At 52.3% G+C, this 55,749-nt stretch carries 55 protein-coding genes, 1 pseudogene and 1 riboswitch (1 of these 57 only partly in view); of the genes and pseudogenes, 28 read left to right on the forward strand and 28 right to left on the reverse strand.

All coding sequences use genetic code 11. The annotated features are described in order from the left end of the window. The 3 genes and pseudogenes from OCV81_RS10170 to OCV81_RS10180 all read left to right on the forward strand — a co-directional run. Window positions 1-516: pseudogene (locus OCV81_RS10170) on the forward strand (carboxypeptidase regulatory-like domain-containing protein); the annotation flags it as partial. Window positions 517-530: 14 nt separating this feature from the next. Next, window positions 531-1,229, forward strand: coding sequence for an SIMPL domain-containing protein (locus OCV81_RS10175; RefSeq protein WP_262640319.1), 699 nt, complete (start codon window positions 531-533; stop codon window positions 1,227-1,229). 207 nt (window positions 1,230-1,436) lie between these two features. Continuing rightward, on the forward strand, window positions 1,437-1,607 hold the full coding sequence (locus OCV81_RS10180) for a hypothetical protein (RefSeq protein WP_204434948.1): 171 nt from the start codon (window positions 1,437-1,439) through the stop codon (window positions 1,605-1,607). A gap of 198 nt (window positions 1,608-1,805) precedes the next feature. Here OCV81_RS10180 and OCV81_RS10185 read toward each other — a convergent pair whose 3' ends face one another. From OCV81_RS10185 to OCV81_RS10195, 3 genes are all read right to left on the reverse strand, one after another. Then, a complete protein-coding gene (locus tag OCV81_RS10185; RefSeq protein WP_148329918.1) occupies window positions 1,806-3,908 on the reverse strand; it encodes a TonB-dependent receptor in 2,103 nt (700 codons plus the stop codon). Window positions 3,909-3,999: 91 nt separating this feature from the next. Next, the gene (locus OCV81_RS10190) at window positions 4,000-4,896 is read right to left on the reverse strand and encodes a helix-turn-helix domain-containing protein (RefSeq protein ID WP_148329919.1); all 897 of its coding nucleotides are present in this window, start codon (window positions 4,894-4,896) and stop codon (window positions 4,000-4,002) included. A gap of 73 nt (window positions 4,897-4,969) precedes the next feature. Continuing rightward, window positions 4,970-5,878, reverse strand: a complete 909-nt coding sequence (locus tag OCV81_RS10195) for a helix-turn-helix domain-containing protein (RefSeq protein ID WP_148329920.1) — start codon at window positions 5,876-5,878, stop codon at window positions 4,970-4,972. A gap of 167 nt (window positions 5,879-6,045) precedes the next feature. Here OCV81_RS10195 and OCV81_RS10200 point away from each other — a divergent pair, with 167 nt between their 5' ends. Together OCV81_RS10200 and OCV81_RS10205 are read left to right on the forward strand one after the other, a co-directional pair. Continuing rightward, entirely contained in the window at window positions 6,046-6,207 is a 162-nt protein-coding gene (locus tag OCV81_RS10200) for a nuclear transport factor 2 family protein (protein ID WP_262640320.1), read from the forward strand. A gap of 41 nt (window positions 6,208-6,248) precedes the next feature. Further along, the gene (locus OCV81_RS10205) at window positions 6,249-7,082 is read left to right on the forward strand and encodes an SDR family oxidoreductase (RefSeq protein WP_148329921.1); all 834 of its coding nucleotides are present in this window, start codon (window positions 6,249-6,251) and stop codon (window positions 7,080-7,082) included. Window positions 7,083-7,229: 147 nt separating this feature from the next. Here the strand turns inward: OCV81_RS10205 and OCV81_RS10210 are convergent, their stop codons facing one another. The 10 genes from OCV81_RS10210 to OCV81_RS10255 form a co-directional block, all read right to left on the reverse strand. Continuing rightward, entirely contained in the window at window positions 7,230-8,171 is a 942-nt protein-coding gene (locus tag OCV81_RS10210) for a HipA domain-containing protein (protein ID WP_148329922.1), read from the reverse strand. Between the two features lie 2 nt (window positions 8,172-8,173). Beyond that, the gene (locus OCV81_RS10215; RefSeq protein ID WP_148329923.1) at window positions 8,174-8,503 is read right to left on the reverse strand and encodes a HipA N-terminal domain-containing protein; all 330 of its coding nucleotides are present in this window, start codon (window positions 8,501-8,503) and stop codon (window positions 8,174-8,176) included. Further along, on the reverse strand, window positions 8,500-8,718 hold the full coding sequence (locus tag OCV81_RS10220; RefSeq protein ID WP_148329924.1) for a helix-turn-helix transcriptional regulator: 219 nt from the start codon (window positions 8,716-8,718) through the stop codon (window positions 8,500-8,502). Before OCV81_RS10220 ends, OCV81_RS10215 begins: the two co-directional genes overlap by 4 nt. A gap of 164 nt (window positions 8,719-8,882) precedes the next feature. Then, the gene (locus OCV81_RS10225) at window positions 8,883-10,076 is read right to left on the reverse strand and encodes a hypothetical protein (protein WP_148329925.1); all 1,194 of its coding nucleotides are present in this window, start codon (window positions 10,074-10,076) and stop codon (window positions 8,883-8,885) included. A gap of 13 nt (window positions 10,077-10,089) precedes the next feature. Further along, window positions 10,090-10,260 (reverse strand): hypothetical protein, encoded by a 171-nt coding sequence (locus tag OCV81_RS10230; protein ID WP_262640321.1) that lies wholly within the window; start codon window positions 10,258-10,260, stop codon window positions 10,090-10,092. A 175-nt stretch (window positions 10,261-10,435) separates the two neighbouring features. Beyond that, window positions 10,436-11,152, reverse strand: coding sequence for a HesA/MoeB/ThiF family protein (locus OCV81_RS10235; RefSeq protein WP_148329964.1), 717 nt, complete (start codon window positions 11,150-11,152; stop codon window positions 10,436-10,438). Between the two features lie 254 nt (window positions 11,153-11,406). Next, window positions 11,407-12,558, reverse strand: a complete 1,152-nt coding sequence (gene thiH / locus OCV81_RS10240; RefSeq protein ID WP_148329926.1) for a 2-iminoacetate synthase ThiH — start codon at window positions 12,556-12,558, stop codon at window positions 11,407-11,409. Window positions 12,559-12,610: 52 nt separating this feature from the next. After that, a complete protein-coding gene (locus tag OCV81_RS10245) occupies window positions 12,611-12,967 on the reverse strand; it encodes a four helix bundle protein (RefSeq protein ID WP_148329965.1) in 357 nt (118 codons plus the stop codon). A gap of 66 nt (window positions 12,968-13,033) precedes the next feature. Beyond that, window positions 13,034-14,734, reverse strand: a complete 1,701-nt coding sequence (gene thiC, locus OCV81_RS10250) for a phosphomethylpyrimidine synthase ThiC (protein ID WP_148329927.1) — start codon at window positions 14,732-14,734, stop codon at window positions 13,034-13,036. 13 nt (window positions 14,735-14,747) lie between these two features. Further along, window positions 14,748-15,524 (reverse strand): thiazole synthase, encoded by a 777-nt coding sequence (locus OCV81_RS10255; RefSeq protein WP_148329928.1) that lies wholly within the window; start codon window positions 15,522-15,524, stop codon window positions 14,748-14,750. Between the two features lie 21 nt (window positions 15,525-15,545). Between OCV81_RS10255 and OCV81_RS10260 the strand changes: the two genes are divergently transcribed. Next, window positions 15,546-16,022: a hypothetical protein gene (locus tag OCV81_RS10260; protein ID WP_148329929.1), complete on the forward strand. Its 477-nt coding sequence runs from the start codon at window positions 15,546-15,548 to the stop codon at window positions 16,020-16,022. A 141-nt stretch (window positions 16,023-16,163) separates the two neighbouring features. Here the strand turns inward: OCV81_RS10260 and OCV81_RS10265 are convergent, their stop codons facing one another. From OCV81_RS10265 to OCV81_RS10285, 5 genes are all read right to left on the reverse strand, one after another. Next, window positions 16,164-16,802, reverse strand: coding sequence for a thiamine phosphate synthase (locus OCV81_RS10265; protein WP_394802535.1), 639 nt, complete (start codon window positions 16,800-16,802; stop codon window positions 16,164-16,166). A 10-nt stretch (window positions 16,803-16,812) separates the two neighbouring features. Then, complete coding sequence (gene thiS, locus OCV81_RS10270; protein WP_072542343.1) at window positions 16,813-17,013, reverse strand: sulfur carrier protein ThiS; 201 nt, start codon at window positions 17,011-17,013, stop codon at window positions 16,813-16,815. 58 nt (window positions 17,014-17,071) lie between these two features. Continuing rightward, window positions 17,072-17,172: riboswitch (TPP riboswitch) on the reverse strand. Between the two features lie 72 nt (window positions 17,173-17,244). Next, window positions 17,245-17,916, reverse strand: coding sequence for a hypothetical protein (locus OCV81_RS10275; protein ID WP_148329931.1), 672 nt, complete (start codon window positions 17,914-17,916; stop codon window positions 17,245-17,247). After that, window positions 17,897-18,643 carry a metallophosphoesterase family protein gene (locus tag OCV81_RS10280; protein WP_148329966.1) on the reverse strand — a complete coding sequence of 249 codons (747 nt, stop codon included), beginning with the start codon at window positions 18,641-18,643 and terminating at the stop codon, window positions 17,897-17,899. Before OCV81_RS10280 ends, OCV81_RS10275 begins: the two co-directional genes overlap by 20 nt. Window positions 18,644-18,919: 276 nt before the next feature. Next, window positions 18,920-19,369 (reverse strand): cupin domain-containing protein, encoded by a 450-nt coding sequence (locus tag OCV81_RS10285; protein WP_148329932.1) that lies wholly within the window; start codon window positions 19,367-19,369, stop codon window positions 18,920-18,922. 369 nt (window positions 19,370-19,738) lie between these two features. On the opposite strand from OCV81_RS10285, the gene OCV81_RS10290 reads away from it, so the two are divergent. Further along, a complete protein-coding gene (locus tag OCV81_RS10290; protein WP_204476437.1) occupies window positions 19,739-20,200 on the forward strand; it encodes an ester cyclase in 462 nt (153 codons plus the stop codon). A 23-nt stretch (window positions 20,201-20,223) separates the two neighbouring features. Here the strand turns inward: OCV81_RS10290 and OCV81_RS10295 are convergent, their stop codons facing one another. Continuing rightward, window positions 20,224-20,601 carry a winged helix-turn-helix transcriptional regulator gene (locus OCV81_RS10295; RefSeq protein ID WP_148329933.1) on the reverse strand — a complete coding sequence of 126 codons (378 nt, stop codon included), beginning with the start codon at window positions 20,599-20,601 and terminating at the stop codon, window positions 20,224-20,226. Between the two features lie 160 nt (window positions 20,602-20,761). Here OCV81_RS10295 and fldA point away from each other — a divergent pair, with 160 nt between their 5' ends. Beyond that, complete coding sequence (fldA, locus tag OCV81_RS10300; RefSeq protein WP_148329934.1) at window positions 20,762-21,268, forward strand: flavodoxin FldA; 507 nt, start codon at window positions 20,762-20,764, stop codon at window positions 21,266-21,268. Between the two features lie 38 nt (window positions 21,269-21,306). Then, window positions 21,307-21,666, forward strand: coding sequence for a DUF2023 family protein (locus OCV81_RS10305; protein ID WP_148329935.1), 360 nt, complete (start codon window positions 21,307-21,309; stop codon window positions 21,664-21,666). 18 nt (window positions 21,667-21,684) lie between these two features. Here OCV81_RS10305 and uraH read toward each other — a convergent pair whose 3' ends face one another. Next, window positions 21,685-22,092: a hydroxyisourate hydrolase gene (uraH, locus tag OCV81_RS10310; RefSeq protein ID WP_148329936.1), complete on the reverse strand. Its 408-nt coding sequence runs from the start codon at window positions 22,090-22,092 to the stop codon at window positions 21,685-21,687. Between the two features lie 169 nt (window positions 22,093-22,261). Here uraH and OCV81_RS10315 point away from each other — a divergent pair, with 169 nt between their 5' ends. The 3 genes from OCV81_RS10315 to OCV81_RS10325 are packed head-to-tail and all read left to right on the forward strand — an operon-like array spanning window position 22,262 to window position 24,198. Then, window positions 22,262-22,627, forward strand: coding sequence for a YbaN family protein (locus OCV81_RS10315; RefSeq protein WP_072542350.1), 366 nt, complete (start codon window positions 22,262-22,264; stop codon window positions 22,625-22,627). Next, window positions 22,620-23,624 carry an aminodeoxychorismate synthase component I gene (locus OCV81_RS10320; RefSeq protein WP_148329937.1) on the forward strand — a complete coding sequence of 335 codons (1,005 nt, stop codon included), beginning with the start codon at window positions 22,620-22,622 and terminating at the stop codon, window positions 23,622-23,624. Before OCV81_RS10315 ends, OCV81_RS10320 begins: the two co-directional genes overlap by 8 nt. Then, entirely contained in the window at window positions 23,608-24,198 is a 591-nt protein-coding gene (locus OCV81_RS10325; RefSeq protein WP_148329938.1) for an aminotransferase class IV family protein, read from the forward strand. Before OCV81_RS10320 ends, OCV81_RS10325 begins: the two co-directional genes overlap by 17 nt. Before the next feature lie 11 nt (window positions 24,199-24,209). On the opposite strand, the gene OCV81_RS10330 is transcribed toward OCV81_RS10325, so the two are convergent. From OCV81_RS10330 to OCV81_RS10340, 3 genes are all read right to left on the reverse strand, one after another. After that, the gene (locus OCV81_RS10330; RefSeq protein WP_235816651.1) at window positions 24,210-25,214 is read right to left on the reverse strand and encodes a pyridoxamine kinase; all 1,005 of its coding nucleotides are present in this window, start codon (window positions 25,212-25,214) and stop codon (window positions 24,210-24,212) included. Window positions 25,215-26,179: 965 nt separating this feature from the next. Beyond that, window positions 26,180-27,913, reverse strand: coding sequence for a DNA (cytosine-5-)-methyltransferase (gene dcm / locus OCV81_RS10335; RefSeq protein WP_148329939.1), 1,734 nt, complete (start codon window positions 27,911-27,913; stop codon window positions 26,180-26,182). Continuing rightward, window positions 27,900-29,318, reverse strand: coding sequence for a Sau3AI family type II restriction endonuclease (locus OCV81_RS10340; protein ID WP_148329940.1), 1,419 nt, complete (start codon window positions 29,316-29,318; stop codon window positions 27,900-27,902). Before OCV81_RS10340 ends, dcm begins: the two co-directional genes overlap by 14 nt. 413 nt (window positions 29,319-29,731) lie before the next feature. Between OCV81_RS10340 and OCV81_RS10345 the strand changes: the two genes are divergently transcribed. From OCV81_RS10345 to OCV81_RS10390, 10 genes are all read left to right on the forward strand, one after another. Further along, window positions 29,732-30,241, forward strand: coding sequence for a very short patch repair endonuclease (locus OCV81_RS10345; protein ID WP_148329941.1), 510 nt, complete (start codon window positions 29,732-29,734; stop codon window positions 30,239-30,241). Between the two features lie 579 nt (window positions 30,242-30,820). Further along, on the forward strand, window positions 30,821-31,759 hold the full coding sequence (locus OCV81_RS10350; RefSeq protein ID WP_148329942.1) for a hypothetical protein: 939 nt from the start codon (window positions 30,821-30,823) through the stop codon (window positions 31,757-31,759). Window positions 31,760-32,555: 796 nt separating this feature from the next. Further along, on the forward strand, window positions 32,556-33,098 hold the full coding sequence (locus OCV81_RS10355) for a hypothetical protein (protein WP_148329943.1): 543 nt from the start codon (window positions 32,556-32,558) through the stop codon (window positions 33,096-33,098). Between the two features lie 34 nt (window positions 33,099-33,132). Beyond that, the gene (locus tag OCV81_RS10360) at window positions 33,133-33,669 is read left to right on the forward strand and encodes a hypothetical protein (RefSeq protein ID WP_148329944.1); all 537 of its coding nucleotides are present in this window, start codon (window positions 33,133-33,135) and stop codon (window positions 33,667-33,669) included. A gap of 296 nt (window positions 33,670-33,965) precedes the next feature. Then, window positions 33,966-38,792, forward strand: coding sequence for a RecQ family ATP-dependent DNA helicase (locus OCV81_RS10365; protein WP_148329945.1), 4,827 nt, complete (start codon window positions 33,966-33,968; stop codon window positions 38,790-38,792). 48 nt (window positions 38,793-38,840) lie between these two features. Next, on the forward strand, window positions 38,841-40,157 hold the full coding sequence (locus OCV81_RS10370; protein ID WP_148329946.1) for a DEAD/DEAH box helicase: 1,317 nt from the start codon (window positions 38,841-38,843) through the stop codon (window positions 40,155-40,157). 252 nt (window positions 40,158-40,409) lie between these two features. Beyond that, entirely contained in the window at window positions 40,410-41,480 is a 1,071-nt protein-coding gene (gene serC, locus OCV81_RS10375; protein WP_148329947.1) for a 3-phosphoserine/phosphohydroxythreonine transaminase, read from the forward strand. A 73-nt stretch (window positions 41,481-41,553) separates the two neighbouring features. Next, on the forward strand, window positions 41,554-42,477 hold the full coding sequence (locus OCV81_RS10380) for an NAD(P)-dependent oxidoreductase (RefSeq protein ID WP_148329948.1): 924 nt from the start codon (window positions 41,554-41,556) through the stop codon (window positions 42,475-42,477). An 18-nt stretch (window positions 42,478-42,495) separates the two neighbouring features. Then, the gene (locus OCV81_RS10385; RefSeq protein ID WP_148329949.1) at window positions 42,496-42,702 is read left to right on the forward strand and encodes a hypothetical protein; all 207 of its coding nucleotides are present in this window, start codon (window positions 42,496-42,498) and stop codon (window positions 42,700-42,702) included. Then, window positions 42,689-43,936 carry a DUF1015 domain-containing protein gene (locus OCV81_RS10390; RefSeq protein WP_148329950.1) on the forward strand — a complete coding sequence of 416 codons (1,248 nt, stop codon included), beginning with the start codon at window positions 42,689-42,691 and terminating at the stop codon, window positions 43,934-43,936. The genes OCV81_RS10385 and OCV81_RS10390 overlap by 14 nt, the downstream gene beginning before the upstream one ends. A gap of 164 nt (window positions 43,937-44,100) precedes the next feature. Here the strand turns inward: OCV81_RS10390 and OCV81_RS10395 are convergent, their stop codons facing one another. Further along, complete coding sequence (locus OCV81_RS10395; protein ID WP_262640322.1) at window positions 44,101-45,597, reverse strand: arylsulfatase; 1,497 nt, start codon at window positions 45,595-45,597, stop codon at window positions 44,101-44,103. 136 nt (window positions 45,598-45,733) lie between these two features. On the opposite strand from OCV81_RS10395, the gene OCV81_RS10400 reads away from it, so the two are divergent. The 3 genes from OCV81_RS10400 (at window position 45,734) to OCV81_RS10415 (ending at window position 48,588) form a co-directional block, all read left to right on the forward strand. Then, entirely contained in the window at window positions 45,734-46,336 is a 603-nt protein-coding gene (locus OCV81_RS10400; RefSeq protein ID WP_072542364.1) for an IMPACT family protein, read from the forward strand. 401 nt (window positions 46,337-46,737) lie between these two features. Further along, window positions 46,738-47,769 carry a L,D-transpeptidase gene (locus tag OCV81_RS10410; protein WP_148329952.1) on the forward strand — a complete coding sequence of 344 codons (1,032 nt, stop codon included), beginning with the start codon at window positions 46,738-46,740 and terminating at the stop codon, window positions 47,767-47,769. A gap of 87 nt (window positions 47,770-47,856) precedes the next feature. Continuing rightward, window positions 47,857-48,588 carry a murein L,D-transpeptidase catalytic domain family protein gene (locus OCV81_RS10415; RefSeq protein WP_148329953.1) on the forward strand — a complete coding sequence of 244 codons (732 nt, stop codon included), beginning with the start codon at window positions 47,857-47,859 and terminating at the stop codon, window positions 48,586-48,588. On the opposite strand, the gene OCV81_RS10420 is transcribed toward OCV81_RS10415, so the two are convergent. Further along, the gene (locus tag OCV81_RS10420; RefSeq protein WP_022353200.1) at window positions 48,572-49,180 is read right to left on the reverse strand and encodes a LolA family protein; all 609 of its coding nucleotides are present in this window, start codon (window positions 49,178-49,180) and stop codon (window positions 48,572-48,574) included. The genes OCV81_RS10415 and OCV81_RS10420 overlap by 17 nt on opposite strands. A 41-nt stretch (window positions 49,181-49,221) precedes the next feature. Beyond that, window positions 49,222-51,795, reverse strand: a complete 2,574-nt coding sequence (locus OCV81_RS10425) for an FtsK/SpoIIIE family DNA translocase (protein ID WP_148329954.1) — start codon at window positions 51,793-51,795, stop codon at window positions 49,222-49,224. Window positions 51,796-51,890: 95 nt separating this feature from the next. Here OCV81_RS10425 and OCV81_RS10430 point away from each other — a divergent pair, with 95 nt between their 5' ends. From OCV81_RS10430 to OCV81_RS10440, 3 genes are read left to right on the forward strand one after another with little or no spacing between them, the layout of a single operon-like run. Then, on the forward strand, window positions 51,891-52,514 hold the full coding sequence (locus OCV81_RS10430) for a DUF5063 domain-containing protein (protein WP_148329955.1): 624 nt from the start codon (window positions 51,891-51,893) through the stop codon (window positions 52,512-52,514). A gap of 18 nt (window positions 52,515-52,532) precedes the next feature. Beyond that, window positions 52,533-53,174: a 3'-5' exonuclease gene (locus OCV81_RS10435; protein ID WP_148329956.1), complete on the forward strand. Its 642-nt coding sequence runs from the start codon at window positions 52,533-52,535 to the stop codon at window positions 53,172-53,174. Window positions 53,175-53,191: 17 nt separating this feature from the next. Next, window positions 53,192-54,379, forward strand: a complete 1,188-nt coding sequence (locus OCV81_RS10440) for a class I SAM-dependent rRNA methyltransferase (protein ID WP_148329957.1) — start codon at window positions 53,192-53,194, stop codon at window positions 54,377-54,379. Between the two features lie 86 nt (window positions 54,380-54,465). Here OCV81_RS10440 and OCV81_RS10445 read toward each other — a convergent pair whose 3' ends face one another. Further along, window positions 54,466-54,921, reverse strand: a complete 456-nt coding sequence (locus OCV81_RS10445) for a BT0820 family HAD-type phosphatase (RefSeq protein ID WP_022353195.1) — start codon at window positions 54,919-54,921, stop codon at window positions 54,466-54,468. Between the two features lie 122 nt (window positions 54,922-55,043). Continuing rightward, on the reverse strand, window positions 55,044-55,749 hold the 3' portion of the coding sequence (locus tag OCV81_RS10450; protein WP_148329958.1) for an OmpA family protein. It continues 482 nt past the right edge of the window; only the last 706 of its 1,188 coding nucleotides appear in the window; the start codon falls outside the window, past its right edge — the gene reads right to left on this strand; its stop codon occupies window positions 55,044-55,046.

The raw sequence follows: 55,749 nt of genomic DNA on the forward strand, positions 1-55,749 counted from the left end.
TTCAGTGGGGAACTTCGGGCCGGAAAAGGTGATTTGGTGAGATACGTGCATGACGGTTTCGACCGTAACATGGAAACGGAACAAGTGCTGACCGTCCGGAACGGTAAAGTGATGGAAACGCAGACTTATCATAATTACCGGAGAGACGGACTGAATCTGACAAAGGCATATGGGGAGATTGTGCGTCGGTTTCCTTGGGAGCGGTTTCCTGAATACCGTGGAGAACGGTTCCTTTTTTCGCTAAGTGATTTTCAGACGACGGAGGACGGTCACTTCGTAGACTGTGACGTACGTTTCATTTTTCTGCGTACTTCGCGGAAAATGATAAACGACGGGAATCACCCGCTGGCTCTTGCCCTCAAAGAAACGCTGAAATCCATTTATCCGTGGGAGGTGCTTTTTATCAATGGGAAGTACACGAGTGAATATCGGAATTTTACTATGACTTTGCAGGAGAAGACGAGATCTGATGAAGGTGATTCTGCAAGAGATGTCGGGAAAGAATCGTTGAACTGAAAAATTATCATGTTATGAGAGCAAAATTATGGCTAGGGGTATTGGCTTTGTTTGCAGCGTGTACGTTGCAAGCCCAGAAAGTGAACGACCGTTATATCGAGGTGACGGGTACCTCCGAAATAGAGATTGTGCCGGACAAGATTCATTATCTCATTGAAATCCGGGAGTATTTTGAAGAAGAGTTCGACGGTAAGTCCAAGCCGGAGGAATATCGCACAAAGGTGCCATTGGAACAGATAGAGCGGCAGTTGTGGAAGGTACTGGCCGATGTGGACATTCCGAAAGAAGCGGTCCGCACACAAGAGGTGGGGGACTATTGGCGCAGACAGGGACAGGATTTTTTGGTTTCCAAGAAATACGATATCACACTGACCGATTTCAAACAGATAGATGAAATCGTGAAGCGTATCGATACCAAGGGAGTGAATACCATGCGCATCGGAGAGTTGGAAAACAAGGATATGTTGCTTTATCATCAGAAGGGTAAAATAGAAGCATTGAAAGCCGCACAACGGAAGGCCGCTTATCTGGTGGAGGCGCTGGGAAAGAAACTGGGGGACGTGGTTCGTATTGTAGAGGATGGCAATGCAGGAATGTCCTCGCTTTTCAGTGCGCAGAGTAATGTCCGTGCGTCTGATGCCGCTTCGTTCGATGGCTTCCGCACGATAAAAAAGCATTACTCCATGCAAGTGCGGTTTGAAATCACAGATTGATGGAAACCGGGCAGACAGAGCGGAAAGCCGGAGAAAGTGAGGTATGCCTTCCCGATTACTTTCGAGCGTGCCGCCAAGGTTCCCTGATCCTATCGGAGTGATTCAGGAAAATAAGTTCATCAAAATAATTATTTCCCTTTCACAAAGTTGTTGCTTAAGCGATTTTTTGTATCTTTATGGTTGTAATCAAAATAAATGCCTATGAAAATGAAACCGTTATTGTGGAGTCTGGTGGTCACTGCCGTGGTGTGCAGCCTCAGTCTGTTCGTTACACAATGGATGGGTCTTGCCGATAATTGGCGCATCTTTGTGAGCGTTTTTTTGGGGGTACTGTTGGGAAACGGTTGTAACCGGTGGTTACAGCGTGCAGCTCATTGAAAAATGAGGCTGTCTCAAAATAGAAAATAGAGATAGGGTTACTTACAATCTATAAGCTACAACATAAAAATCTCCTGCTTTTAGTCCTATAATTACAATAAACAAGGGCTAAAGCAGGAGTTTTTTTTACTTCTAGGTTTTAATCTATAAGATTTTTACTTTTGCAATTCTATTTTGAGACAGCCTCATTTTCTTTTTTCATCGGATAATCCCCGTATCCTTGTCTTTGAGCTGGATGGAGCGTTCGACGTCGCGGAACTTGCGTCCTCTGGTCAGGCGCCACGTCACGGTCAGGTTGACGAGGTTGCAGGCATCGCCGCTGTAGAGGGCGGTGCGTTTCTGTAGGTTCCGGTTCAGGATTTCCGATTCAAACAGCTTGTATTTGTGCTGGAAGGGCTGTTGCCAGATCAGGGCGAACTGCCAGTCCTTGTAGCTGTAGGCGGCCTTCAGGGTGATGTCGCCCCCGCTGTATCCCTTGGTTTCCCCTTCCAGGAACCGGGAACCGTTGTCGGCGTAGGCATGGAGGGAGAGGTTGCCCAGGTAGGCGTTGACGGCCCCTGTGAAGAAGTAGGACGTGTAGCAGTGCGTGTAGTCCTGACCGAAGTTGAAGCAGCGGAACAGTCCCCCGTAGGCCGTGACGGAGAGCTTTTCCGGCATCAGCCAGTAGCTTGCGTAGGCCATGGCGTTCAGTGCGTCAATCTCCTTCTGGTTGCGCTGGGTGTAGATGAACTGGTCGTCGGCCGTGCGTTCATACACCGCCATGTTGGGACGAAGACATTGCTTGTAGAAACCTTCCAGACTGGCTTGCAGACGGTTGTTGGTGTACGTCAGCCGCAGGAGGTGATACATCTCCCGGTTGGGCTTGAGGTCGGGACTCCCCACGGTCCACTCCATGCGGTTGTTGCGGATGGAGGCATCGCTGATTATGGCCACTCGTGAGGTGCGTTCGTTCATTTGGAAATTGTAGCTCAGTTGCAGGGCGTGGGTGAAGTTGTAGCTCAGGGCCGCTTTGGGGCAGAAACTCCAGTAGTCGTACGAATGGGCCTGCTGGCGGTAGTGCAGGTAGCTGCCCCCGATGCCTGCCGAATAGCGGAGGTTGCCCCACAGTCCCTTGATTTCGGAGAACAGGTACACGCGGTTGTGGTGGATAGGGGTGGCAGCCGAGACGTCGCCCGTATATTCATTGTTCGTGTATTTCTGGCTGTAGTTGAGGCCGGCAGACAGGGTGAAGGGCTTCAACTGGTTTTCGTAGATGGCTTCGCTCAGGAGAGAGTAGGTGCGTCCGTCCACGTCGTAACTGTAGGGCGAACCCTCGTCGTAGCTGTCTGAGGAACGGGTGCCGATGTATGTACCCACGGCGTTGAGGGTGAGCGACTGCCGGGGCGTGAACTGCTGGAAGTAGTAGAGGTCGAGTACCGGACTCCCGCTCCGGCTTTGCTGCTGTTCGAGGGCCGTGTAGGTCTGTTCTCCGTCCACAATCTGCTTCTGATTGAAATTGTTTGGCACGTGACTGAAGTCGCCGCTCAGCGAAGCCTGGAACACGTAGCGGGTGGAGTCGGCCAGGTTGTAGGTCAGCTTCAGCTGGTTGTTCAGGCTCTGGTTGCGCGAGGCGAGGTCGTTGCGCCGAATGGTATAGACCGACCCGTCGTTCAGGTGGTAGTGGGCCGTTTCCTCCGTCCGTAAGTCTCTGTAGTTCTGGTAACCGATGCTGTAGTTCAATGACAGCTCACTCTTTCCCGTGTTCCATTTGCCATACACCGTATAGTCGCCCTGGCGGGTCGTCAGCGCCTGGGTGAACGAGGTGCCCAGCGTGTATCCGTTGTCCGCCCGTCGGGTAGTGATTTCGATGACGTAGGCAATGCCGTCGCCGTAGCGCACGCCGGGGTTGTCGATGAAATGGACGGTACGGATGCTCTTCGGGTCGAGCGAAAGCATCTCTGCCTTGTCCACGATGATGCCGTTGATGCGGATTTGCACGCTTCCCCGCTGGTCGATGGCCGAGATGGTGTGTCCCACCTCGTCCACACGGATATTCGGGAGGGTGAGTTGCTGGAGCAGGCTGTAGCCCGAGCGGGAAGAAGTCTTCTGCTGTTCGGAGGGATAGAGCAGCATTCCGTCGGTCTTCTTGATAATCCGGTCGGCCTTGACCTCCACCTCGCCCAGTTCCACGGTAGGTTCCACCTCTTGCGCGAGGGCGGGGAGGGTCAGCAGCAGAAGGAAGAGGATGGCCCTGAATCGGGAGATGGTCAGCGGAAGCCGGCTTCCGGCTCCCTGCTGGAAAAGTAATCTGAGTGTTTGCATTTGTTCCTGTGTGTAAAATTCAGGAACAAAAGTAGGGGGCTGTCACGAAGGCGTCAAAAACCGACGCTGACATTTGCCTGACAATTCGCTGTCAGTCTTTCAACTCGTTGATTTCCAATGAATAGTTCCGCCCTCTGTCGGCCACGATTTTCAGTCGCGTATGCTCCTCCACGATGGGTTTCAGGCGGCGGATAAGGGTGTAGAGCGTGTCGTTGGCATCGTCTTTCTTGGGCCAGAGCACGGCACAGATTTCCTCTTTCGTGAGCGAGTGGGAGGGAGCCTGCCAGAAAAGCCGCATCAGTTGCTGCTGCATGGGAGTGAAACGGATGGGCGTATGGTCGGCTGCGTAGAAACGGTCGTCCGCGTCCGAGTAAGTCAGTCCCCCGAAGTCCTGGGCGGATTGTGTGCCCCCTTCAGCCGATAGTACGCTTCCTTCGGCAGGTTGCAGCATCGGGTTCTCCTTTTCCCGCTTCCGCAAGTACAGCATCGAGCCGATGGCCCAGAGTAAAGCCGCCGCCATCAGTCCGCCGGGCAAGCGCTGGTCGGACATGCCGAATACGGCCGCTGCCGACAGCCGGGTGTAACCTTTCAGGGCCAGCGTTTCGCCCGCCCGTCCGTTGCGGACCACCAGCGTGTCACTGCAGATGGCCTGTCCGTCCATCGAGCTGCCCCGGTAGTCGCCGTCCATCACGTCGAAGGTGAGGAAAGCCGCCTCTTTCAGTCGCGGGTTCTTCAGGTGGCGGCAGAAACGTTCGTCGGACACGGCGATGAGCACCTGTCCGCCCGACGTCTGCCGGAGCTGTTTGTAGGCCCGTATCGTATCCTGTGTTACAATCGGGTCTTTCTTTTCCAGTAAGGTCTGGGCCAGCGCCTGGTTCAGGTCGGCGGTTATCTCGTCTCTTGTCACGCGGTAGTTGTGGCGCCCGGCCAGCAGGGAAGTCAGCATCAGCGTCAGAAACACCGTGACGGGTAGTAGTCTGCGGTTCATAGAGCAATCGGGTTTGGTTTCTGCAAATGTAGTGAATTCTGTGGTTCTTCTTTGTGTCGGATTAAAATATTTATTATTTGTAATCCGTCTTGCTCCGGTATTCATTCGGAGTCATTCCGGTGGCCTTCTTGAACACACGGGTGAAATGCTGCGGGTACTGGAAGCCTAGCTGATAGGCAATCTGGCTGATGGATTCAGAGGGAAGAAGCAGCTGTTCTTTGGCGATGCCGATGATTTTGTCTTGTATGTACTCCAAGGCGGTCTTGCCCGTTTCCTTCTTGATGAGGTCGCCGAAATAATTGGGCGACAGGCAGAGTTCGGCGGCACAGTATTTCACGCTGGGCAATCCTTTCAGTGCGGCATTTTCGCCCGTGAAATACCGGTCCAGGAAGGTCTCGAAACGGGTCAGGATGTCGCGATGAGCATCCTGCCGGGTGATGAACTGCCGTTCGTAGAAGCGCAGGCAATAGTTAAGCAACAGTTCGATGTGGTTGGTGATGAGCCGTTTGCTCATCCGGTCGATTGCATGATGCAGTTCCTCCTGAATGTTCAGCAGGCAGTCGATGAAGGTGTGGCGCTCCCGTTCCGAGAGATGCAAGGCTTCGTTCACCTCGTACGAGAAGAAGGTATATTCCTTGATGGTGCGTCCGAGGTGGGTACCGCGAATCAGGTCGGGATGGAAGCACAGCGCATAGCCTTTCGGCTGGAACGTTTCGCCCGTATCTTCTATGCCGATGACCTGTCCCGGTGCAAGGCAGACCACCGACCCTTTCTGGTAATCGTATCGCTGGCGGCCGTAAATCAGGTCGCAGTTCTTCTCGTCTTTCAGGAAGACCACGTAGAAGCTGAACGTGTGGCGTAGGTGATGCATCGGTCTGGCCTTCGAAAGGTCGATCACGCTGACCAGCGGATGCAGAGTTTCTACGCCGAGCATGTCGTCGTACTCTGTGACGGTTTCGATGTTTAATAAGGATGTTTTCATCGTTTTTAATGTTTCTGACGACAAAATTACGAAAGGATTCCGGTTTCTGGTTTTCGTTGCTCTTGAAATCTGTGTTTTCATGCAGGGATTCTGTGTTTTGTATAACAACGGATAAAATGGTACGGACTACTTTGGCCATAACATTAACAGATAAATATTATAGAACTATGACACAGGAAATGGAGAGCCGTATGGCTTTGAAAGATTTAGTGGACCGTTATGCGACGGAATCGGATAAAAACAATCAGGATTACTATCGTAACCTGTTTCGTCCTGATGTGAAGTTGAAAGTGTATATGGGAGACCAGCAGATTATGGATATGGCTTGATGTGTGAGCGGACTTCTGTGAATATTAAAAAAGTGAGTGAGATGAAAAAAGAGGTAATGTTGCTTACAGGTGCCGGACAAATCGGTATGGCGATAGCCCGGCGGATGGGATATGGAATGAAGATTGTGGTCGGCGACAAGCGGATGGAAAATGCGCAGGCCGTGGCCGATACGATGAACCGTGCCGGATTCGATGTGTCTCCGGTGGAGATGGACTTGTCGTCGCGCGACTCAATCCTCGGATTGATTGAGACGGCACAGCAATATGGAGAGATAGCCATGCTGGTCAATGCGGCAGGGGTGTCCCCTTCGCAAGCTTCGATAGAGACCATCCTGAAAGTCGACTTATATGGTACGGCGGTATTGCTGGAAGAAGTGGGAAAGGTTATCCGGCCGGGAGGGGCAGGTGTGACGATAGCCAGTCAGTCTGGACACCGCCTGCCGGCCCTTGGTGCTGAAATCGATGCACAGCTGGCTTGCACACCGACGGAAGAATTGCTGGGTCTGGAGGTGCTGCAACCGTCGCACATCCGCGATACGCTTCATGCCTACCAGCTGGCCAAGCGTTGCAACGTGAAGCGCGTCATGGCAGAGGCAGTGAGATGGGGAGAACGGGGCGCCCGTCTGAATTCCATTTCTCCGGGAATTATTGTCACCCCACTGGCACTTGACGAGTTCAACGGGGTGCGTGGGGAGTTCTATAAAAAGATGTTTGCTCAGTGTCCGGCGCATCGTCCCGGCACGGCCGACGAGGTGGCGAATGTGGCCGAACTGTTGATGAGCAACCGGGGGGCCTTTATCACCGGCTCTGATTTTCTGGTGGATGGAGGTGCTACGGCGGCTTATTTTTATGGCTCGAATCTGGAAAAGAGATAACACATAATCAATGCGTAGCCAGATACCACGAAGTCTGCGAGTAAGAACTTGCCAAACTGTTTGTGCTGGGTGTGGAGGTGGTGATGCCGGAATATCGTTCTATGGGGAGCGGACGGATAAGTTTCATGAAGGCGATGTGTAATTGTTTTAAGCAAGTATTTTTAGTTTTTCAGTGATAAGCGTTTTATATGTCTCTTTCATTTCATCCGATAAAAAAGAAAGGTCAATGAATTCCATCCATTTGCTTTGGACTTTAAGAAACTTGCGAAATAAATTTTCTATAATTTTATCTTCCAGTCCCGAAGCCTGCATGGATACGATAAAATCGGTTTTCTTGATTTTACGTTTTTTCCCGTTAAGTGTCAATGCCAGTTCTTCTGTATCTTCCGGCATGACCAATGCGGTTGATAGTAAATCATAGGCTGGGGTGAGGGTGTAAACTCCTTGCTGTGTGCTATACAGTGAGAAGTTTTTTAAGTGCATGTCGGCATTGCCTGTAATCCAGGAAAATACTACTTCCTCCCAGTAATTGACCAAGTCAAGTTTGGGTACGGAGGAATATTTTTGTATGGTTTTGGCAATTTGTTCGTAAGATCCTTTATACTTATATTCTGTCAGCCGTTCGGTTAGTTGGCACATGTCCTCCATGGCTAGTTTCTCTCCTTTTTCCGTACGGTCAATGCGACGGGTGATATAACAAAGCTCTCCGTCTGCGAAACGGATAAGGCTGTGAGGTACCACTTTTATCTTGGCAAGTTCTGCCAGATGCATGGTTAAGTCTTCTATTTCAGGCAATTGCTCAAAACGCTCCGTTTGTGGTTTCAGAATGTATCTTCCCCATAACCCTACAATGGTAAAACGTTCTGCTTCATGAGGGCTCTTCTTGTGGATGTCCAGTGACAGTTTGGCCTGAACACCAGTCAATGTGGTCTGGCTACGTATTACTTGCCGGGCAAGTTCATTCAGATTTTGACGAGTATAGGGGAGTTCCGGGACTATAGGAGTGCCGAACAATTTTCTAGAACAAGTTTTGTGAAAGTCATGTTCACCTTCCGTCAACTCTTTGTAGCAATATAGACATTTGGACATAATTATTCCTCTTCTTTAAATAAAGGTTCTACGCCTACGGCTCCAATGCAGTCCTTGCAACAGGCTAATAGCAGGGACATCCGGTCCCGACCGTCGATTTTCCAGTTCTTTTCAGCGATATTAAGCAGCCAGCCTTCAGGTATCAGACCGTCAAAGAAAGGAAACAGCACTTTGTTCTGATATGGCTGTTCGGTGAGGGGAAGGGTCAGACTGATGGCTTCTGCTTTGTCTGAGGCCAGAAATTCCGGAGTATACTGAAAAGTATATCCATTTTCATCTTCTGTGAGAATACCGGCTTTTATGCCACGCAAATATACAATCGCCTGTTTCATGGCTCATCTTCTTTTGAAATGGGGACTGCACCGACTTCGCTCCCGAAAAGATTTAGTATCTGATTTACTTTATCCAGCCGGAGAGTTTGTTTGCCTTGTTCCAGTTCACGGACAAAACGTAAGCCTACTCCTGATTTTTCAGATAGTTCCACCTGCGTTAGATTGTATTGCTTACGCATGTCTTTTACATACTTAGAGAGTGTAGTTTGTTCCATGATTATACCCTTTTGGGTGTAAATATAATGAATTTTTCTTTCATTATACCCTTTAAGGTATAAAATTAATCTATCTGCCTAATGCTATACCCGAAAGGGTGTATTTATAACTTGTGATTTATTTGTGGGTAAATAACCTGGCAGACGGATTAGTATCATGAAACTTACACTATTTTTTTATAGGTTACTTTGAAAGGCAGCACCTGGAACACTTCGCAGTCGGGCGTAATCAGTTCCAGCTTGTAGGTGAGAGAAGTCCCGTCTGTACCTTCCGTCAGCTGGTCGAGGACCTCTTGCGGAAGAAGATTCTTGAAACTGATTTTGCCACTGTTCATGCGCAGATAACGTGCCTGTCCGTTTTCGTCCACCGCAAGCAGGGCTACGGGAGCATACTGGCTCAGGATGCTTCCGGTGTATTCCTTGCGCGGGGTGACTTTCATACTGCCGTAGTCGTAGGGGATTTCGTGACCGTCAGGGGTAAAGAGCTGCTTTTCTTGGTTGACGGTGATTTCTGTGTACGTGAAATCGTAGATATCTGTTCCTTTCGGTTCCAGTTCCTCATCGGTAGAGAAGATGACCACTTGACAGTGCCGCAAGCGGCCGTATCCCGTGAGGCATACCCCGTTGCTCAACAGTTTGACCTTGACATGGTTTCCTTGTGAGGTGATTTTGCAACTGCCTTCTCTGGCTGGTTTGAAAATGAAAGGACCGTTGCTGCTCAGTACGTCGAATTCCGTTTCCTTTCCGGAGATGATGAGCGGATTTTCCTGTACCGAAACGGTCAGTTCGCGGACGTCCGACAAATCTGTGTGATATGTTTTCTGCACTTCTTCCAGTTCCTGTGCCGTCATCCGCTGATAGATGGAATAACCGTAGATATCGGTTCCTCCTGCCCGCACTCCCAGGTGGACGAGGAGCTCCATCGTGTCGCCGTTGACGGAGAGTAGCTGGAACACCGTGCGCTGGCCGTCGAGCAGACGGTTCTCGTCCGAGTAAGTATAGGTGTAAGTCCGGAACCCCGATGCAGGATAGGCATCCACGTACATGTATGCTTTCAGGGACGAGTGGCTTTCCACGTAATATTGGGTAGGACCGGCCCCTATCAGGTCTGTGTAATAATCCTGCGTCTGGCAAGTGCCGTCGGGATTGATTTCGTAGGTGTGGACGTGTTTCCATCCGTATCCTACCACGGCTTCCTCAAAGCGGGCAGAAGAAATGGGAGTGAGAGACGCTGGCTCACATTCTCCGTTTTCATTGAATGTGAAGGTGGGAAAGTCTACGTCGTCGTGATTGCAACTGATAAGACAGAAGATGCTCAGGAATACCAATAGAATGTCGGTGAGTCGTTTTGTGTACATGATAAACAAAGTGTCAGCTGTTTTCTTTTTTCCAGAAGAAATTCCTGAGCAGCCGTTGCACGAGAACCAGCAGTGCCAGCACACAAATGGTGTATTGCAGAAACGCTCCCTGACTTTCGAGGGCATAAAAGAGCCCGATAATGAAGCATAACTGGAAGAGGTAGCCTAAGATTTTAAGTAACATAGTTTCTCGATGTGAAGGTTCTGTTTCCAAAGATAGCGTAAAAAATGAAGAAACGAACATCCAGACCTGAAAAATTCCCTGCCAGGCGCATTTTTGGGCTTCGCTTCGGCAGGGGAAAGAAGTGGACTGTAACTGCGATGGAAATGCTTGTCCGGGGGGCGTTGCAGCCAAGGTGTTACACCAGCGAGATGACGTAGCTTTCCATGCTTTTCAGGTCGATGTGCCAGAGCCGGCCGCTCAGTGCGTGCGGACTGCCCAGGATGACCTTCATCGTTTCGTTGGCTTCCACGCAACCCACTACGCCCGGTGTGACACCCAGCACGGCCTTCGACGGATGGGGCATGGCCAGCATGCCTTCCTCGTCGGGGAAGAGGGTGCGGTAGTCGGGACCGCCCTGGTAGTTGAACACGGAGACCTGTCCGTCGAACTCGCGGATGGCCCCGTACACGTACACCTTGTCCAGCCGCACACAGGTGTCGTTGATGAGGTAGCGCGTGCGGAAATTGTCGCATCCGTCCACCACGATGTCGTAGTTGGCGATGAGGCATTCGGCGTTCTGCGGGGTGAGCCGTTCGTTCCAGGCTTCCACACGTATGTCGGAGTTGAGGGCTTGCAGGCGCAGCTTGGCCTGTTCCGCCTTGGAGAGCCCGATTTCAGGCTCGCTGTAGAGCACCTGCCGCTGGAGGTTGGTCTCGCTCACGGTGTCGTCGTCAATCAGTCCGATGGTGCCCACTCCGGCACCGGCCAGGTAAAGGGCCACGGGCGAACCCAGTCCGCCCACTCCCACGATGAGCACGCGGGCCTGTTTCAGAAGGAGTTGTCCTGCCTCGCCGATTTCGTCGAGCAGAATCTGTCGGTTGTAGCGTGCAGCTTCTTTTTCGGTCAGTTTCATAAGGTGAAAAGGGGATAAAGGGTGAGTAAAATGACAGAAGGCACCCGGAAGTCGGGAAAATGGCCTCCGGATGCCTTCTGAAGGGGGGGCTGTGTATGCCCGGAAAACGCCCTTGCGTTTTAGAAAAACGTCTTGGCGTTTCAATCCAAACGCTTCGGCGTTTCAACTGAAACGTCCTTGCGTTTTAGGGAAAACGTTTCGGCGTTTCAAGTAAAACGTAAAGGCGTTTTTCAAAGGGTGTTCCGGAGGGCTTTTCAGCGGACCGGAGCCGCCTGGGCAAAGGTCTGTGCCATGTGGTCGAACGAAGCGTCCCAGTCTTTCCATACCGGTTCACGTCCCACGGCCTTCAGGGCTTTCTCCACTTCCACGGCGGTACGTTCGTCGCTCACGTGGAACTGCTCCAAGGCCTGCGGATAGGTGTAGTAACCACCCGGTTCCGTCTTGCTCTCGGCACTCATGGTGGTGACACCCAGTGTAGCCATGTGGTCGCGGATGTTTGCCGGTTCACGCGTAGAGTAAGAGATGTCCACGTCGTGGTCGAAGATACGCATGGCGAAAGTCACCTGTGCCAGTTCCTTGTCGCTCATGATGACGTTGGGCTGGAAACCCTCGTTCTCGGCCGGACGCATGCGCGGGAAGTTCACGCTGTATTTCGTCTTCCAGTAATGTTTCTGCAGGTAGCGCAGGTGGTAAGCCATCATGGTCACGTCCGTACGCCAGTCCTCCAGTCCGATGAGCACACCCATGCCGATGGAGTGTACGCCGGCCTGTCCCATGCGGTCGAATCCGTTGACACGCCATTCGAACTTCGATTTCATGCCGCGTGGATGGTACACGTTGTAGCGGGCCTTGTTGTACGTTTCCTGGAAACAGATTACCCCGTTCAGTCCGTGGTGCACCAGTTCGGCATACTCTTCCGTCTTGAGCGGCATCACCTCAATCTTCAGGTTGGAGAAATACGGTTTGGCCAGGTCGAGTGCTTTGGCCAGGTAAGGCACACCCGCCTTGGCCGGGTTTTCGCCCGTCACAATCAGCAGGTTCTCAAACGGAGCCAGCTTCTTGATGGCCTTGTACTCGTTTTCGATTTCCTCCGGCGTGAGGATGGTGCGGGCCATCGGGTTGCTGATGTGGAAGCCGCAGTACACGCACGAGTTGGTACACGAGTTGGTGATATAGAGCGGAATAAACATGGAGATGGTGCGTCCGAAACGTTCTTCGGTATATTTCTTGCTGAGGCGTGCCATGGGTTCAAGAAACTTTTCGGCAGCCGGCGAGATGAGTGCCATGAAGTCGTCTACGTCGCACCGTGATTTTCCGAGTGCCCGTATCACGTCGGCCTCGGTTTTGGAGTAGATGGCCTTGGTCGTCTCCTCCCAGCTTATTTTTTCTAATTCGTCACTAAACATTTCAGTAATTAATAATTAAAAATTAATAATTAAAAACGGTGGCCTGATGCATTTATGAATTGGACTTGGCGGTTTTGATGATACTGACCAGCAGTTTGATGAGTTCGGTACAGTCTGACTGGATGGAATCGTACGCCGTTTTCTCGATGTAGTTGGATTCCGACAACAGCAGGAGCCAGTAGTCGGTCTCGTTGGCTTCTTTCAGCGCGATGTGCAGTTTGTGGGCGAAATCATTCTTGCTTTCGGCAAACTCGGCTTCCCGTATCAGCGCTCCTATGGCCGTGCCGCTGCGCAGCAGTTGTTTGGACATGACATACTCGTTCTTCTCGGTGGTGAGAAACTGGTATGCCTTGATGATGCGCAAGGCAAACTCCGTCGCTTTCCGGTTGATGACGCTGTCGTTTTTCATCTTGCCAAATCCACGGATGGATGCCTCCCTGGAAAAGGAAGTCATCCACTCGTTTTTCATTTTTCATTATTCATTATTAATTGTTTTCAGGTCGCGGCTGAGTTTCATCGCACAGAAGTTCGGACCACACATGGTGCAGTACTCGCCGTCGGTGTGACGTCCCTCGTTGAAGTATTCCAGCGCACGGTCGGGGTCGAGACTCAGGTGGAACTGGTCGCGCCAGCGGAACTCGTAGCGGGCCTTGCTCAGGGCATTGTCGCGGATCTGTGCGCCCGGATGACCTTTGGCCAGGTCGGCCGCATGGGCAGCAATCTTGTAGGTGATGACACCCGTACGCACGTCTTCACGGTTGGGTAGACCCAGGTGTTCCTTCGGGGTGACGTAGCACAGCATGGCCGTACCCAGCCAGCCGATTTGTGCGGCACCGATGGCCGAAGTGATGTGGTCGTAACCCGGGGCGATGTCGGTCACCAGCGGGCCGAGGGTGTAGAACGGCGCGTTGTGGCAGTGGCTGATCTGACGCTCCATGTTCTCGCGGATTTTGTGCAAGGGCACGTGTCCCGGACCTTCGATGAAGGCCTGCACGTTCTTCGCCCACGCACGGGTCACCAGTTCGCCCATCGTGTCGAGTTCGGCAAACTGTGCCTCGTCGTTGGCGTCGGCGATACAGCCCGGACGCAACCCGTCGCCCAATGACACGGCCACGTCATACTGTGCCAGGATGTCGCAGATGTCGTCGAAGTGCTCGTAGAGGAACGACTCCTGGTCGTGGATAAGGCACCACTTGCTCATGATACTTCCGCCACGGCTCACGATACCGCACAGACGCTTGTCGGCCAGGTGTACGTTGTGACGGCGGATACCGGCATGGATGGTGAAGTAGTCCACTCCCTGCTCGCACTGCTCGATGAGGGTGTCGCGGTAGATTTCCCATGTCAGGTCTTCTACCTTGCCGTTCACCTTCTCCAGTGCCTGGTAGATGGGCACGGTGCCCACCGGTACCGGACAGTTGCGCACAATCCATTCGCGTGTCTCGTGGATGTTGGCACCCGTCGACAGGTCCATCAGCGTGTCGCCGCCCCATTTGCAGCTCCACACCGCTTTGTCCACTTCCTCGTCAATGCTTGAAGTAGTGGCCGAGTTACCGATGTTGGTATTGATTTTCACCAGGAAGTTGCGGCCGATAATCATCGGTTCCGATTCCGGGTGGTTGATGTTGGCAGGCAGTACGGCACGTCCGGCGGCAATCTCGTCGCGCACGAATTCCGGTGTGATGTAGGTGTCGATGCCTAGCTCCTTGCAGTTCATGTTCTCACGGATGGCTACGTACTCCATTTCCGGTGTCACGATGCCCTGTTTGGCGTAGTACATCTGCGTACAGCAGTGGCCTTCCTTGGCACGGTAAGGCAGGGCGATATGTTCAAAGCGCAGGTGGTCGAGCGAGTGGTCGTCACGGCGCATCTTGCCGTATTCCGAGGTGATGGACGGCAACTGTTCCACGTCGCCGCGGGAAGTAATCCAGCTCTCACGCATGCGCGGCAGTCCTTTCTTCAGGTCAATCTGGATGTTCGGGTCGCTGAACGGGCCGCTGGTGTCGTACACGTACACCGGGTCGTTGGGGGTCATTACCTTCTTTCCGTCGACTACGGTCACCGTGGGGGTGAGGTTCACTTTCTGCATGCCTACCTTGATGAAGGGGAATAAAGTGCCCTGCATGTAGGCTTTCTCGGCATGGGCGTATGCTTTTTGGTCTTTTTCTTTTTCCATATATCAATTAAACTTACTCATTCAAGAAAGAAGTGAGGGGAGAGGAAGCGGAAGCTACTAGGTTGTCGGCCTGCACGCCCAGTCCGGCTTCGTAGGCACGGCGTCCGGCGATGACAGCTTCCTTGAAGGCGATGGCCATTTCCACCGGGTTTCCGGCAACGGCGATGGCGGTGTTCACCAGACAGGCGTCGGCACCCATCTCCATGGCTTCAGCGGCATGGCTCGGAGCTCCGATACCGGCATCCACTACCACCGGCACGTTGCTCTGCTCGATGATGATGCGCAGGAAGTCGCGGGTCTGCAATCCCTTGTTCGTACCGATGGGAGCAGCCAGCGGCATCACCGTAGCGGCTCCGGCTTCTTCCAGACGCTTGCAGAGGGTCGGGTCGGCCTGGCAGTAGGGCAATACCACGAAACCGAGTTTCACGAGCTCTTCCGTAGCCTTCAGGGTTTCGGTAGAGTCGGGCAACAGGTAGCGCGGGTCGGGATGGATTTCCAATTTCAGCCAGTTGGTGCCGAAGGCTTCGCGGGCCATCTGTGCGGCGAACACGGCTTCTTCTGCGGTGCGCACGCCGGAGGTGTTCGGAAGGAGTTGGATATGCGGGTGGACAATGTGTTTCAGCATGTCGTCTTCCTTGTTCTCAAGTTCGATGCGTTTCATGGCGACGGTCACCATCTGGGTGCCGGAAGCGAGAATGGCTTCTTCCATGACTTGGTTGGAGTTGAATTTTCCTGTTCCCAGGAACAAGCGGGAGTCGAATTCTTTTCCCGCAATCATTAGTTTCTTCATTGTTCTATATATGTTTTTGGTTTGTTTTCTTTTGGCTTGCTTTTACTTTTTCTTTTTGGCGGCAAAAAGAAAAAGGTAACAAAAAGAAAAACCGCCGTCTGCAGCTTCAAGGCGGCTGCGAGGCTTCACCCGGCGGAAGCGCAGGAACTCGCTTCGCTCAAACAGCCTGCGCTTCTTTTCGCCGTGCTCCGCTTCTCCGCTTTTCGCCTTGAAACTGAGGACGGGATTTTTTCGCTGGCTTGCTCTTCGCTCTTCGCCCTTTGGGCGAAATCGCTGTGTGGGGAGGTGGGGCTTTTGCTTGCGCTTTTTTGCTTTCTTGCTTCGCTTTTTGCTTTGGCCTTCTTTTGGGTGAAATTGCTGGCAGAAGCTTGGGCTTTTTCCTCTCGTTGCGCGAAGAGTTCTGCGCTCTACGTTGAGATAAAACCGGTTGGTCGCAGTGCTTTATGCTCCGTAGGGAGGGGGAATGAGCTTGTGACTTGCGTTCCTTGGCGAGAATGAAAGGTTTTTTCGTCTTTCCGTTCTCAGAGATGAATCCAATACGTTAGGCGCAGCCCATCGGAATCAAAAAATAAAAGTCAGTCGTTTTTAACTTTTAATTTTTACCTTTTAACTCTACCACTGTTCGTCCTCCGTTTTTCATTATTCATTATTCATTTTTAATTGACTCACGATTCTCCTCGTTTCTTCCACTGGATTCCCTACCCGCAGGATGGTGCCGCTCAGGGCGATGCCTGTCACACCGGTCTGTAGGATGGCGGGGATGTCGTCCAGGGTGATACCCCCGATGGCGACGATGGGCAGGTGGATGCCTTCCGCCTTCATCTGCTGTACGATGGAACGGTAGCCTTCGAGGCCGAGGATGGGGCTGAGCTTCTCTTTGGTGGTGGTGAAGCGGAAGGGACCGCAACCGATGTAGTCGGCACCGGCTTCATAGTGGGCCCGTACGTCGTCGAACGTGTTGGCGGTGCCCCCGATGAGGAAGTCTTTACCCAGAATTTTCCGTGCTTCGGCAATTGGCATGTCGTTTTTGCCCAGGTGTACGCCGTCGGCTTTCAGCTTGCGTACCAGTTCCACCCGGTCGTCGATGAGGAAGGTAGCCCCGTACGTGCGGCACAGTTTCTGTACCTCCACAGCCACGGCTTCCGTCTCTTCGTCGGAGGCATGCTTCATGCGCAGCTGTACCCAGCGGCAGCCCCCTTCGAGGGCCATGCGGGCCGAGTCAAGATACGAATACGTGTCGGTGAAATGCGTGATGAACTGCAGTTTGAAATGATTCATGTCCATGGCCTCATCCTCCACAAGCGGCTTTGATGATGACCAGACTGTCGCCCTCCTTCAGGACGGTGTGTTCCCATTCTGCACGCGGAATCATGCGGTTATGCAGCGCGATGGCCACTCCCTGTGCCGGAAGCTCCAGTTGCTGTGCCAGTGCGGCAATGTGCTGACCTTGTGTAAGTTCAGTCTCTTTGTTGTTTACCAGTACTTTCATAATCGTTCAGTGTTAGTGTAAACCAAAGAGGCGGGTCCCGAAAGGGAAAAGAAAAATAGAGGCCGGAATCAACAATCCCTTCGTCGGTATTAACCGCATCAGGTTCGTAGGGTATAATCTCAGCCCGGACGCATCCTTGGGGCACCCCTTTGTTTACTTTCTGGCAAAGGTAACGAAAACTTTGAAACGGCGGACAGCTGCCGTGCCTTTTTTACCTTTTTTTGCAGGCAATCAACGGTGCTCCCTGAACAGCTGCACCTTCACGCCGAACGAGAGGCGGAGAATGTCGCGCATCGAGAGACTCTTGTTGGTCACCTTGCTGATGAGGTACAGCTCGCAGGTGCTCAGCTCGTAGAAGAGGGAGACATGGCGCACCAGTTCGTGGCGGGGACTGAATCCGAACCGTTGCCCCACGAAGAGGTAGGGCCGCACCTTGGTGCTGAAGTTGTAGTATTTGTTGGGATAGCGTCCCGGCTCCTTCTTCCAGAACTCCTCGCCCGCAATGGTTGTGAAGTAGAGTCCGCAGTAGAAGGGTTCCGCCATCCAGTGCTCCTTGAAGCAGATGCTCCAGGGAATGTAGTTCTGCTTTACGGTGAAGGTGAGCCGGAACTTCTCGGCATATTTCGACGGGAGAAAACCCACGAGAAAGTCCGTTTCCCACTGGCAGCGGCGTCCGTAGTCCCAGCCTATACCCACCGAGTTGAGTCCCATCCCTCCGGCGAACTGCCATTTCAGGTGAGTGGGTTTCAGGCGTTCCCATCCTTCATAGCGCAGGTGCGTGCGCTGGTCCCACCGCCTTTCCCTGACGGTCGGAGCGACAGAGTCATTCTGTGCCTGCAAGGGCAGGAGCGTCATCGCGGCCAGTCCTCCCACCAGTATCCCTTTAAAAATTGACCACTTCATACGCATAGCCGTCGGCATTAAGGGTGAATAACAGGTAAGCACGCTTCTTGGCACAGGTACACTCGTAGTATAGGATGCCGTCGTCGAAGAAATCATCCACACTGATATTGTGTCCGTGGCCGTAGACACAGAACTGCAGGTCGGGCATCTGCCGCAGGTAATACTCGAAATACTCCGCCAGGTTGTTGTTGAACTGCTCGGAGAAGGGGCCCGCATGCATGGCCACCACGGTCTTTTCCACCCCCTCGGGCACATTGTCGATTTCATTGCGGATATACTGGATGTTGGGCACAGCCGACGAGTTGTCGAACTCCAGAGCGTTGGTGTTCAGGCAGAGAAACCTTACGTTGCCGGCGGTGAAGGCAAAATCCTCCGTGCCGAATATTTTGCGGTACACGTCGAGTCCCGTAGCCAGACAGTCGTGGTTGCCCAGCAGACAGACGTAAGGCACGTTCAGTCCGTTGAGAATGTCGCGCTGCTTCTCGAACTCCAGCTTCAGGCCGAAGTCGGACAAGTCGCCCGTGTGGACCACGAAGTCCAGGTCGCCCCTCCGGTTCAGTGCCTCCACGGCATCCTCCGTTTCGTCGTACCAGCGTTGTGTGTCGCTGATTACGGCAAACCGTATCTCGTCTTTTCCCCGGGTAGCCTTCTCGATTTGTTCGATGTGGCGGCGGTTCACGTCCGTCTCCCCGTCGATGTCCAGGTCGTACGGATGATATTCAATCATGTCGCATCCTCCCAGCAGCAAAGCCCACAGGCAGCCGTATATCAGCCGGAAGTGCAGGCGGAAGCAATGAGGGAGTGTCGGATAAGTACGCATAAGCAATTCATTTTGTGCATGCAAAGGTAAGTCACAAATGCGGTTCGTCCGTTTTTCAGAAAGTCGGATTTTCTGTCCTGAAAGTCGGTATTTTCTTTGCAAAGAACATTTTGCACACTTATCCGGCAGTCAGGGGGAGGCCTTTCAGCCCCTTCCTGTGAGGTCTGGCGGGAGCCGCTCCGGTTACCACTTCACCGGCTCCTGCAGAATCTGTCCGTCGGTGGCATCCTGCGCCGTGAACGCGTTCGCCTTGTACTGCACGCAAATCATCACCAGCGGTTCCGTGCCGTGGTTGCGCACCGAGCGCTTGCCTTCGGGAGCCACGCGTACCACGCTTCCTTCCGCCACGGGGAATACTTGTCCGTCTACCTGAAATTCACCCTTCCCGCTCACGAAGATATACAGTTCCTCGTGCGTCTGGTGCGTGTGAAGGAAACCGGTCTCCTTTCCCGGGGCGAACGACTGGAACGAGATTTCCGCGCCCGTAGTCTGCAACGTCTGTCCCATGAACACCTTTCCCTGGATTTCCATTCCCGGAGCTACCGGCAATACATACTCGTTCAACTCGCTGAATGAACCTGTGGATACGGCGGAAAAATGTGCGCCTGCTGCAATTTGCTGAATCTGTTTCATAGTGTAACTGTTTTAATGATTTCGACAGCAAAGGTGGACGATTCTTTTGTCTCATACAAGAAGGGAGTTGAATGTAAGTAAGTTACTTTCAGGTTACTAATGTTCATTACGAGCCGGTTACGTCCGGCAGATTTAGATTTTTTTAGCAGAGGATATCCCGGATGGCAGACAAAAAATTTTTTCTTTCCACAACCGGCTGACATCCAGTAAAAGTGAGAAAAAGGTTACTATGCGGAAGAAATGTAACCTCTTGTCTGTCAGGAAAGAAAACGCTAAGTTTGCACCGTAAACGTTACGGAAGGCCGCATCCCGCAGGCATTTCCTGCACCGGAAACTTCCGCGGCCCGACCCTTTAAAGAAACAAGTAAGATGATGAAAAATGAAGTAACTCCCGAACAGGCATCCGTCCTGGAAAAAAACAAACAAGTCATGCAACAGTTTATCCGCTTCATCAACACGGGCGACCGCTCGGTAGGTGAAGCCATTATTGCCCCCGAAGTGATTTTCTATGCCCCCACATCGCCGGAGCCGCTGCACGGTTTTGAAGGCTATATGGACGTGCTCCGCATGATGCGCGGTGCCATGCCCGATGTACAGTGGAAAGCCGAAGAAGTCATTGCAGAAGGCGACAAAGTGATGATTCGTTTCACGATGAGCGGCACCCAGACCCAGCCTTTTATGGGCATGCCCGCCACCGGCAAACCCGTTCGTGTGACGGCCATGAACATCTACGAGCTGAAAGACGGCAAGATTGTCCGCGAACATGGTGTGCCCGACCTCTTCAGCATGCTGATGCAGCTCGGCATGCTGCCTGCACCGGGAAGCAAGTGATTCTTCCGTGAGGAAAGAAGCTGCTACTCTTCTTCGGCAGCTTCGAACTCCTCCCGGTGTTTCACGATGGATTTCATGTGCTTCTGTGCCCAGTCGGTCAGCTGGACGATGAAAGGCACCAGCGAGTGTCCCGTCTCCGTCAGGCTGTACTCCACCTTGGGAGGCACCTCGGGATACACCTTCCGGTTCACCAGTCCGTCGGCCTCCAGCGTACGGAGCGTGCCCGACAGTACCCGCGACGACACATCCGGAATCAGTCTCCCTAGCTCGCTGAAACGCAGCACCTCGTGCTCACTTAAAATCAGAATGACCAGCAAGGCCCATTTGTTGCCGAAGCGGGCAATCACGTTCCGCACCGGGCAGATTTCGATAATGGTATTCTTTTCTTCCTTCTTTCTCATGGTTTATTCCTTTTGCCGGAGTGTCGGCCTTTTCGTTTTTCTGCCCAAAGTTAGCAAATAACCCGCAGATACCGCCCCGCAAAAATCCCAATTTTTAGGTATTTCAAATCCGCGCCGGAAGCCGTTACTTTGCTGTGTCAAATCAAACATGTAGCATAATATGAAGAAAACAGGTATTTTTTATGGCTCCACCACCGGCACCACTGAGTCGGTGGCCCGCCTGATAGCAGACAAGCTGGGCATTGCCCCGGCAGACGTACACGAAGTGACCAAGCTCGATACGGCCCTGGCCGAAAGTTACGAGGCCCTGATTCTGGGCACCTCCACCTGGGGCGACGGCGAGTTGCAGGACGACTGGTACGACGGACTCAAGGTGCTGCAAGGCGCCAATCTCTCCGGCAAGATAGTGGCCCTTTTCGGCTGCGGCGATTCCGAGTCTTATTCCGACACCTTCTGCGACGCCATGGGCCTCCTCTATGAAGGCCTGAAAGACAGCGGATGCACCTTCGTGGGCGCCGTGGACGACAGCGGTTACACCTATTCCGCCTCCGTGGCCGCAGCCGACGGAAAGTTCGTGGGGCTGGCCCTCGACGACGTGAACGAAAGCGACCGGACCGACGACCGTGTGAGCGCATGGGCCGCACAGCTCCAAGCCGAACTGGCCTGATCATATCTCTCTCAATCTTTCTTCTAAATCCGTAACCTATGATGACCCCTGATATTCATCCCGTGGAACTGAAAGTCTTTCTCAACCACATCTATGAGCTGAAGAAAGGCGTGCGACAGATGGTGCTGTACACCACGAACAAACGCTACGAAGATTTTGCCGTGAAACGCCTGCGAAGCCAGCGCATCCAGTTTGTGATTCAGCCGGTGGACGACGAGCGCATCAATCTCTTTTTCGGCAAGGCAGAGTGCATCGACGCCATCCGCCTGATGGTGACGCGCCCCCTGAACCGCCTCACGCCCGAAGAGGATTTCATCTTGGGGGCCATGCTGGGTTATGACATCTGTGCCCAGTGCAAGCGCTATTGCACCCGCAAGACACGGAAAATGGGAGCCTGACCGGGCTCCCATTCTTTCTTAATTCCCTCTGTACGTAGAATATCCGTAAGGCGAAAGCGTGATGGGCACGTGGTAGTGCTTGCCGTCCTTGATTTCGAACACCACCTCGATGAAGGGGTAGAACGACGGCTGCTGCAGCCGCTCGAAGTAGGGCGCCACGTGATACGTCAGGCGGTAGATACCCTTGTGGGCCTCCGTTCCTTCCAGAAAATCCTTCACCCGTCCGTTCTCGTCCGTCAGTTTCTCTTCCAGCAACGCCCAAGTCTTGCTGTCCGGCTGAAGTTGCGAGAGACTGATTTTCACACCCGCCGCAGGCTGTCCCTGCTGGATGTCCAGAATGTGGCTCGAAAGTTGGTACGTCTTTTCCTGTGCGAAACCCACCAGGCTCCACACCAGCAGACAGAAAGTCCAGAATAGTTTCTTCATGATTTTTTCAGTTAAGGGGTTAAACAAGATTCAAACAAGATTGTAACGGTTACAAATATGGCGATTTTCCTCCTTTCCGCCAAGTTTCCCCTTCCGATGCCCCGCCGATTTTGAGGTTATTAACTAAACTCCTGCCGTACGTGTGCCGTTTCGCTTGTATTTTTGCGCCATGAAATACATCTACCTGCCCCTCGGATTCCTGTCGCTGGCCCTGGGCCTTGCCGGCATCTTTCTGCCCGTGCTGCCCACCACACCCTTTCTGCTGCTGTCGGCCGCCCTCTTTTTCCGCAGCTCGCCGAGAGCCTACCAGTGGCTGATGAACCACCGTCTGCTGGGCCCCTACATCCGCGATTTCCGGGAGTCGCGTGCCATCCCCCTGCGTGCCAAGGTGATTGCCCTGAGCCTGCTGTGGCTCACCTCCCTGCACTGCATCTTCCTGGTGTTCGATGCCCTCTGGCTCAAGGCGATGATGCTCGCCGTGGCCGTGGGAGTGACCCTTTATCTCTGTTCCTTCAAAACCAAACGAAATGACTGATACCCTCTCTTTCTGCGGACGTGAGGAAGCCGCCGCCCGCATGAACCGCTTCGGAGGCGAAGGCCGTCCGTTCTTTTTCCTGATAGACTATGCCGGCGAGCAATGCCTGGTGGAAGAACCCCACTGCCTGCCGCCCTCGGAACTGCTGTTTGCCTTTCCGGGTGCCACGAACGTGCCGGAGGAGGACTGCCGTACCCCGTATCCCGCCACCTTCCGCTGGGACTCCCGCCCGATGTCGTTTGCGACCTACCGCCGCGGGTTTGACCTCGTACACCGTCACCTGCACGGCGGCAACTCCTTCCTGGTGAACTACACCTGCGCCACCCCCGTCGACACCGACCTCACCCTGCGGCAGGTGTTCGACCACGCCCGCGCTCCCTACAAGCTCTGGCTGCACCGCCGCTTCGTGGTCTTCTCGCCCGAAACCTTCGTGCGGATAGCCGACGGCTTCATCTATTCCCATCCCATGAAGGGCACGATGGATGCCACGCTGCCTGCAGCCCGCGAACGCCTGCTGGCCGACCCGAAGGAAGCCGCCGAGCACGCCACCATCACCGACCTTATCCGCAACGACCTGAGCCGCTTCGCCACCGAAGTGACCGTGACCCGCTACCGCTACCTCGACGAGCTGCACACCCATCGCGGACCCCTGCTCCAGATGAGCTCCGAAATCCGCGGCCGCCTGCCCGAAGACTATCCCTCGCGGCTGGGTGATTTGTTCTTCAGCCTCCTGCCCGCAGGGTCCATCACCGGCGCCCCGAAGCCCCGCACCGTGCAGATTATCCGCGAAGTCGAGACCCACGACCGCGGTTTCTACACCGGTGTGACCGGCTACTTCGACGGACGCCACCTGGACAGCGCCGTGCTCATCCGCTTCCTGGAACAGCAGTCGGACGGCACGAAGCAGTTCAAGAGCGGGGGAGGCATCACCTTCCGCAGCGAAGCCCGAAACGAATACGAAGAAATGAAACAGAAAGTCTATGTGCCTCTTTATTGAAACCCTCCGCATTGAAGACGGCAAGGTGTGGCATGCCCCGCTGCACGACCGCCGCCTGAACGACACGCGCCGTGCCTTCTTCGGCCCCGTGCCCGACCTTCACGTGACGGATTACCTCCGTCCGGAAGCCTACACGGAACGCACCCGCTGCCGCCTGACCTACGCCCGCGACATGGTCCGCGTGGAATACTTTCCCTACCGCGTCCGCCCCGTACACCGTCTGCAACTCGTGGTGCGCGACAATCTCGACTACCGCTACAAACGGGCCGACCGCCGCGTGCTCGACGAAGTCTTTGCCCTCCGCGCCCAGGCCGACGACGTGCTCATCGTCCGCCACGGACTCCTCACCGACACCTCCATCGCCAACATCGCCCTCTGGGACGGATGCGAGTGGTACACCCCCGCACGTCCCCTGCTGGAAGGAACCCAGCGCCGCCACCTCCTCGACACCGGACAGATAAAAGAAACGGACATCCCGGCCGCCTCCCTCGGAAGCTACCGGCACATCCGTCTGTTCAACGCCCTGATTCCCTTCGGCGAGGTGGAACTCCCCGTGAGCCAGGTGCTATATTAATTTCTTTCGCGTCACTCCACCAGCTCGTAGCTGCTGATTTGAATCGGCATGTCGAGGTTGTGGAGCACCTTCTCCAGCATAATCCCCTCCAGGTTGTCGTACTCATAGCCGAACGTAGCCCGGATGCCCTGCAAGATGAACTGCGTGGCCCGGTCGAGCGCAATCGGCAGACTGTCGCCCTGCATCAGCGAGCCCGTGATGACACTCGTGAACGTGTCGCCCGTGCCCGGATAGTGCGCCGGTAGATACGGGCAAGTCACCTTCCAGTAACGGTCGCCAAAGCGGTTGTACGCATAGACCGACGTCGAGCGCGGGTCGCCGCTCACCGGCACGCTCGTGGCAATCACGATGGCCGGTCCCTGGTCCGACAGCGTCTTCAGCGCCTGCTTCAGTTCCGCATCCGTCAGCTCCTCCCGGAACGGCATGTCCAGCAAGTAGTACAGCTCCGTCAGGTTCGGCGTGATGACATCCGCCAGCCGGATCAGCTTCCGCATCTCCGTCACCATCTCCTCGGTGATGCCCTTGTAGAGATGCCCGTTGTCGCCCAGTACCGGGTCGACCACCACCATGTCGTTTTCGCCGCGGAACTTTTGGATGAACTCCTCCACAATCTGCGCCTGCTGCGGCGAGCCCAAGTAGCCCGTGTAGAACGTGTCGAAGTGCACGTTCATCTTCTCCCAGTGCGCGATGATGTGCTTCATCTCCTCCGTCAGGTCGAGGAAGGAGTAGGAAGGGTACTGCGTGTGCGTGGACAGCACCGCCGTGGGCAGCGGACACACCTGGAATCCCATGGACGAGAGCACCGGGATGACCGCCATCAGCGATACGTGGCCCACCCCCGACAGGTCGTGTACGGCGGCCACCTTCTTCACCTGATTTTTCAGGAAACCTCCCGTCCGTTGAGGCGTTTCCGTCGGAGCCGTCGGCTTTTTCTTCTTGTACTTCCGTTCCTTTTCCCAGGCCGCTTTCCGTGCCTGATACGCTTCATATTGTCGTTCAATGTAATTGTCTGCCATAGTTTTGTAAATTTACAATTACAAAGGACGTTACTTTTTATGGAACGAGCAAACTTTTTCGTGCATTTTGTAGGATGGGGAGGGGAAAAACGAAGGCTTGCTCCGGGGGGGAATCTTGTGCCTTGTAGCGGATTTCTGGGCTGATTCAGAATTGTGCAGTTTGGTTTCTTTTTGCTGCTTTTGTCGGAACTTGGGTGTCTTTCTGATTCTGCTTTTGTGGGGATTTCCTAGGGGATTGGGAGAGGGAACCCCTTTCAGGAGGCTTTTGGAGGGGGTAGCTGGGGTGCGAAATGGAGAGGTTTGGGGGAATTTGGAGGCAGGGGCTTCTCGTTCTTAGGGATTTTGGGGCGTTTTTGGAGGCAGGATGGGGAATTATCGGGAGATTTTGGGGCAGAAAACGGGCTTGCGTTTGTGGTCAAACGTCCTTGTGTTTTAGATGAAACGCCGAAGCGTTTGGGAGCGAACTCTTCGGCGTTTGGGGTGAAATGCACTTGCGTTTGAGGGGGAACGTCCTTGCGTTTTGGGGTGTATGGGTTTTGAGAGGGATTAGGGAGGTTGTTTGTTGGATTTGGATGGCTGTTTGGGTGGGTGTATTTTCTAGTTGGTGGAGTTTGATGGATTGTTTTGGATTGCCTTTTTGAGGGGGTTGCTTTGTACTTTTGTGAGCGGTGGTGTTGGAATTGCTTTTTTGCTTGCTTTTAGTGTGGGTGTTTGTGTGATTGTGTTTCTTTTTGGTATTTGATAAGCGGTTCTGCTTGTGGATTTTGAGTGGATGGGCGGCGGGGCGAGAAAATAAAGTGGTTTGGGAGAGGGAGTGGGGGAGGTGACATTTTGGTAGGAGTGGCATCTTGGTGGATGGGGAAAGATATGACGAAGATTTTCTATGGAAATATTGCTGGGTACATAAAAAATCCTCATCGGCATGCTTTCTGATATGCAGATGAGGATTGAATTTTTTGTTTGAATCAGTTATCCTTGTCGATAATCCGGCCAAGGAATGTATCCGTATATGTGTGATTAATGTTTAGGCGAATAGGATGATAGTCGGGTAGACTTTCTAAAAATTCCAGTTCGAAGACTAGTCTTGGATCTTTGTCGTTGCTTTCAGGGTGGATTTCTGCTTTGGTTCCAATTCTTGCAATGCGAATCAGATACAAGTCTTTCACCCCTTTCCCTTTTATGTAAGGCATGAAATAGTACAACTTGTTCAATGCAATGGTAGAAGGGAATGATTTCGTCTTGCCGGTATAATATATTTTAGTCGGTTCTTCATTCAAGAAATAATCTTGATTATCTTCCTTGACAAATCCTATCAACAAGCGTTTGTTTTTGTCGAGTACATAATTCTTCTTGGGCTTGTTGAATATCAACTGTTCTTTCTCAGAAGCAAACAGGTCTAAATCCAATGTCGGGCGTGATTCGCGTAAAGTATGTATCGGTCGTGAGGATACAGGTGCTTCATCATACATGAAACGGTATAAACTCTTCCCAATCAGTTCGACGATTCCGCAAACCAATGCATTTCCCATGAGGAAGGCCCTGCGTCCGTCTGATACTTCCGGATGATAAGTGTGATTGTCCGGAAACATGTTGAGCCGTTCTAATTCTATGGGAATCAGTCGGCGGTATCTTCCGGAGGGGGTCAGCACCACATGTTTGAAACGTGAAGGAGCGTTTCCGCCCTCTCCTGTTATCATGGTTCTTGAAGGTTTGTCAAGTGGGTCAGGAAAAGCCATTCCACCCTCTGAGAAAGTATATTTAAATCCTTCTTTAGAAACACGGTCTATTTTTTTTGCTCCTTTCTCATAAATCCATCTAGGCAAATCTTTTTCAGAAATGAAGAAATCCTCTGGAATAAAGCTTTCGTTCACAAGAATATCACCTAGGGTTTGGTTCGTTCCTGTATAAACAGGTGAGGCATCCACAGAAAAAACCTGACGATGCGCCATCATGCCTGCGTTTCCAAACGGGCTTGCCTTTCCTTCTTTGTTGAAGTTATCTGAAACTTCTTTTATGGAACCTTCTATTTCAAAATCCGAGATTCCCGACTTTTGTTCAAATGGGAAAGCCTGTGCCATTACTCCGTCGTACAGAACCCAGTCTTTCATTTTTTGGATGCGGTTGGCTATTGGAGAATTCTCAAGATAGCCTACAATGTAGGTTCTTCTTCTTCTTTGTGGCATCCCGTAGTCGGCGGCATTTATGACTCGCCATTCTACAATATAGCCTAAGTCGGCTAATGAGGCTAGAATAATGGCAAAGTCGCGTCCACGCTGGGAGGCTGGAGAGTTCAATAGGCGGTCAACGTTCTCAAAAAATATATAATTGGGTTTTGCATCGCCCTTTTCTTGCAAGATGCGGTAGATTTGCCACCATAGCACTCCCTTTTTACCTTCAATACCTCCCGAGCGGCTGAGTGAAGCAGCCACAGAGTAGTCTTGACAAGGAAATCCACCGACCAGCAGGTCATGGTCTGGAATTTCAGCTGTTTTTACAAGATTAATGTCCTGGTTTGAATGTCCTTTTTTCCCAAACCGGGCCTGATATACTAAAGAGGCATCTTGATGTTTGGTAGAAGGTTCCCATTGGTTGTTCCAGATTGTTTCGTAAGCGTCGGACGCTCCTTCCAGGCCGATACGGAATCCACCTACACCAGCGAATAGTTCTACTACACGAATTATATGATTATTTTGAGCCATTGTTGTTTACTATTTGTTTTACGTAATCATTATTAAACCAGTAACAGAACTTTTTAGCCCACTTTCCGCTGGGAGTTGGAGCTAAATCTGTTGATCTTTGAGCTTTTGGACGTACATGGAATTTTTTCTTGTCCTGTCCTTTCCACCAATATTCCTCAGAAATATGGTCTTCCAATATGTTCTTTTTTATGTGCATCCAATATGTCTCTGCCCATTCCAGGTCCTCTGGAGGCATTGTCCAGAAGAATACATTGTCTAGTATATAATCTCCTTTATTAGCTGTCTGTTCTTTAAATATTACAAACATGAAACGGCTTGAAAACAATTCATACAGCCGGGATTCATACCAGTTGTCACATTCCGCGACTTCTATGTAGTCAATGTTTTCAAAAGACATCGCTTCCTTTATATTCCCGTTATGTTGGACACGTATTGTTTTCATTGTTAATCCGGCCTTCATGAACTCTTCGGAACGGTTGACATTGGCACATTTCCCGGTTGCGGCGATAGCATTGGCTATTATCGCAAATTTGTTTTTGGGATTATTGGAAATGTCTATCTTTTTTCCTTTGGCGATTACCTGGTAGTTTTTGCCAAGGTAAGGTTTGAACCGGTTTAATATGATTTCTTCAAAATTATGTTTGTCAAGTTCCCTTTCTGAAACAATTTGTCCGGCAGGAAACTTGAAATTGGAAACCGCCTTTTTACCGCTATCCGTTACATATTGCAGGATAGTCCGCATATAAGACATCTTCAAGCTGAAAGCCCTGCGGGGTGCTCCTTCTTCTGAAAAAGGCTGTTTCATCAGGCTGTCGCCTTTTTGGCCTTTCCGGCATGCACCGAGGTACATAGTGTCTCCTTCTGACAGTAAATGGGCTTTGCCACATTTGATTTTTTCCAGTATGGTCTCGTAGTCATGCTTGATGATAAGCAAGTCTTTCTCAGGAAGCTTCCAAAGAACGGAGAAAATAAATTTCAGATTGAGGTTGTCACAATTTTTCTTGTATAAATAAAAGAGCAGCAACATCAACTGACACTTCAGATAAAAGTGTGATTGTTCAAAATCTTCCTTAACGACCTCGCAGTAATTTATCATATTACACACCAAGCGTTCCTTGATGAGGTAAGTGTCGTTTTTACCCAATTTGAGGGGAGTACATTTTAATTCCATACCGGCAGACGAGAAATCTGCTTCCGGATTATTGTTGGTTTCCAGAAGAAAATAAAGGTTCTCCACCATCTGGCCGATGCTGCCTTTTCCTTTCTTTGGTGAATAGTTCTCTTTGATGAATTCGCGCAAACTTCTGCCTAGCAATCCTTTGCTGTATTCAAATATACTGATGGCGGAAGTCTTGTCGTATGATAAGTTATTTATAGGGTTTGCTATTTTATTTGTTTGGTCCATTTTGGGTCTTTTATTTGATATATTTCTCCGAATACTTTCATGTATGGAGAATATTATTTTAATTGTTTTTTGCTTCAGCCTCTTTATCAACTGTTTAAGGCTCTGATTCGTTCTTAATTAAAATTCAATTAATATCTTCCGTCTTCATATTGGTGTGCAAAATAAATAAAATGGGGGCAAATAAAAGAGGAATTTCTTAAGTTTGTTTCTGAAGAATTCTGAATTTGATCAGACGGTTTTGTCTGGTAATGTTAGATAAATATAGCATTGTTTATACGCTAGAACCTGTGGCAGATTAGTTTAGGAGTATAAATTTTTAAGAAATCGATTCTTTGTATGCTAAATCTCTGTATCTTTATCCTGAATTTAGATAGTATGGCTACGACGTTTTAATTTGAAGACAAGATTGGCGTATGGACAAACTGACGAAGGAACAACGGCACCGTTGCATGTCGGCGATACGTGGCAAGAACACGAAACCTGAGATAGTGGTGCGTAAGTTCTTGTTTGGACGGGGTTTCCGTTACCGGCTGAACCATCCGCGTCTGCCTGGACATCCGGATATTGTGCTTCGTAAGTATCGTACGGTCATTTTTGTCAACGGCTGCTTCTGGCATGGACATGATAATTGCAAATATTATCGCCTACCTAAAACGAATGTGGATTTCTGGCGGAAGAAAGTGGAACGGAACAAGAAACGTGATGTGGAGGAACAGCGTCAACTTGCTGCAATTGGATGGCATTGCATAACCATATGGGAGTGTCAATTAAAACCGAAGGTTTGTGCGCAGACACTTGAATCATTGGCTTTTACATTAAATCATATTTTTCTGGAAGACCGCAAAATCAAAACTTATAACACATCGGAAGATGAGGATACGCTGATGGCTGCTGAACCTGAGATGGAATATACGAATGGTTGAGATTGTCTTTCAAGAATAAGAGTTCTGTTTATCAGTTTGAAAGAGATAATAGGTTTCGATGTAGAATCTTGTATGAAGGAACATCCAGAATCTGTTGCAATTAATAAGATAAGCTGTTGATTTACATAAAGAACGAACTATTCGAATTTCTCGAATAGTTTAAAATCAGAACAAGAGCAGAGCGGAAACTCATCGTCAAGATGTGAAAAAAGGGGGCATTCGAAAGCAATCTTTTATGATTTGTATGTGAGGAAAAAAGTGGGGCTATGTTTGAACATTTTCCTGTAGAGAACATGGCCTATGTCAGGCTTATTATGATGCCATTATTGAAAGTTCAGGAATTGCTGATAGTGGCCATTTTATCGACTTTATGCTGGATGAGATTTTGAGTGCATTGAATATTGCATATTGCTTACTAATTTAGTAATGGAAGATGGTTTATGCCACATTTTAGTAGGAAGTGTAAGAAAAATGTATCTATACAATTTGCTATATTTGCATATACTACTAAAAACGTTTCTGTTGCAAGTTACAACGAAACGTAATTAAGATTTCAATTTATTGTAAAAAAGATAGAGTATGAAAAGATTTTCATTTGAACGGCTGTTATTTACTACATTAATTGCCTTATCGTTTGGATTTGTGTATACATCCTGTACATCGGATGATGAATCGTCAAAAGAAGAAGAGTCCGGGTTGCAAGTATCACAGGTGGTAGGTTGCTGGAAGGTGGCAGTATCAGATACAGTAACCGATTATTGGCAGTTCTCAACCGCTGTCGAATCGGATGCGGAAACCCAGTCACGTTTGGTTTCCATTGATACGCCAAGTGGAACTTATATCAATACAAGGGTTACGGAAAACGCACAAAATCATACTCGGGTGATGAAACTTCTTTCCTACGGGTCTTATGTGGTCAACTCGCTTAGACATGAGATTCTGATGACTCAGGGTAGTCTTTCTGATTATTCTACCAATTTCAAGGTGACTCTTATTGATGATAAAATGACTTTGGATTCCATAGGCTCGCAAGCACCACTGGTTCTAGTCAATGTGAACAGAATTGACAGCAATGATGATTCGGATTACGCAAAGTCTTTTTCGACAAAGACTTATTTTTCGTTCGGAGGGTATAAGTTTTCAATAAACAATGGTTGGTGTACTTTTATGGAGCATCCTCTTTTCAGAGGCCGTGAATCGGAATTGCTTTATTATGATATTGAGGCAGGACAAACCCAAGGAAGTAAAAATGTAGGTAAAGTATCTTTTGAGCATATAGGTAAAGATATGGGTAAAATAGTGATTCAAACTTCTGAAGCCATCAATGATCAAAGCTATTATTTTGACCAAGTGAGAATAGAAATAAAGCTTCAATTTTGGGGAAATGGCTATGGGGTGATAAAAGGTGGACATATTAGCCGTAGTGGCAAATATTATAATGGTTTCGATACGAGTGAATGTATTGTGGAAGAGGATATGTCTGCTGATTATGGCTTGTTTGGAACATTTCCTTACTAAGATCTTATAGTAGTTTTATCCGCAGTGGTATTGATTGTACTTTGTGGATTCAAGGAAAAGAGGCAGTTCAAGCGTGATCTGCCTTTTTTCTATTAAAATAGGAATAAATGTCTTGTCACACATCTTCTTACTCTCTTATTTTCCCTTTGCAGTTTTAAAGAATCATCAGAAAAAAGGTACAGACTCTTTTAGATGGAAAGAATTTTTTAAGTTTCATTGATGATTAGATGGATTTTTTCTACTTTTACAGAAAGATTATGGAATCGGCCTCTGAGTCGGTCACATGTCAGATTTAGAGACAAATAATCATAATCCAAAGACATAGGAAGGCATAGGCCTGGACACGTATGTCAGTAGCCATAAAATCATTATGGTATAAAAATGGATGCATTGTCTAATGCATATTCCCAGCGAGGCAGGATGAAGCCTCTATGCTATGGATTTATCTCTATAGCCCTCTCCGAAGTTAATTATTTGAATGTAGGGGTGTCCCCCAGATGTGTGCTCATCAGAGGGTCTCAAATGGAAAATACCTGTGGCTTGTTCTTTGAACCTGTATCATCCAAGTGATTGGACACTTGGCTTGTACCGATGTGCATAGGATAAGACGTGTGAAAAACATGCTGAGATTCTAGTTGTAGTCATCAGAAAATTAGAATATATAATCTCAAAAATACATTTTATGTGGAGAATCATTTTTATTTTATTATGGGCGTCTTTAAGTCTTGCGTCTTGTGACAATAAAAGGACCTGTCCTCTCTGTCAAGGAGAAGGAGAAATCCTTGTAGAAGGAATTATGCGGGAATGCATTGTCTGTAAGGGAGAAAAGAAAGTCGATGAGGATACATACAAGAATTTCTTCAAGGCACTGGAGCGTATGCATTCCGGCGGTAGCATGTCAGAGCCTGCATACGGGAATGGGGCCCAGGACATGGTGGATTGTCCCATGTGTTCGGGTACTGGGATTTTCTCATTTTATGGTGAGTCGCACCCCTGTAACGAATGTCGGCAGACTGGCAAGGTGACTCCACAGCGAGCTGCTCAATTGCGTCAGACTTTGCGGCAGGTGGACCAAATGACGGGTGGAGGCGGATATGATGACACAAGTATTCAGTACGGCAGTTCGTCGGGTAATGGTTCCGGTCGCGGATCTTACGATAGTGGAAGCGGGAATGAGTGCCGCTCTTGTGGTGGAACCGGCGACTGTACGTATTGTAACGGGGTGAAGGTTGTACCGTATGATGGAGAGTACGCTGAAGAAGGAGGATTCATGAAGTGTCCGGTGTGTAAGGGGAGCGGAAAGTGTGGCGTTTGCCATGGATACGGAAAAATCCGATAGTTACTTTAGTTGTATAATCATAAGGGAATGAGATATGGGACAGAATGAAATAAAGTTTACCCTGGTCGATACTAAAAAAGTGTGTGTATCAGGATTTCCCGAGTTGGAAGGAAGGGAAGGCTGCTATTTAGGGGAAGGTATGGCTATGTTCTGGGGAAAAGAATGGCGAAATTATGAGTTGTTTGTAGCCAACACCCACACTTGCAAAATCCGGAAATTGTCAACGGAAGGGGGAACCATGCTGGTGGACGACAGGGAGATTGACTTGGACCTGATAGCGAAGAAGTGCCCTCATGGGTATCGCAACGCCAAAGATAAGGTCCTGAAGTATGGGGGAGTGAACCGATACGGTGGCTTTGAAAAGGGGGTATGTGCCATTTCATGGATGTTGTATCCGGAGGGAAGATACTTTGCGGATTCAGACGGATTTGGGGGAGAAGACAATGAGGAGGAATGTGTGTATGCCATAATGGATACCCATCTTGATTTTATCGTACCTTTTCGTCCGGTAGACAATATAGAGAAGCTCCTGGAAGAGGTGAGAGCACACACTTGTGGATCAGAACTGTAGCGCGCTGTTGCATCCTGAACCATACTTCAGGGAGGAGAGGGATGCTGCTGTGGGGAGATGGTTCTGATAAAGGGATTGGGAGGAGCTGTTCGGTTATTAGGATGGAAGGGAGATGATCATGTGACAAAAAGAAGGCCTGATTTTGATAGATTTTGTGACATTTATTTATACATTTGTAAAAAATGTTTTATTCTCGTATTTAAAAGCTTGAGAGGACAGACAGAAGCTGTACTATGGAAAGGACCTTTTACAAGGTAGGGAGAATGAAAGGGTGTAAATGATGAGAAGCACAATCTATGGCAATCTGGGATATATTCACGAAAAACAAGACCTCGCGTTATGCCATTGTGGACGTAGAGGTAGGATTGAAAGACCATAAAATTCATGATATAGGGGCTCTTCGGCAGGACGGTGCCACTTTTCATAAGGCATCGAAGGAGGAGTTGCTTGATTTCCTGCGCGATACGGATTATCTCTGCGGACACAATATCATTCATCATGATGCGAAATATTTGTTTCCCGACAAGGCTTGTCGCTGGACACTGGTGGATACGTTGTATGTCTCGCCGCTGCTGTTTCCGGAGCGTCCTTACCACCGGCTGGTGAAGGACGACAAGCTGGTGTGCGACCAGATGAACAACCCGGTGAACGACTGCGAGAAGGCGCGCGACCTGCTCTTGGATGAGATGGCCCGGTGGAGTTCGTTGCCCGAAGAGAAACGGAAGGTGTTTGCCTCGTTGCTGAAGGGCAAGGAAGAGTTCGACGGGTTTCTTAGCCTGGTAAAAGCCGAAAAGGTGAGCTGGGGACTGGTGGGACTGATACGCCGCCTTTATGACGGGAAAATCTGTGCGCATGCCGATGTGGACATGCTGGTCCGGCAGTATCCTTGTGAGCTGGCTTATGCGCTGGCATTGATTGACACCACCGACCATCGTTCCGTGACGCCCGGATGGGTGCTTCGCAATTATCCGGAAGTGGAATATGTGATGAAGCTCCTGCGGCATACCCGTTGTGCGGAGGGATGTGCGTATTGCCGCAGCCAGCTGGATGTGCTGCGTGGCCTGAAACTGTTTTTCGGATATGACCAGTTCCGTACGTACGGGGGCGAACCGTTGCAGGAACGGGCGGCCCGGGCGGCGATAGAAGGGAGGTCCTTGCTGGCCATCTTTCCGACAGGGGGTGGAAAATCACTGACCTTCCAGTTGCCGGCGCTGATGGAGGCGCGGGCGGTGCACGGACTGACGGTGGTGATTTCGCCCTTGCAGTCGCTCATGAAAGACCAGGTGGACAACCTGGCCGACAGGGGGATTACGGATGCGGTGACCATCAACGGACTGCTGGACCCCATCACGAGGGCGCTTTCCATCCAGCGGGTGCAGGAAGGGGATGCTTCGCTGCTGTATATCGCTCCCGAGATGCTGCGCTCAAAGACCATCGAACGGATTCTGATGGTGCGGAATGTGGTGCGGTTTGTCATCGATGAGGCGCATTGTTTCTCTTCCTGGGGACAGGATTTCCGGGTGGATTACCTGTATATCGGCAAGTTCATTCAGGAGTACCAGCAAAAGAAGGGTTGCCGGACGCCGATACCGGTTTCCTGCTTCACGGCGACGGCCAAGCAGAAGGTGGTGCAGGATATCTGTGATTATTTCAAGCGGACGTTGAACCTGGACCTGGAGCTGTTTGCTTCTACGGCTTCGCGCACGAACCTGCGCTATTCGGTGATTCATGCCGAGACGGACGACGATAAGTATGCTAAACTGAGGGAGCTGGTGGCGGAATCCACGTGCCCGACCATTGTGTATGTGTCGCGTACCCGGCGCACCAAGGAGCTGGCTTCGAAGCTGACGCGCGACGGGTACAAGGCATTGCCTTTCAACGGGAAGATGGATTCGGACGAGAAGATTGCCAACCAGGATGCGTTCATGAGCGACCAGGTGCGCATCATCGTGGCGACGTCGGCCTTCGGAATGGGGGTGGACAAGAAGGACGTGGGACTGGTGGTGCATTATGATATTTCCGATTCGCTGGAGAATTATGTGCAGGAGGCAGGTCGGGCGGGACGTGACCCGCATCTCAATGCGCGGTGTTATGTGCTTTACAGTGACAACGACCTGGACAAGCATTTCATTCTGCTGAATCAGACGAAACTGAGCATCAGCGAAATCCAGCAGGTGTGGAAGGCGGTGAAGGACATGACGAGAAAGCGTATGCGGGTGTGCTGTTCGGCGCTGGAGATTGCCCGGAACGCCGGATGGGATGACTCGGTGTCGGACATCGAAACGCGGGTGCGGACGGCTTTGTCGGCACTGGAGCAGAGTGGTTACCTGGAGCGGGGGAACAATGTGCCGCATGTGTATGCCACCGGCATTACGGTGAAGAACATGGACGAGGCCCGGCAGCGCATCACGGCATCGGTCTTGTTTGGGCAGGATGAGATAGAGAAGGCGGTGAGAATCATTACTTCCCTGATTTCGCAGAAGTACATTGCCAAGGCGCAGGATTCGGGAGCGGAATCGCGGATTGATTACCTGGCCGACATTCTGGGGCTGACCAAGAAAGAGGTGGTGTCAGTGGTGGAACGGATGCGGCAGGAGGGTATCCTGGCCGACAGCAAGGATATATCGGCTTATCTGATGGATGCCGGTGATTCGGAACGGAGGGCCCGGATGTTTCTGGAGCGTTTTGCCAGGTTGGAACGGTATATCCTCAGCCACATTCCGGATGAGGCTCTGCGTATCTCGTGCAAGCAGCTGAATGACAATGCGGTGCATGAGGGCATCGACACATCGAAGGAGAAGGACATTCGGACGTTGCTTTATTTCCTGACCATCAAGGGGTATATCCGCAAGAAGGAAGATGCGGAACACCACATGGAGCTTAGCCGGCGGGCAGATATGGAATCGATTCTTCGGCGTGTGGAAAAGCGGATTGAGATTAGCCGGTTTGCCGTGGGATGGCTGTACAAGCTGGCAAAGGAGGGGGAAGTGCAGGATGCTGGGACCGAGAAGGCGGCCGTACAGTTCTCGGTGGTGGAGTTGCTGAACCAGTTGAAGACGGGTTCCCAGTCTCTTTTTCATCCGGGGGAAGAGTTGCAGCTGGAGGATGTGGAAGAGTCGCTTCTGTATCTGTCGAAAATCGGGGCACTCAAGTTGGAAGGGGGCTTCCTGGTGCTTTACAATGCCATGGACATCCGGCGTATCAAGGACAATAAGTCGCGCTACAAGCAGGATGACTACCGGATGCTGAACGAATTCTACAAGCAGAAAATCCAGCAGGTACACATCGTGGGGGAATATGCCAACCTGATGGTGAGGGATTATCAGGCGGCGTTGCAGTATGTGCAGGATTATTTCCAGATGGATTACAAGAAATTTATTGCCAAGTATTTCAAGGGGGAGCGGGTGAACGAGATTCAGCGCAACCTGACGCCGGAGAAATACAAGCAGTTGTTCGGCCAGCTGTCCAAGCGGCAGATGGAGATTATTTCGGACAAGGAGTCGCGCTGCATCGTGGTGGCGGCAGGGCCGGGAAGCGGGAAGACCCGGGTACTGGTGCACAAGCTGGCTTCGCTGTTGCTGCTGGAGGATGTGAAGCACGAGCAGTTGCTGATGCTGACTTTCTCCCGGGCGGCTGCCACGGAATTCAAGCAGCGGCTGATGGAACTGATTGGCAACGCGGCGCACTACGTGGAAATCAAGACTTTCCATGCTTATTGCTTTGACTTGCTGGGACTGATAGGCAACCTGGAGGAAGTGAAGAACGTGGTCGGGAAGGCGGCGGAAATGATTGAGCAGGGAGAGGTGGAGCCTAACCGCATCGGCAAGACGGTGCTGGTGATTGACGAGGCGCAGGACATGGGAGCCGAAGAACATGCGCTGGTGCGGGCGTTGATGCACCACAACGAGGAGATGCGGGTGATAGCGGTGGGCGATGACGACCAGAATATTTATGACTTCCGCGGATCGGATGCCGGGTACATGTTCCGGTTGATGCAGGAGCAGGGAAGCCGCTTTGTGGAGATGACCGAGAACTACCGGAGCAGCCGGCATGTGGTGGCTTTTGCCAATGAGTTTGTGAAGGGGATTGGCCGGAGGATGAAGACTTCGCCCATTGTTTCCATGCGGAAGGAAGACGGGTGGGTGACAGTGACCCGCCATTCGTCGGCTTGTATGTATCAGCCGTTGGTGGAGGAACTGTGTCGGAACCGGGGGGAAGGAACGACCTGTGTGCTGACCCAGACCAACGAGGAGGCGGTGATTGTGGTGGCGCTGTTGCGGAAACGGGGGGTGCGTAGCAAGCTGATTCAGTCGATGGAGGGTTTGCTGTTCTGGAACCTGGCCGAGATGCGGTATTTCCTGAAGTACATCACTAAGCGGGTCAGCACGCCGCTGATTCCGGATGACTTGTGGGAGGAGGCGAAGCGTGCCACTTTTGAGGCTTACGACGGAAGTTCGAGCCTGGCCTACGTGAAGCGTTGTGTGGAGGTGTTTGAGCAAATCAACCGGACGAAGTATGTGACGGATTTCAAGGAGTTCGTGTTTGAATCGTCGGTGGAGGACTTTTGCGACGTGTCGGGGGCGGATGTGGTGGTGTTGACCATTCACAAGGCCAAGGGCCGGGAGTTTGACGACGTGTACATGCTGGTTGCGGATGGCTACCTGAAGAATGACCATCTGCTTCGCCGCTATTATGTGGGCATCACCCGGGCCAAGAACCGGCTGTTCGTGCATACGAACGGGGATTTCTTTGCGGGTTTGAAAGCGGACGAGTATCGGGTGGACCCGCGGGAGTACGCGATGCCGGAAGAGATTGTGTTGCAGCTCTCGCACAAGGATGTGTTCCTGGATTTCTTCAAGTTCAAGGACCTCAAGCGGGTAGTGCTGTCGCTGAAAGGAGGAGACGCATTGGGTTACAGGGACGCTACCTTGTATGACGGGAAGCAGCGGCCCGTGGCCCGTTTGTCGCAGAGCATGCAGAAGAAACTGGCAGAATGGAAGGAGCGCGGGTACGAGGTGAAGTCGGCTTCGGTGCGGTTTGTGGTGGCCTGGAAACCGAAGGATGCACCGAAAGAGGAGGCGGAGACGGCTGTGCTGCTGCCCGACCTGGTGTTGTGCTTGTGATTTATTTTCGTTACCTTTGCTTCTATAACCCACAAAACCCCAAGAATTATGGACATACAAACAATACTATCCAACCTGAAGATTGACCAGTTGAACGCCATGCAGGAGGCCGCCATCGATGCCTGGAAAGACGGCAGCGACCTGATTCTGCTTTCGCCCACCGGCTCCGGGAAGACGCTGGCTTATCTGTTGCCGCTGGTGAGCTCGCTGAAGCAGGGAGTGGAAGGCGTGCAGGCCGTGGTGCTGGTGCCTTCGCGCGAACTGGCCCTGCAGATTGAGCAGGTGTTCAAGGCCATGGGAACCGGCTTCCCGGTGATGAGCTGCTACGGCGGACGTCCGGCCATGGAGGAACACCGCACCATGAAGGGCATCTCGCCGGCCGTGATTATCGGTACGCCGGGACGTATGAACGACCACCTGAACAAGGAGAATTTCGAGGCCGGCACGGTGCGTACGCTGGTCATCGACGAGTTTGACAAATGCCTGGAGTTCGGCTTCCAGGACGAGATGGCCGAGGTCATCGGCAAGTTGCCGTCGTTGCGCCGCCGCTTCCTGTTGTCGGCCACCGATGCGGAGGAGATTCCGCGCTTCACGGGGATGAACCGCACGCAGAAGCTGGACTTCCTGAATCCGGAGGAGACGGTATCGCAGCGCTTGAGGCTCTACCGGGTGACCTCGCCGGAGAAGGACAAGCTGGAGACGCTCTACAAGCTGCTGTGTACGTTGGGCAACGAATCGACGCTGGTGTTCTGCAACCACCGGGAGAGTGTGGACCGGGTAGGGAAGTACCTGCACTCCATGAAGGTGTATTGCGAGACGTTCCACGGCGGCATGGAGCAGGACGACCGCGAACGGGCGTTGTATAAGTTTCGCAACGGGAGCTGCCACATCTTCGTGTCGACCGACCTGGCGGCCCGGGGACTGGATATTCCGGACATCCGCAATGTGGTGCATTATCACTTGCCGGTGGCCGAGGACGGGTTCATCCATCGCAACGGACGTACGGCGCGCTGGGAGGCGGACGGAAATGCCTTCCTCATTCTGCATGCCGAAGAACGTATCCCCGACTATGTGCCGCAGCCGCTCGAGGAGTTCGCCTTGCCGGAAAAGACACCGCAGCCTGCCTTGCCGGAATTTGTCACCTTGTATATAGGGAAAGGCAAGAAAGACAAGATCAACAAGATTGACATCGTGGGTTTCCTCTCCAAAAAAGGCGGACTGGGCCGGGAGGACGTGGGTCGTGTAGACGTGAAAGATCACTATGCGTTTGCGGCTATTTCGCGGAAAAAGGCTAAACAAACGTTAAAACTCATACAAAATGAAAAGATTAAGGGGATAAAAACTTTGATAGAACTGGCAAAATAATAACTTTGTGTCACATCAGCCCTCCGGCGGTGAGGGCTGCTTCGCATTTTGCTATGTCGCGCGAGTGTCCTCCCTGCCATGGCTTTCCATTCTCGTGTCAATATGTTATCAAAAAGACCTTTACTTGCATAATTTGAAAGTTAAAATCCGATAAGCGTGTAAAATTATCACGAATTCTTTTGGAAGTCTCAAAATAATCACTAAATTCGCAAGTGTTAGCTAAAATGATTGTTTAACCAAAACAAACTTCCAATGAAGAAACATAATTTTAATGCGGGACCGTCTATTTTGCCTCGCGAAGTGATAGAAAAGACAGCTCAGGCTATTCTTGATTTTAATGGTTCAGGACTTTCGTTGATGGAAATCAGTCACCGCGCGAAAGACTTCCAGCCGGTGGTGGATGAAGCGGTTGCGCTGTTCAAGGAACTGCTGCATATTCCGGAAGGATACTCGGTACTGTTCCTGGGTGGAGGTGCAAGCTTGGAGTTCTGTATGGTTCCCTATAATTTCCTGGAAAAGAAAGCGGCTTACCTGAACACGGGTACATGGGCTAAGAAGGCCATGAAGGAAGCCAAGGCTTTCGGCGAGACGATTGAGGTGGCTTCTTCCGAAAAGGATGGCTACACGTATATCCCGAAGAATTACGAAGTGCCGGCCGATGCGGATTATTTCCATATCACGACGAACAATACAATCTATGGTACGGAACTGCATGCCGACCTGGATGTGAACGTGCCGATGGTGGCTGATATGTCGTCGGATATCTTCTCCCGTCCGGTGGATGTGTCCAAGTATATCTGTATCTACGGAGGTGCGCAGAAGAACCTGGCGCCTGCGGGTGTGACTTTCGTCATCGTGAAGAACGAGGCACTGGGCAAGGTGTCCCGTCATATCCCGACCATGCTGAACTATCAGACGCATGTGGACAAGGGTTCTATGTTCAACACGCCGCCGGTAGTGCCTATTTATGCGGCTCTCCAGACATTGCGCTGGCTGAAGGAACAGGGCGGTGTGGAAGAAATGCAGCGCCGTGCCAAACAGCGTGCCGACATGCTGTATGCGGAAATCGACCGCAACAAGCTGTTCCGGGGTACGGTGACGGTGAAGGAAGACCGTTCGTACATGAACATCTGTTTCGTCATGGCGGATGAATACAAGGAACTGGAGGCCGACTTCCTGAAGTTCGCTACCGAAAAAGGTATGGTGGGCATCAAGGGTCACCGTTCGGTAGGTGGTTTCCGTGCTTCTTGCTACAATGCCATGCCGGTAGAAAGTGTGCAGGCGCTTATCGACTGCATGCAGGAATTTGAGAAAATGCATTAATTGTTGTTATATCTGAGAATAAGGGCGTGGGAGATACAAAAACACGTCCTTGTTTTCTTTAAAATCGAATATTATGAAAGTATTGGTTGCGACAGAGAAACCGTTTGCCAAAGTGGCAGTAGACGGTATCCGGAAAGAGATAGAAGGTGCAGGCTATGAACTGGCTTTGCTGGAGAAATATACCGACAAACAGCAGTTGCTCGATGCGGTGAAGGATGCGAATGCGGTGATTATCCGCAGTGATATCATCGACAAGGAGGTGCTGGATGCGGCGAAGGAACTGAAAATCGTGGTGCGTGCCGGCGCGGGATACGACAATGTGGATCTGGAGGCGGCTACGGCGCACGGGGTTTGCGTGATGAATACCCCGGGTCAGAACTCGAATGCGGTGGCCGAACTGGCTTTCGGCATGATGGTGATGGCGGTGCGTAACTTCTACGACGGCAAGTCGGGCACGGAACTGAAGGGCAAGAAGCTGGGTATTCATGCGTATGGCAACGTGGGACGCAATGTGGCACGTATCGCCAAGGGATTCGGCATGGACATCTATGCATACGATGCCTACTGCCCGAAAGAGGCGATGGAGGCCGACGGCGTGAAACCGGTGGATTCAGCCGAAGAACTGTATGCCACCTGCAACGTGGTGTCTCTGCACATTCCGGCCACTGCCGAAACCAAGAACTCGATTAATTATGATTTGGTGAACCGGATGCCGAAAAACGGTCTGCTGGTGAATACAGCCCGCAAGGAGGTCATCAACGAGGCGGAACTGATCAAGCTGATGGAAGACCGTCCGGACCTGAAGTATGTGACCGACATCATGCCGGTGGCCAATGAAGAATTTGCGGCCAAATTCCCGGGACGTTATTTCTCTACGCCGAAGAAGATGGGTGCACAGACGGCAGAGGCGAATATCAATGCCGGCATCGCAGCGGCCCGTCAGATTGTGGGCTTCCTGAAGGATGGTTGTGAGAAATTCCGTGTAAATAAAAAATAACTCCTGTTTTACGCATAAATGAAACTGACGAGTGACGAACGGCATTTGCTGATTCCGTTGGGAATGGGCAGTTCCTTGCTGCTGGTGAATACGTTGTGCAGGTCGTTTCTGGATGACTTCTGGCAGGGTTTTCTGTGCGGTATGGCACTGGCATGTTTACTTTATGCGTTACGGACGTTGGTATTGTTTTTCAAACGAAATTTCAAGCATTATGGCAACAGTTAAACCATTTAAAGGACTTCGTCCGCCGAAGGAGCTGGTGGAGCAGGTGGCTTCCCGTCCTTACGACGTGTTGAACTCGGCTGAGGCCCGCGAAGAGGCGAAAGGCAACGAGAAATCATTGTATCACATCATCAAGCCGGAGATTGACTTCCCGGAAGGTACCGACGAGCACGACCCGCGGGTGTACGACAAGGCGGTGGAGAACTTCCGTATGTTCCAGGAAAAGGGCTGGCTGGTGCAGGACGACAAACCGTGTTATTATATTTATGCCCAGACCATGAACGGCAAGACGCAGTATGGTTTGGTGGTGGGGGCTTACGTGCCCGACTACATGAACGGAGTAATCAAGAAGCATGAGCTGACGCGACGCGACAAGGAAGAGGATCGCATGAAGCATGTACGGGTGAACAATGCGAACATCGAACCGGTGTTCTTCGCTTACCCGGAAAGCAAGGTGCTCGATGCGGTGGTGGCGAAATATACGGCGCAGAAGCCGGTGTATGATTTCGTGGCACCCGACGACGGCTTCGGCCATCAGTTCTGGGTGATTGACGGCGACAAGGACATCGCCACAATCACGGAGGCGTTCAAGGAGATGCCTTCGCTCTACATTGCCGACGGACATCACCGGAGTGCGGCAGCGGCGCTGGTGGGGGCTGAAAAGGCGGCCCAGAATCCGAACCACCGGGGCGACGAGGAATACAATTACTTCATGGCAGTGTGTTTCCCGGCCGAGCAGCTCACCATCATTGACTACAACCGGGTGGTGAAGGACTTGAACGGGCTGACGCCGCAGGAGTTCCTGGAGGCGCTGAAGAAGAACTTCGTGGTGGAGGAAAAGGGAACGGACATCTACAAGCCGGCGGCCCTGCATAACTTCTCATTATATCTGGATGGCAAGTGGTACAGTCTGACGGCCAAACCGGGCACGTACGACGACCACGACCCGATTGGGGTGCTCGACGTGACGATTTCCTCGAACCTGATTTTGGACGAGATTCTCGGCATTAAGGACTTGCGTTCGGACAAACGCATCGATTTCGTGGGCGGTATCCGCGGACTGGGTGAACTGAAGAAACGGGTGGACAGCGGCGAGATGAAGATGGCGCTGGCTCTCTATCCGGTGTCCATGAAGCAGCTGATGGACATTGCCGATACAGGCAACATCATGCCGCCGAAAACCACCTGGTTCGAACCGAAACTGCGTTCGGGATTGGTGATTCACAAATTGGAGTGAGATGCATAAGCTGGAGTGATAGATGCTCCTATAGAAAGAAATCAAGGGCTGTGGCCTCGTGAAAGAGGAACAGCCCTGATGATATATGTTATCATTTTTTCATCCTCTTGTTTTAGTCGTGTATTTCTTAGGGACGGCTGGAAACAAGAGGATTTTTTGTTGCCTTATTTCGGCAAGGTCACGGGGAACAGGTCGTTCGGACGGTGTTCGCGCAGGATGACCTGCTTCATCTGGTCCACGAGCTCCGGATGCTGGGCAGCCACGTCGTGGTCTTCGTGGATGTCGTCGGCCAGGTTATAGAGATGAGGCACGCCCTTCTTTACTACCATCTTCCAGTCGCCCATGCGGAGACCAATCTGGTCGGTTTCGTGGAACTCCCAGTAGAGGAAGTCGTGCGACTTCTGGATGGCGTCATTCCCCAGCAGGGTGGGGGCGAAGGAGATGCCGTCGAAACAGTCGCCTTCCAGTTTCTTGTTCAGGTATTTCTTCGGGAAACGCTTGTCGCCCACCAGTTCGCAGAACGTCGGCATAATGTCGTAGAAGGCCAGTTGATGGTCGTTCACGGTACCGGCTTTCACCTTGCCCGGCCAACGGACGATGAACGGGATGCGGATACCGCCTTCGTAGCACTGGCGTTTCAGGCCGCGCAGCTTGCCGTCGCGTCCGAAGAATGTCGGGTCGGCCCCGCCTTCTTCGTGAGGACCGTTGTCACTGCTGAAAATCACAATCGTATTCTCGTCGAGACCTTTTTCCTTCAGCTTGGCCAGGATTTCGCCCACGTAGGTATCCAGTCGGTTAATCATGCCGGCAAACTGGGCGTGAGTATGGTCGCTGGCATTGTAGCGGGAGCCGGCCTGTCCGCCCCAGGTCTTGTCTTCAAAGAATTTCTGCTTGTATTTCTTCAGGAGGGAGTCGTTGGGCTGGGCCAGTTCGGCGTGCGGAAGGGTATAGGTGAAGAAACCGTAGAAAGGCTGGGAAGCGTCCTGCTTGTCGAGCCATTCCAAGGCCTTGCGGTGAATGAGGTCGGCCGAGTATTGCGTACGCTTGAAGTAGTCATCGCCACTCATCGGATAGCGGATGTTGTCTTCTAGGATGATGCGGGTCACGGCCGTGTCGCCTGCAGCCCGGCTGTAACTGTTCAGGAAGTTCGGGTAGTAGAGGTGCGCCTGGAACTGGCACATGTAGCCGAAGTATTCGTCCACGCCGCGCTTGTCGGGAGTGGAGGTCGAGCCTTCGTAGCCGCCTGCCCATTTGCCGAACATGCCGGTGGTATAGCCGTTCTTCTTCATGATTTCCGGCAGGATGATGTGCTGCGGGTCGTAGGGTTCCTGTCCCGTCACGGCATATTCCTTGTTCTGTCCGTACCACACCTCGCCGCTCCAGTATTCCTTGTTGCCTCTCACGTGGCCGTGTCCACTGTGCTGGCCGGTCATCAGGCTGGCGCGCGACGGAGCACTCACGGGACTTCCGGCGTAGGCCTGGGTGAAACGCATGCCTTCGCGGGCCATCTGGTCGATGCAGGGAGTCTGGATGAAAGGTTGTCCGTAGCAGCCTAAATCGCCGTAGCCCATGTCGTCGCAAAGAATAAAGATAATGTTGGGTTTCTCGGAAGCGGGAGTGGCGGCTTGTGCATGAGGAGCAGCTAGGGCCGCCAGCCCCATGCAGTAAGTCAGTTTCTGTAATTTTTTCATGCCATTAGTTTCTTAAAGGGGTTAATGTTGTGGACAAAGATAGTGCTTTCGGGGCAAAGATGAGCGAAAAATCACTAAATTTGCGTCCTGAAAAAAGACAAAAGCCATGCAAGACGATACCTATAAGACCATTGGAGCGCGTGCCGAGGCCATTTATACCGAGAAGCGCAGCAAGTTTATCGCCATCGCGTTGCCGGTGCGCACCCTGACCGAAGTCAAGTCGCTCCTGGAGGAGTACCAGAAGAAATACTACGACGCGCGCCACGTGTGTTATGCTTACATGCTGGGGCCGGAACGGAAGGATTTCCGGGCGAACGACAACGGGGAGCCTTCGGGAACGGCGGGCAAGCCGATTCTGGGACAAATCAACTCGCACGAGCTGACCGACGTGCTGGTCATCGTGGTGCGCTATTTTGGGGGTATCAAGCTGGGCACGAGCGGACTGATTGTGGCGTACCGCACGGCGGCGGCCCTGGCGCTGGAGGAGGCTCCGGTGCTTGAGAAGACCGTCGACGAGGAGGTGGCCGTGGCGTTCGAATATCCTTTCATGAACGACATCATGCGCATCGTCAAGGAGGAATCGCCCGAGATTCTGGAACAGTCGTACGATATGGACTGCCTGATGCGGCTGCGCATCCGCAAGTCGATGATGGGTAAGCTCCGCGCGCGGTTGGAGAAGGTAGAGACGGCCCGTTTCGTGGATGAATAACAACCTGATGAGTCTGCACATCCGCCAATCGATGAGGAGGTAAGCTCCGTGCGCGGTGGAAGAAGGTAGAGACGGCCCGTTTCGTGGACGAGTGACAGCCTGCTGCGTCTGCGCATCCGCCAATCGATGAGGAGGAAGCTCCGCGCGCGGTTGGAGAAGGTAGAGACGGCCCGTTTCGTGGATGAATAACAACCTGCTGCGGCTTCGCATCCGTCAATCGAGGAGGAGGAAGCTCCGTGCGCGGCGGAAGGAAATGGAAACCGCCTATTTCGTGGATAAATAACGGGTAGATGGAATTGAAATCGGGATTTTTCTTCACTGAAAGTGCTGATTTTTTGCTGTTTCCTGCTGTTTTTTTAATAAATTTTATTACCTTTGTTCAAACCTTTTAATCTTTTCTTATGAAACATCTGGCTGGCCTTATTTTCTTTGTTTGTCTTCTTTTCGGATGCAGGGAGGAAGCAGATCGTGGCTTGGTACAGCCTGTGGAACAGTCGGTGGTGTCGGAAGAGGCAGCGCCGGACAGTGTGGAAGCGGTGCTCCCGTTTGAGCGCAAACCGTTGACGGGCGCCGACATCATTTTGGTCAAAGAACTGCTTTTCGACAAATATACCTTGAAGGATGAATATCCGTATCAGGACACGGTGCGCTCGTTCAAGTGGGACGTGATTCGCAAGTGTCTGGCCTTCATCGAGAACCTGCAATACGAGGCCGCCCGCTGGGCCGTTTTCCAGAACTACAAGAACCGGAACCAGGAAGCGCCGCTGGTGAAGAGCTATGTGCGTAACGTGTACCGCCGCATTGCCGATACGCTGGGCGTGGAGCGCTACCAGTCGGTGCCGCTTTACCTGCCGACCGATACGCTGGTGCCGGAACGCTACGGACGCGACGGGGCCTTGGTTTCCATGCGGGGCGAGAACGGAGGATTCTACCGGGTGTCGCCGGTGAGCATCGAGGGAGAATGGCTGGTGCCTCGCCGCTATGTCAAGTTGCTGGCCGACAGCACGGCGTTTCATCATGTGGTGGTGGTAGACCGGGGCGACCAGAACATCGCCACGCTGGAACGACTGGAAGAAGGTACCTGGGCCATCCGCAGCATGAATCCGGCCACTACGGGGATGCACCGTCCGCCGTATGCGCAGGAAACCCCTCTCGGCATGTTCGTATTGCAGGAGAAGAAGTTGCGCATGGTCTTCCTGAAAGACGGTTCCTCGGCCACCGGAGGCTATGCACCCTATGCAAGCCGTTTCACCAACGGGGCCTATATCCACGGCGTACCGGTCAACGTGCCGCGGACAGCCATGATTGAGTACAGCTGGTCGCTGGGCACCACACCCCGTTCGCACATGTGTGTGCGGAATGCCACCTCGCATGCCAAGTTCGTTTACGACTGGGCTCCGACGGAACGGGCACTGGTCATCGTAATTGAGTGATTTCTATAAAATTAACTCTCTTTCGGAATCGGAATGCCCGAAAAATCCGTACCTTTGCCGCCGAATATTCTTAGGTGGTCTATAATCATGCGAAATTCGAAATTGAAACTTATTTTCTCTGCACTTTTTCTGTCTTTCCCCTGCGCGTATTTCACGGCGGAAGGGGAGTGTGTTTCTCCTGAAAACCCGGCGGCTTCGGTGAAGGCAACCGACGAGGTGACGTCGCTCTACCACGCCATGCAGCTGGAAGGAGTGGTCAACTGGAAGGCGTTCAAGCTGGCAGTGACGGGCTACAACCGCATCAAGGGACGGAAACGTGAGGTGCTGACCCTGATTGATTTCTCGAAACCTTCCACGGAAAAACGGCTCTACGTGTTCGACATGAAGCATCGTCGGATGCTCTATTCGTCGGTCGTTTCGCACGGGAAGAACAGCGGAGGGAATTACGCCACTTCATTCTCCAATGAATACGGTTCCTATAAAAGTTCGCTGGGTTTCTACCTGACGGCCTCTACCTATCAGGGGAAGAACGGCTATTCGCTGGTGCTCGACGGACTGGAGAAAGGCATCAACGACCGGGCTCGTGAGCGGGCCATCGTGGTGCATGGAGCAGCCTATGCCGACCCGTCTGTCGCCAAGCGTGGCGGACGCCTGGGACGCAGTTTCGGCTGTCCGGCCCTTCCTACCTCCGTGGCACGTCCCATTATTGATACGATAAAAGGGGGCAGCGTCATGTATATCTATGCCGAAACCCCCTCTTACCTGGCCCAGAGTTCGATTCTGAGCGACTCGGATGTCAATGTTATCGTAAATCAATGATTTCCGCTTTCGGATACTTCTGTTTGTTGAAGCGGAACGTCGCATCGGGCAGGTTCACTCCCGTGCGGTAGGAAGAAATCTGAAACTCCTGTTTCTCGCCGTTCTGCAGCTGGATGGCAATGTAGACGGGCGAACCGTTTTCCTTTACATTCAGCGTGATGCTTTTCACATCCTGTGAAGCCTTGGGCGTGAGGATGATTTCCTGTCCCCGTTTGCCTTGGCGGGTCTTTTCACCCACATAGCGGTAGTTGAAGCTTTTCTTGTAGGTCGTCACCAGGGCATACGGATTGACGCTCTGCAATTCCTCCGGGGTAGGGGTGGACACGTTCACCTCTTCGTTCTGCTCCACGTAGCTCCATTGCGTCTTGCCGTCGAACCACGTCTGGATACCCCCGCTCTCCAGGTAAAACTTGTTGCCTTTCAGCAGCAGGTTGCCGCTTTGCGTACCTCCGAAGCTCAGGCTGATACCGCCCGCCTTCTGGTAACTCTCTGCCATCTTGTTCAAGATGCTTTCCGCTTTTGCGTCCTGCTGTGCTGCGGCCCGGCACAGGGCGATACCCATCAGCAGGATGACCAGAAAAATCTTTTTCATATCCAATCAGTTTACTAAGTTGTACGGATAAGGGCAGCCCGTCAGTCTTTCAGGCTGCTCATTCTCATTTGTAAGTCGTTTTCGTCCATGCAGAGCACGTCGCGCGCCTTGCTGCCGTTGGCCGGTCCCACGATACCCGCTTTCTCCAGCTGGTCCATGATGCGTCCGGCGCGGTTGTAACCGATGGAGAACTTACGCTGAATCAGCGAGGTGGAACCCTGCTGGTGGTAGATGACCAGGCGGGCTGCTTCTTCGAAGAGCGGGTCGAGACGGTTCATGTCCACATCGGCCGCACTGCCACTCGCTTCGGCATTCTCGTCCACGTATTCCGGCAGCATGAAGGCCGTCGGATACCCCTGCTGCTTGCCGATGAAGGCCGCGATGCGTTCCACTTCCGGCGTGTCGACAAAGGCACACTGCACACGCACCGGATCGTTGCCTTGCAGGTAGAGCATATCTCCCTTACCAATCAATTGCTGGGCACCCGGACGGTCGAGGATGGTACGTGAGTCCATCATGGAAGCCACACGGAAGGCCACACGTGCCGGGAAGTTCGCCTTGATGGTACCCGTGATGATGTTCGTGGTCGGACGCTGGGTGGCGATGATGGCATGGATACCCACCGCACGGGCCAGCTGGGCGATACGGCAGATAGGCAGTTCCACTTCCTTGCCGGCGGTCATGATCAAGTCACCGAACTCATCAATGATGATGACGATGTAGGGCAGGAAGCGATGTCCGTTCTCCGGATTCAGTTGGCGGTTGATGAATTTCGCATTGTATTCCTTGATGTTACGGCAGCCCGCACTCTGCAGGAGCTTGTAACGGTTGTCCATTTCCACACACAGCGAGTTCAGCGTCTGCACCACCTTCGTCACGTCGGTGATGATGGCGTCGCCGCCGTCGGGCAGCTTGGCCAGGAAGTGACGCTCAATCGGCGCATAGATGGCAAATTCCACCTTCTTCGGGTCGATGATGACGAACTTCAGTTCGCTCGGGTGCTTCTTGTAGAGCAGGGAAGTCACGATGGCATTCAGACCGACCGACTTACCTTGACCCGTGGCACCGGCCACCAGCATGTGGGGCGCTTTGGCCAAATCCACCATGAACACCTCGTTGGTGATGGTCTTACCCAGGGCCACCGGCAGGTCGTAGGTGGTTTCCTGGAACTTCTTGCTGGCCAGGATGGAACTCATCGGCACGATGTGCGGGTTGGCGTTCGGCACCTCGATACCGATGGTACCCTTGCCCGGAATCGGGGCGATGATACGGATACCCAGTGCTGAAAGGCTCAGGGCGATGTCGTCTTCCAGGTTGCGGATTTTCGAGATGCGCACCCCTTCGGCCGGCGTGATTTCATATAAGGTGATGGTCGGACCCACACTCGCCTTGATGGAACTGATTTCGATGCCGAAGCTGCGCAGCACCTTGATGATGCGGTTCTTGTTGGCATTCTGTTCCTCCATGTCGATGTCCGGCTCCTCGTTCTGGTACGTGTTCAGCAAGTCGAGGGTAGGGAAGTGGTAGAACTCCAGGTCCAGCCGCGGGTTGTACGGTTGGGTGAGGTCGCCCTTGTAGGCCTGGTCTTCTTCCTTGGTGTCGTTGCTCACCTCAAACGCCGGTTCCTCTTCAGGCTGTGCTTCCTTCCGGACCGGCTCCACCTCAAAAGGGTGGTCTTCGTCTTTTTCTTCCGGTTCAATGGGCAGGTCGATGGTCTTCGGCTGTTCGTCGGCCTCCTTCGGCATTTCCGGCTGAGCTTCCGGCTGGCTTTCCGGAGCCTTCACCGCATCCTCCGCTTTCTTGTCCGCTTCTGGTGCCTTGTCCTTCCGTTTGCGGTGCGTCCAGCTCTTCCAGAAACTTTCTTTCTTTTCTTCCTTCTCTTCTTCCGGCTCGGTCACTGGGACACTGACGACTTCCTCTTTCACGGGCTCCTGGCGAACCTTCGTTTCCACCTGCGGAGTGTCGGCAGCCGCGCCGTCCTCACGCTTCATCGTGGGATGCAGGGCCTTTCTCACCACTCCCATGGTCCGGCTGGTCAGTGCCACGGCGAAGCATACGGCCACCACCAGCAGCAACAGTATCAGTCCCGGTGCCCCGATTTGCGAACAAATCCAGCGGCTGATGTTGTATCCGTGCAGTCCCCCCGGATAAATAAAGGAGTCTTCAAACATACCTTCAAAGGCGAATCCCAGCGTGACGGAAAGCCAGATCATCACCGTGGCACACCCCACGAACCAGTAACGGATGCGGAACTGGTAGGCTTTCATCAGCTTCATGCCGGCCACCACCAGGAAAACGATGATGCAGTAAGCCGGTATGCCGAAGCAGTCGTTGATAAGGAACTGTGCCAGCTGGGCTCCCCGCGCTCCTGCGTAGTTCTGAATCCGGTTGCCGGTCTCCAGCAGTTCCGACGGGTTGGGATGCGTCAGGATGCTCTGGTCGTTTCCTCCGGTGAAAAAGAAGGAACTGAAGGCCAGCAGCATGTACACTCCGAAGATGACACACAGCAGTCCGATAACGAATGAAGTAGTCTCACTTTTCAACAGGGTCCATGTTTTTCCGGCCATGGATGCCGCCTTTGCGCTCTTGCTTGTATCTGTTTTTTTTGTTTGCATGACGATTGAAATTAGCTAAACATTCATGCAAATGTACGAATAAAACTAGAACTGAGAAATTTTTTTTATACCTTTGCGCTTCAATTAGCGTGATTATGGAAGAAAACAATTCACAAGTGATATTCGATAAAAATGCGGTCGAGTTTGTGACCGTGGCCGCCGAATTTTGCGGTTTTATGGAACGGGTTTCCGACATGAAGCGCCGTGATTTTGTCGACAAATCCCTGAAACTCTTACCTCTTTTATACCTGAAGGCTTCGCTGCTTCCCGCCTGTGAGCGGATGGAAGAATCCGACCCCGAGACCTTTGTCACCGAGACCGACTATGAGGTGGTGCGGAGTTCGGTCGCCTCTCTTCTGGGCGAATACGACGATTTCCTCGAAGTCTTCCTCGACGACATGGCCTACAGCGATACGCCCATCCATCAGAATATTTCCGAATGCCTGGCCGACATTTACCAGCCCCTCAAGGATTTCATCTGCGTGTTCCAGCTCGGACTGGAGCAGACCATGAACGACTCGCTGGCCATCTGCCGCGAACTGTTTGCCGAGTTCTGGGGACAGCGCCTGGTGAACGTGATGCGGGCTCTCCACGACGTGAAATACCGTCAGCTGGCACACGGCGAGGAAACGGAAGAAGAATCATCTCCCCTTTATGAAGACAACTGCACCGAAGAAGAATTATACAAAGGCCTGGACATGGGCGACGACGATGAATAACCCTCAAATGCGAATCGAATGGTAGAAATACAGAGCAAGATAGACAAGAAAATGGTTGCCGAACTGCCCAAAGTTTCTTTTCCCGGCCGCATTTTTATAATTTATACCGAGGCGGATGCCCGCAAGGCCATCGACTACCTCAACACGCATGTACTGGTGGGCATCGATACCGAAACCCGTCCGTCGTTCCGGAAGGGGACCGTCAACAAGGTGGCCCTGCTGCAGGTCTCCACTTACGACACCTGCTTCCTCTTTCGCCTGAACCACCTGGGCCTGCCCGACTTCCTCGAAGACTTTCTGCAGAACGACGTGCTGAAAATCGGCCTCTCGCTGAAGGACGATTTCGCCATGCTGCGCCGTCGCAACCGCAAGGACCCGCGCACCGGCAACTGGGTGGAACTGCAGGACTATGTCACGGCTTTCGGACTCGAGGAAAAGAGCTTGCAGAAGATTTACGCCCTCCTTTTCCACGAAAAGATTTCCAAGAGCCAGCGCCTGTCCAACTGGGAGGCCGACACCCTGACCGAGGCACAGCAGCTCTATGCCGCCACCGACGCCTGGGCCTGCGTCCGCATCTATGAATACCTGGAAGAGCTTCGCAGCACCGGCAAATACCGCGTGATACGTCCCGAAGCCCCCGAAAACATTCTCGACGATTAACAACTTAAACCATACAAATGAGCTACAAGAAAGTATTTCTCAAACCCGGGAAGGAAGAATCGCTCAAGCGTTTTCACCCCTGGGTCTTTTCCGGTGCCATTGCCCGCGTGGAAGGAGAGCCGGAAGAAGGTGAGGTGGTCGATGTCTATACCTCGAAGAAAGAGTTCATTGCCTGCGGACATTTCCAGATAGGCAGCATCGCCGTGCGTGTGCTGTCGTTCCGCCAGGAACCCATCGACCATGACTACTGGGTGCGCCGTCTGCAGGTGGCCAAGGACCTCCGCTGTGCCCTGGGCCTGATTGGCAATCCCCGCAACAACACGTACCGTCTGGTGCATGGGGAAGGCGATAACCTCCCCGGACTCATCATCGACGTGTACGACCATACCGCCGTCATGCAGGCACACTCTGCCGGCATGCACCTCGACCGCATGGCCGTGGCCGATGCCCTCGAAGAGGTGATGGGCGATGTCATCCAGCACATTTATTACAAGTCGGAAACCACCCTGCCTTTCAAGGCCGATTTGCTGGCTACCGAAAACGGCTTCCTCAAGGGAGGCAGCCCGGAGAACGTGGCCATGGAAAACGGGCTGAAGTTCCATGTCGACTGGCTCAAGGGGCAGAAGACCGGCTTCTTCGTCGACCAGCGTGAGAACCGTGCCCTGCTCGAACGCTATGCCAAGGGCCGCAACGTGCTCAACATGTTCTGCTACACCGGCGGCTTCTCGTTCTATGCTATGCGCGGTGGGGCCAATCTGGTGCACTCCGTGGACAGCTCCGCCAAGGCCATCGACCTGACCAACGAGAACGTGGCCCTCAACTTCCCCGGCGACACCCGTCACCAGGCCTTTGCCGAAGATGCCTTCAAGTTCCTCGACCGCATGGGCGACCAGTACGACCTGATTATCCTCGACCCGCCGGCCTTTGCCAAGCACCGCGACGCACTCCGCAATGCCTTGCGCGGCTACACCAAGCTCAACGCCAAGGCCTTCGAGAAAATCCGTCCGGGCGGCATTCTCTTTACCTTCTCCTGCTCACAGGTAGTCAGCAAGCAGGACTTCCGCAATGCCGTGTTCACCGCCGCCGCCCAGAGCGGAGGCAGCGTGCGCATCCTTCACCAGCTCACGCAGCCCGGCGACCATCCGGTCAACATCTACCATCCCGAAGGCGAATACCTCAAGGGACTGGTGCTCTACGTGGAATAACCCTCGTCTGGAACCGACATAAAAAAAGCTGTTTCCCGTGCGGACCCTCCGCCAGTGAAACAGCTTTTTCTGTATCCGGACCCCTGTCAGCCGAACAGCTTGCCCAGCAGTCCCTGTTTTTTCTTTTTCTTCTCCATGCGTCTTTCTTCCACTTCGCCCAGCTTCTCGTTCAAGGCTTCCTCCACCAGGTCGGCCAGCTTGATGCGGTTGTGGATAATCCGGTAGATACTTCCCCAGTCGAAAAGTCCGCCCAGGTTACGGTCGTCGATGAACACATCCGCCTTCAGCTTCCGCGAAAAGTGCTCGTGTCCCGACTTCTCCTCCGGATAATTCGTATTTACGGCATAAAACTCCAGTCCCCGCTGGCGGCAGAACTCCACCGCCTCTTCCAGTAGTTTGTCTTCTCTCACCGACCACAGAATCAGGCGGTGTCCCTCCCTTTGCAGCATCTTCAGTGTCTCGATGGCAAACGGAATTTCCTTGCCGATTTCCGGGTAGCGGTGTTCCACAATCGTCCCGTCAAAGTCCACAGCTATGATCATATTTGTTTCAGTTTAAGAAATGTACCTAAATATTCCGCTGCAAAAGTAGAAAAAGAAATGCAGAAATCCGTTGTGGATTCCTGCATTTTTCTTTCTCATATTCTGTTATGATACTTCTTCTGTTACTTTACCATCCGGATAATGGCCGCACGGCTCAGTCGCGGATTTTCGTGGAACATCGTGTCCACGCCGCCCTTGTGCTCCAGAATCAGCTGGTCCTTGTTCACTCCGTATTTGTCCACCAGCGTGTTGTACACGGCTTCCGCTCTCAGCTGGCTCAGTCGCTCGTTGAAGGCCTGGCTGCCCGTCTGCTTGTCGGCATAGCCCGTAATCACGAAGCGGTTTTCCGGATATTTCTTGATCAGGTGGGCATACGCCTCCAGGTTTACGGCCTCTTTCTGGCTCAGGTACGCCTTGTTGATGTCGAAGAAAGCCGTATATTCCATGGCATCCTGCAGCTTGTGGTCGGGGGTCATCACCGGTGTGGCCGGCTGCGACTGCCGTTTCTCTTCCTCCAGTGTGTTCACGCGGTCTCTCAGGCTCGCATTCTCTTCGTGCATCTGGCGAAGCTGGCTCTGTACGGCCTGCATTTCGGCTGCCGAGATGCCCGTGCCCTTGTTCCATCCTCTGGCCTTGAAGCGGTAGGTGGCACCCACCATCAGGGCTACCGAGCCTTCCATGTTCTTTCCTCCGCGGATGCCGTCCAGCACGTCGTTGTTCACCGTGCCTCGTGCTTCCAGGTTCAGGTCCCATGCGGAGTTCAGGCGGAAGCGGTTGATGAAGCCCACGGTACCGCTCAGCTCGTTGTCCTTGTGTTGGATGCCGCGC

The organism is Phocaeicola fibrisolvens, assembly GCF_025567125.1.
Taxonomy (GTDB): Bacteria; Bacteroidota; Bacteroidia; order Bacteroidales; family Bacteroidaceae; genus Phocaeicola; species Phocaeicola fibrisolvens.

Excerpts from the sequence above, each read along its gene's own strand:
- OCV81_RS10175 (WP_262640319.1), top strand. The coding sequence starts at position 531 with ATGAGAGCAAAATTATGGCTAGGGGTATTGGCTTTGTTTGCAGCGTGT.
- OCV81_RS10180 (WP_204434948.1), top strand. The coding sequence starts at position 1,437 with ATGAAACCGTTATTGTGGAGTCTGGTGGTCACTGCCGTGGTGTGCAGC.
- OCV81_RS10185 (WP_148329918.1), bottom strand. The coding sequence starts at position 3,908 with ATGCAAACACTCAGATTACTTTTCCAGCAGGGAGCCGGAAGCCGGCTT.
- OCV81_RS10190 (WP_148329919.1), bottom strand. The coding sequence starts at position 4,896 with ATGAACCGCAGACTACTACCCGTCACGGTGTTTCTGACGCTGATGCTG.
- OCV81_RS10195 (WP_148329920.1), bottom strand. The coding sequence starts at position 5,878 with ATGAAAACATCCTTATTAAACATCGAAACCGTCACAGAGTACGACGAC.
- OCV81_RS10200 (WP_262640320.1), top strand. The coding sequence starts at position 6,046 with ATGACACAGGAAATGGAGAGCCGTATGGCTTTGAAAGATTTAGTGGAC.
- OCV81_RS10205 (WP_148329921.1), top strand. The coding sequence starts at position 6,249 with ATGAAAAAAGAGGTAATGTTGCTTACAGGTGCCGGACAAATCGGTATG.
- OCV81_RS10210 (WP_148329922.1), bottom strand. The coding sequence starts at position 8,171 with ATGTCCAAATGTCTATATTGCTACAAAGAGTTGACGGAAGGTGAACAT.
- OCV81_RS10215 (WP_148329923.1), bottom strand. The coding sequence starts at position 8,503 with ATGAAACAGGCGATTGTATATTTGCGTGGCATAAAAGCCGGTATTCTC.
- OCV81_RS10220 (WP_148329924.1), bottom strand. The coding sequence starts at position 8,718 with ATGGAACAAACTACACTCTCTAAGTATGTAAAAGACATGCGTAAGCAA.
- OCV81_RS10225 (WP_148329925.1), bottom strand. The coding sequence starts at position 10,076 with ATGTACACAAAACGACTCACCGACATTCTATTGGTATTCCTGAGCATC.
- OCV81_RS10230 (WP_262640321.1), bottom strand. The coding sequence starts at position 10,260 with ATGTTACTTAAAATCTTAGGCTACCTCTTCCAGTTATGCTTCATTATC.
- OCV81_RS10235 (WP_148329964.1), bottom strand. The coding sequence starts at position 11,152 with ATGAAACTGACCGAAAAAGAAGCTGCACGCTACAACCGACAGATTCTG.
- thiH (WP_148329926.1), bottom strand. The coding sequence starts at position 12,558 with ATGTTTAGTGACGAATTAGAAAAAATAAGCTGGGAGGAGACGACCAAG.
- OCV81_RS10245 (WP_148329965.1), bottom strand. The coding sequence starts at position 12,967 with ATGAAAAACGACAGCGTCATCAACCGGAAAGCGACGGAGTTTGCCTTG.
- thiC (WP_148329927.1), bottom strand. The coding sequence starts at position 14,734 with ATGGAAAAAGAAAAAGACCAAAAAGCATACGCCCATGCCGAGAAAGCC.
- OCV81_RS10255 (WP_148329928.1), bottom strand. The coding sequence starts at position 15,524 with ATGAAGAAACTAATGATTGCGGGAAAAGAATTCGACTCCCGCTTGTTC.
- OCV81_RS10265 (WP_394802535.1), bottom strand. The coding sequence starts at position 16,802 with ATGAATCATTTCAAACTGCAGTTCATCACGCATTTCACCGACACGTAT.
- thiS (WP_072542343.1), bottom strand. The coding sequence starts at position 17,013 with ATGAAAGTACTGGTAAACAACAAAGAGACTGAACTTACACAAGGTCAG.
- OCV81_RS10275 (WP_148329931.1), bottom strand. The coding sequence starts at position 17,916 with ATGAAGTGGTCAATTTTTAAAGGGATACTGGTGGGAGGACTGGCCGCG.
- OCV81_RS10280 (WP_148329966.1), bottom strand. The coding sequence starts at position 18,643 with ATGATTGAATATCATCCGTACGACCTGGACATCGACGGGGAGACGGAC.
- OCV81_RS10285 (WP_148329932.1), bottom strand. The coding sequence starts at position 19,369 with ATGAAACAGATTCAGCAAATTGCAGCAGGCGCACATTTTTCCGCCGTA.
- OCV81_RS10290 (WP_204476437.1), top strand. The coding sequence starts at position 19,739 with ATGATGAAAAATGAAGTAACTCCCGAACAGGCATCCGTCCTGGAAAAA.
- OCV81_RS10295 (WP_148329933.1), bottom strand. The coding sequence starts at position 20,601 with ATGAGAAAGAAGGAAGAAAAGAATACCATTATCGAAATCTGCCCGGTG.
- fldA (WP_148329934.1), top strand. The coding sequence starts at position 20,762 with ATGAAGAAAACAGGTATTTTTTATGGCTCCACCACCGGCACCACTGAG.
- OCV81_RS10305 (WP_148329935.1), top strand. The coding sequence starts at position 21,307 with ATGATGACCCCTGATATTCATCCCGTGGAACTGAAAGTCTTTCTCAAC.
- uraH (WP_148329936.1), bottom strand. The coding sequence starts at position 22,092 with ATGAAGAAACTATTCTGGACTTTCTGTCTGCTGGTGTGGAGCCTGGTG.
- OCV81_RS10315 (WP_072542350.1), top strand. The coding sequence starts at position 22,262 with ATGAAATACATCTACCTGCCCCTCGGATTCCTGTCGCTGGCCCTGGGC.
- OCV81_RS10320 (WP_148329937.1), top strand. The coding sequence starts at position 22,620 with ATGACTGATACCCTCTCTTTCTGCGGACGTGAGGAAGCCGCCGCCCGC.
- OCV81_RS10325 (WP_148329938.1), top strand. The coding sequence starts at position 23,608 with ATGTGCCTCTTTATTGAAACCCTCCGCATTGAAGACGGCAAGGTGTGG.
- OCV81_RS10330 (WP_235816651.1), bottom strand. The coding sequence starts at position 25,214 with ATGGCAGACAATTACATTGAACGACAATATGAAGCGTATCAGGCACGG.
- dcm (WP_148329939.1), bottom strand. The coding sequence starts at position 27,913 with ATGGCTCAAAATAATCATATAATTCGTGTAGTAGAACTATTCGCTGGT.
- OCV81_RS10340 (WP_148329940.1), bottom strand. The coding sequence starts at position 29,318 with ATGGACCAAACAAATAAAATAGCAAACCCTATAAATAACTTATCATAC.
- OCV81_RS10345 (WP_148329941.1), top strand. The coding sequence starts at position 29,732 with ATGGACAAACTGACGAAGGAACAACGGCACCGTTGCATGTCGGCGATA.
- OCV81_RS10350 (WP_148329942.1), top strand. The coding sequence starts at position 30,821 with ATGAAAAGATTTTCATTTGAACGGCTGTTATTTACTACATTAATTGCC.
- OCV81_RS10355 (WP_148329943.1), top strand. The coding sequence starts at position 32,556 with ATGCGGGAATGCATTGTCTGTAAGGGAGAAAAGAAAGTCGATGAGGAT.
- OCV81_RS10360 (WP_148329944.1), top strand. The coding sequence starts at position 33,133 with ATGGGACAGAATGAAATAAAGTTTACCCTGGTCGATACTAAAAAAGTG.
- OCV81_RS10365 (WP_148329945.1), top strand. The coding sequence starts at position 33,966 with ATGGCAATCTGGGATATATTCACGAAAAACAAGACCTCGCGTTATGCC.
- OCV81_RS10370 (WP_148329946.1), top strand. The coding sequence starts at position 38,841 with ATGGACATACAAACAATACTATCCAACCTGAAGATTGACCAGTTGAAC.
- serC (WP_148329947.1), top strand. The coding sequence starts at position 40,410 with ATGAAGAAACATAATTTTAATGCGGGACCGTCTATTTTGCCTCGCGAA.
- OCV81_RS10380 (WP_148329948.1), top strand. The coding sequence starts at position 41,554 with ATGAAAGTATTGGTTGCGACAGAGAAACCGTTTGCCAAAGTGGCAGTA.
- OCV81_RS10385 (WP_148329949.1), top strand. The coding sequence starts at position 42,496 with ATGAAACTGACGAGTGACGAACGGCATTTGCTGATTCCGTTGGGAATG.
- OCV81_RS10390 (WP_148329950.1), top strand. The coding sequence starts at position 42,689 with ATGGCAACAGTTAAACCATTTAAAGGACTTCGTCCGCCGAAGGAGCTG.
- OCV81_RS10395 (WP_262640322.1), bottom strand. The coding sequence starts at position 45,597 with ATGGGGCTGGCGGCCCTAGCTGCTCCTCATGCACAAGCCGCCACTCCC.
- OCV81_RS10400 (WP_072542364.1), top strand. The coding sequence starts at position 45,734 with ATGCAAGACGATACCTATAAGACCATTGGAGCGCGTGCCGAGGCCATT.
- OCV81_RS10410 (WP_148329952.1), top strand. The coding sequence starts at position 46,738 with ATGAAACATCTGGCTGGCCTTATTTTCTTTGTTTGTCTTCTTTTCGGA.
- OCV81_RS10415 (WP_148329953.1), top strand. The coding sequence starts at position 47,857 with ATGCGAAATTCGAAATTGAAACTTATTTTCTCTGCACTTTTTCTGTCT.
- OCV81_RS10420 (WP_022353200.1), bottom strand. The coding sequence starts at position 49,180 with ATGAAAAAGATTTTTCTGGTCATCCTGCTGATGGGTATCGCCCTGTGC.
- OCV81_RS10425 (WP_148329954.1), bottom strand. The coding sequence starts at position 51,795 with ATGCAAACAAAAAAAACAGATACAAGCAAGAGCGCAAAGGCGGCATCC.
- OCV81_RS10430 (WP_148329955.1), top strand. The coding sequence starts at position 51,891 with ATGGAAGAAAACAATTCACAAGTGATATTCGATAAAAATGCGGTCGAG.
- OCV81_RS10435 (WP_148329956.1), top strand. The coding sequence starts at position 52,533 with ATGGTAGAAATACAGAGCAAGATAGACAAGAAAATGGTTGCCGAACTG.
- OCV81_RS10440 (WP_148329957.1), top strand. The coding sequence starts at position 53,192 with ATGAGCTACAAGAAAGTATTTCTCAAACCCGGGAAGGAAGAATCGCTC.
- OCV81_RS10445 (WP_022353195.1), bottom strand. The coding sequence starts at position 54,921 with ATGATCATAGCTGTGGACTTTGACGGGACGATTGTGGAACACCGCTAC.